The organism is Cycloclasticus pugetii PS-1, from assembly GCF_000384415.1.
Taxonomy (GTDB): Bacteria; Pseudomonadota; Gammaproteobacteria; order Methylococcales; family Cycloclasticaceae; genus Cycloclasticus; species Cycloclasticus pugetii.
Genome location: NZ_ARVU01000001.1, coordinates 1,555,046 through 1,612,716 on the forward strand (window position 1 = coordinate 1,555,046; position 57,671 = coordinate 1,612,716).

Genomic DNA, 57,671 nt, shown 5'->3' on the forward strand with positions numbered 1-57,671 from the left:
GCAACCACAAGCATCGTCACAATCATAAACAAACTATGCCATGCTAGTAGCTTTTCTGGGTCTGCCACAAAGGTGGCAAAGATATGACTAACTCCGTCAGCCGTAGCACCTTCAAAAACGCCCGATGCAACACGTACAACGTAGGCCATAGCCCAACCAGCAATAACACTGTAGTAAGACAAAATTAAGAACCCTGCGATAACACCCAGCCAGCCTAACCACGACCAATATCGGCTCGCTTTCGCTTCTGTTGCCAACGTTCTCATTGAATTAATGGGGCTTTGTCTTCCACGACGGCCCAACATTATTTCAGCCATCATAATGGGGATGCCTATGATCAAAATGCACAATAAATAAATAAGCACAAACGCACCACCACCATTTTCACCTGCAATATAGGGAAACTTCCATATATTGCCTAAGCCAACGGCCGAACCTGTAGCTGCCAAAATAAAGGCCAATCGGGATGACCATTCTCCATGTTGCGATATCTGTCTCATAAACCTTGAACGTTTGTTATTGATAATAAATTAACCCAACTTTACTATTTAACCAAGTTATTAGCTGACTTTTATAGCGATAAATCAACGCCTCGCTTAGAATATCGACATGGCAAGCAAAAAGAAAAAAACACATCCTAATTCCATCGCATCTAACAAAAAAGCGACACACGATTATTTTATCGAACAACGTTTCGAAGCAGGCATGGTCCTTGAAGGCTGGGAAGTTAAAAGCATCCGTGACGGACGTGTTCAATTAAAAGAAAGTTATGTCGTTATAAAAAATGGTGAAGCCTGGCTGGCCGGTGCACATATATCACCACTTTTGTCTGCCTCAACTCATATCGACCCAATGCAAACACGTTTACGAAAGCTCTTATTAAATCGTCGTGAACTTATCAACCTTGTTGCACTAGTCGAACGTAAAGGCTATACGATTGTTCCCTTATCAATGTATTGGGTTAAAGGCCGCGTAAAACTAGAAATCGGTTCGGCTAAAGGTAAACAGCTACATGACAAACGCGCCTCGGCTAAAAATAAAGACTGGCAGCGTGAAAAACAGCGCATCATGAAGCATTCAGGCTAGGCATACCAGCTACCTCACTTAAAATATCTAAGGCATGCTCCCCTTTTTTCACCTTTAAAAATTAAAACTTGGCTAAAACACATCCTCCCTGTGTTAATAACGGGTTGACATCCCTGCTATTAAGCCTACATAAACGCATAACCACCTGTTTTTTTCTTCTCAATGAAAGAATTATTCACTATATTTGTGAACCTTTCATAATGTATAGTATCGAACCATAACCAAAGGGGGTGACCTGGCTTCGACGTGGGTAGCAAAACCTTAGGTGCATGCCGAGCTTTCAGGAATCTCGTAAAACATCTGAAAAATTATAGTTGCAAACGACGACAACTACGCAATCGCTGCCTAAACACCAGTAGATTGCTGTCTGACTGGAGCCGTGCTTATGCGTCCAGCGATCTTCGGATCATCTCAGGCATCATAACTCATAAGATCGTATTGAAGCTTGTTCGGGGCGGATGTACTAAAACTTAACCGAAATCGTCTTTGGTCTTCCTAGCCTATCGGGTAGCCACTGATTAAACTAAAAGTTATAGGATAAGCATGTAGAGCCGAGGGCGGAGTGCTTGCGGACGCGGGTTCAATTCCCGCCACCTCCACCAAAAGATAGTCCCATAAGGACTTAGAAAAACCCATAAAGCCAATAGAAACAAGGTTTTGTGGGTTTTTTTATGCCTATAGCTTCCTAGAAGCATCCATCAAATCCTAGTTTTTTAGTAACACTCGTAGTAACATCAAGACAAATACAAAAACCCAGTGTTACTACGATGCCAAAAATAACTAAACCACTTACCAATACAGAAGTTAAACAAGCAAAGCCTAAAGACAAAGAATTCAACCTTTCAGATGGCGATGGGCTCTCTTTAAAAGTTAAGCCAAGCGGGTCAAAACTATGGTTTTTCAATTATTACCGCCCGCACTCTAAAAAGAGGGCTAACATGAGTTTTGGTTCATTCCCAGAAGTATCACTGGCGCAAGCACGTGCAAAAAGATTAGATGCAAGAGCATTACTGGCTAACGATATAGACCCTCAGGAACACCGCAACGAACAAAAACGTATCAACGGTATTGCTCACGCTAATACACTAGAGCACATCACCTTAAAATGGCTCGAAGTTAAAAAAGGAGCTATTTCTAGTGCTCATGCAGAAGACACTTGGCGATCCCTAGAGCTCCATATATTTCCAAATCTAGGAAAGACTCCAATTCACAAAATCAGCGCCATTAAAACGATTGAAGCCATCCAACCTATTGCCGCCAAAGGTAGCCTAGAAACAGTTAAACGCCTATGTCAAAGACTCAATGAAGTTATGATCTATGCCGTCAACTCTGGCATTATTAAAAGCAACCCTCTAGCAGGCATTAGCAAAGCATTTCAGAACCCTGTCAAAAAACACCTACCAACACTAAAACCTGATGACTTACCTTTGTTTATGGCAACTCTGTCTAAAGCCAGTATTAAATTAACAACACGCTGCTTAATTGAGTGGCAACTTCACACAATGGTACGACCGAGTGAAGCGGCCGGCTCACGTTGGGAAGAAATTGATTTAAACAACCAGCTTTGGTCTATCCCAGCCAAACGTATGAAGAGCAAAAAACCACATACCGTACCACTAACCCCTCAAGCACTTTCTCTGCTAGACATAATGAAAACCATTAGTAGCAACAGCGAATATATCTTCCCATCTGACAGGGATCCAAGAAAACCCACGAATTCACAAACCGCTAATACAGCCATTAAACGCATGGGGTTTGATAAACAACTTGTTGCTCATGGTTTGCGTTCAATAGCCAGCACCACTCTAAATGAAGAAGGATTTGATCCTGACGTAATCGAAGCTGCGCTAGCCCATACTGGTAAGAACGAAGTTCGCAATGCCTACAATCGCACCGACTACCTAAATCGAAGAAAACCAATTATGGCATGGTGGAGCCAATATATTGACAAGGCCGCTTTTGGCAACATGGCGTTAACTGGGAAAAATGGCCTGAAAGTCGTTTCCAGATAAACGAATAGATCACTAAAGACCACTCAGTTTCTTGAGTTAACATAAAACCTCAAGCCTTATATTCACACGCATCATAAAGCCAACACCTAAAAACAATATTTAGCTGAAATGATTAACGATTTCATTGTTTAAATATATTAATGGCAACGACTATTTTTAACTTTATCCTCTAGCCACTGATTCACATCCTCTTCTAGCCAACCAACGGCTCGCCCACCCAACGAAATAGACTCAGGGAACTCGCCCCTTGAAATTCGCAAATAAATTGTGCTTCGAGATAATCCTGTTCGACTTTTAATTTCCGGAAGCCTAAGTACTTTATGTGTCATGCTAAACCCTTTATAGTTAATTTAATTATCTCTACATCGTCAGTTTTAATTAACTCAAACAAAAGAAATTAAAACGATTGACATGTATATATCTAAATGTTAGAAACATTATATCAGGGAAAAGCTATATCACTAAGTAAGCCAAAACACGGTAAAATATTACGATTTCCCTCGCTACCCACATTCGCATAATGGCATGCCATCATTTGATGCCCCTCGTCAGAGGATACCCATAAAAAGCTAGGAGAGAACACTCAATTAACTTGAGCTAGAATGGTAACACGCGATAAACCCACAAGCTAAAGAGGCTGGTTCGCGGACTTGAATCGAATACCGAGTGCAAATCAATGCTAAGCACTGCTGATAAGGCTAGGCAAGGTGATTTAGATAAACGAGGAAACTTATCTCATAAATCACTTACTCCCTTTACAGATTGACTTCTCGATGTCTTATGCGATCAACCAGTGTTATCAACAATGCAGATTAGGATCGCACTCATCACCCCCCAGAGAAACCCAGCGGCTTACGGGGTCACCACGTGATTACAGAAGTAATAGATAGCAGGGAGCACTCTAACCTATGCGGTCGGCATAGCACTTGGCATTCATAACTCCCGAGAGGTCCACACAGTTACCCCATAAGCTAAAACAGGAATTGCTGACTATATGATCCGGGTATTACAGCCAAGTCAGGCCGCATCAACATAATGATAGTCATTCGCCAAATGTTGCTGAGAAAAACTACTGGGCTGAATACAAAATTGTAGCCAAAAAAACTAGACCACTACAAACACTCTATTTCAAACAAAAAAGGCCTTACTTAACGACCTTATCTTTTTCTGAAATAATATGTTTAGCAATATAGAGATGATGAAAAAAAGCTAACCGCTTTATTTGTTTAGATAGTTATGGGGCACGCCTTGAAGAATATAGGCTTGGCAAAGAATTTATACACCTCTAACTCTACGGATAAATAATATCTAACATACAGCTATCCTATTAAACACAGATAGTACAGCAGTTATATATGAATAACAAGCAGCAATACGTAAAGAGAGGAAAATATGCAAAGAAAGCCAGACATGATTACAAGGTCACCTTACAGAGGGTTTGCCGTACAAGCTGAACCTGAGGATGGTTACTACTTATACCAGCCTATCATCGACAATACGTTTGACCAACTTGATGCGATGATGAGCAGGCATAAGAGGGTCTTCACGTTCAGGTTTGACCTCAGGTACCCAAAAAACGTTGATAACTCAGAAATACAAGTATCGGCAGTGGTAGCCAATCTATTTCACCAAGTCAGCATTTATATGAAGAAAAAAGTAAAAAAACCAAGAGTTAGCCCTGCCTTACGCAACCACCTAGATGTCTGCTATCAGTGGGCAATCGAAACCGGACACGACAAAAAGCGGCACATACATTGTTGGATAGCGGCTGACGGCAACAAAAACTACAAGCCTGGATGGACTCGAACAACGGATGCACCTGGGGCAGGCATTCTGGGTATCTTAGATGCAAAGTGGCGCAATTTAACTGGCGGCAATATACATACAATCTCAGGGTGCAGGATGTTGACGCGAACGGATACTGCCCTATACGCTGAGTGCATCAAACATTACTCATACCTAGCAAAAGTCAAAGACAAATATGCACCCTCACTAAGAAAATATAGCCGGAATCATGGGAAATCACACATTAAGCATGCTAACGACCAGGCGCGCCCTAATGCAATCACAACCTCTGCGCAAGCAATAACAAACAGTTTACTCGACCAAGAGGCTTAGAAGCGCCATGCAGCCACCTGGTGGCACCGTTGTCCTACTCAACTCATTTGTAGCAACAATGAATGACGAAGCGTTAGGCAGAACACCCCAACTGAGAAAGCTAAAGGCACGAGTTAGTTCACTGCTAATACTCCTCTCACTCCTTCAAGAGAATTCAAAATGTGACCAACATCACATGTTGGCACTAAGCATCAAAATAACCCCAAAAGCTATATGACAGGTGAACACTTCAGCGCAATACTTTTAATATCGTTGATTACAAACTAAGCCATGACTAAAACAAATTTTCTTTTTGATTCAGCCATATATCAAGTAAGGACTGTCTTATTTTCACCTAATTCGCCCAACAGATTTGACCAGATTAGTCCAAACACCTACCCCACATATACGAAATTTTAATTTCGTATATGTGGGGAGGCTTAAACAATTCTAGAATTCAGAGTATTCCTAATACACACAGTTAATATGACTAACTAATATGAGTAACAAGAGGCGAACAGATAACCCAATTTACAAAATTAAACTAACTATGAATGACGATACACATGCAAAATTAATTCGAGATGGACGTAATTTTATCCAACAGAAATTCAAGGAAAATTCGCCCGCTGATGATGAACTAATAGGGTTCGTTCTCCAAAAGGCCTATCACTGTCAACCAACATCATGGGCTAACCTTAAACGTAGCGTCGCTATTTATTTAGATCATGTTACCTGCCAAAAATTGGCCGAAACAATACGCGCACTAAAGAACCCAGCTATAACCAACAAGGAATACCCAACTATCCCCCAAAAGGTCAAGAAGCTAAGCATTAAAGATGCAGATATAATATTTGGTGCACTAAATAAACATAAGAGTGAAGCATTAAAATCAGCTGTCTTTGTTGCCTTTCATCTAGGTGCACGTCCATCCGAATTTAAATTTATAAAGCCCACATCAGCATCAACTTTCAAAATAACCACTTCTAAAAAAAGCGAAGATGGAAAACGAGGCGTTGATAGGGAAGTCATTGTTAATGACCCTCATATTGCAGAAGGAATTAGAATATCCATCTCAAAATTGAAAGATATCAAAGTTAAAAAATTACAGGATAACTTTTCATATTTGATGAAAGGACTTTTCCCAAGAAGAAAAAAAAGGCCTACGCTATACACATTTAGACACCAACTCGCCTCTACTTTTAAAGCAAATGGATTCTCAAACGAAGTGATAGCTTATCTGCTGGGACATAAGTCAACTAGAACCCAAGAACATTACGGACACAGCAAATCCGGTGGTGGTCGAGATATTTGCATTGAACCAAGCATTAGTGAAAGCGAGATAAAGTCATTCATCCTCGATAGACATTCTAAAAGAGACGCGAAGCTGTTTGAAAAAATCATAAAAGAAAAACTTGGGCCTTCTCGGCACCCCAAGACAGCTCAAATACAGCAGTGAAAGTTACACATTCAATATCAAGACTATTGTTAACTTCTATTTAATTTTAAAACAATTAAAAATAATATAAATTATTTAGCAAATAACGCTAGATAACCTCTTTGATTTTTTTCATAACACCCTTACGACCGCCCTCATCCAACTGGAAAAATAACAAAATTATCTCTGCCAACTGATCATCTTCAGTATAAAAATAGCAAACTGGAACTTCCATAAATTCAGCTATTCGTTGCACCGTAGAATAATCTGGGGCGTGCTTCCCTTTTTCGTATTGATTCATTCGCGAGCTGGCAGAGAACGAGTCAATACCAACTAAAATACCCAATTCTTTTTGCGAAACTTTCTTTCGAATTCGAGCCTCTTTTAATCGCCTGGCTAACGGCGAAACAGCCCTTTTTACACTCTTCATGTGGTATCCAATATTTGAAACCAATCAAACTCAGATAATCTTAGTTTTCTCCTTGTAAAGATACTAAGGAATACTTAGTATTAACCTTAAATTATCAATAGTAACTAAATATGTTTTCAACTTTTGTAGCCAATGAAATTCATTTAATCCCAAGTTTTCACGAAGAAGGCGAGCAGTTTTGGTCAGCTATAACACTAGAAATTAACAAGATGTTTCTTCAAGTCACATACCAAAGATCACAAGATGCTGAGCTTAAAAAAACTGTATTTCTTCTTAGCGCTGAACAACTAGAAAGATTAAGTCATATGGATGATATAGAAATATCTGAAGTAAACCTCGCCTCACCCGGCTCTCTCAACAAAACAGGGAAATGGCGACTGGAGCCCCTCAGCGAAATTTATGTAGGCTCCGAGCCAGGAGAGCATTGGCAGGATGCTTTTATATACCTAATGGATGACGGTCAAAAATATATTGATTCAGCAATGGGTAATGAAGAGAAAGATTTCACGCAAGTTCATTGTATTTTTAGCAAAAAAACTACTGAGAAAAATTCACCTAATAAAAATGATAGAACTAGAAACAATGCACACTCTAAAAGAACATAGATCATTCACACACGAAGCTCAATTAAATGCACTTGGAGTAACTTTATGAAAATCCAATTTTGCAGTGATTTACATATTGAGATGCGGCCGTTCGGCTACCGCTTAGAAAAAACGGATGCAGATGTCATTGTATTAGCGGGCGATATCGCGACTGGAATTAATACAATTGAATTCGCTGTTGAAGAAGCGGAATTACACAATAAACCCGTGATTGTGGTTGCAGGTAATCACGAGTTTTATCGGGGCGACTATTATTATGTGTTAAACGAAATGAGGAGTGCTGCAAGCCAGCACCCATTGGTTCACTTGCTAGAAAACAGTGAAATTGTCATTGATGGCGTTCGGTTTTTAGGCTGCACACTATGGACAGATTATGAAGTTAATGGTGAGCAAAATAAAGCTATTAACATGGCTTATTGCGGACGCATGTTGCGAGATCATGTGGTCATCCGCAATGGAGACTTCAACTTCACACCAAGCGATGCGGAAGAGCTTTGCCGTATTTCAAAGTTATTCTTAGCCCAAAAATTGGGTGTTAAATTTAATGGTCCCAGTGTAGTTGTGACTCATCACGGGCCAAGCTTGGAGTGTCAGCACAAGAGTTACAAAATGAGTGAAATATCAGCTGCCTTTACTTCTAATTTTGATGACTTAGTAACAAAACCTGATCTTTGGATTTATGGCCATACGCACTCAAATTTGGACATTAAAGTTGGTGATTGCAGACTTGTCAGTAATCAACAGGGCTATCCAAATGAGGCCATGCCAGTAGCGTTTAAGCCTAGTTTGGTGGTGGAGATTTGAAGTGCCTACAACGAGCAGCATTATCTACGCAGGCGATCCACACGGTGACTTTAGAGCCATCATTGAATCAGCCTTAACCCTTAGGCCTGAAGCCGTCATTATTTTAGGTGATTTTGGGCTATCAGTTCCTCTTCAAATTGAATTAGAGGAAATATCAAGGTTATCGTCAGTATTTTGGATTCCAGGCAATCACGACTATGACTCCCCCAGCTTATATTCAAACTTATTTGAATCCGACTATGCCGGCAATAATATCGATGGGCGCGTTGTTGATATTGGTGATCTAAAGGTTGCTGGCCTAGGTGGGATTTTTAGAGGCAAGGTATGGAATCCGAATGAAGGTATTAGGTGGAAAAAGCGCGAAGATTTACTGCGCTTTTTACCTAACAACGTCACGAATAATGGGCTTCCACTTCGCCACGAAGCAGCTATTTGGCCAGAAGATTATGAGCGTTTAAGTGAGCTGTCTGCTGATATCTTAGTTACCCATGAAGCGCCAAGTTGTCACCAACATGGTTTCCAGGCAATTGATTTAATGGCTGAAATGATGGGCGTCAAACAAATCTTTCATGGCCATCATCACCACTATTATCAAGCAACATTAAAAGGTGGCATTACAGTAACTGGTGCACCGATCGCTGGGGTAGTTGATCAGAAAGGGAAGCTCATATTTTGACATTAAATAAAAATCTGACTGAGGGAAATAAATTATGAAAATACACCTAATCAGCGACATTCATATTGAGATGGATCCAAAATTGATTTTGTCTGCTCCTCACGGAACCGACCTGATTGTTCTTGCGGGCGATATTGCGAACGGTACGGATGCAATTGAATGGATTCAAAGATGTTATGGGGCAGAGATAGACATAATCTACATTGCCGGCAACCATGAGTTCTATTTTAATGACATGTCCGTCACAAATGACATTGCTGAACTTACTTCTGGTACGAATATTCATTTCTTAGATAATCAAATTAAAATCATCAATGACGTTAGGTTTATTGGTACGACGCTTTGGACTAGTTTTGACAACTGGGGTGACGAAAAAGGCATTAACAAGCTACATGGCATAATGAATGACTACAACTATACTAAGGCGACTGATTTTTATGCAGACCCAGTTCTCGTTGAACGGGCCATTCGCATTAGAAAAGAATCGTTAGGGTCTCTAGGTGCCCAGAAAGGTTTACTAGTGCCTGTTATCACTTATATTAAACATTTAGATGCGGTTAAGTTCCTTAATAATGAGCTTGCTAAACCATATGATGGCAAAACAGTTGTCGTGACTCATCATGCCCCATCTTACAGCTCTGTAAACCCTTCAAAAGAAGAATACAAACACGCATACGCTAGTTCTCTTGAGCACTTAATTGCAAAGCACTCTGGCAGCATCGACGCATGGTTCCACGGTCATTTGCATGTGCCGGTAAATTATAAGATTTCAGGCGTTCCAATTATCAGCAATCCTCGCGATTATCCTTTGTATGCGCGGAACCCCGACGTAAAGGACTTTATTTTTGAAGTTTAGCGCAAAGACTAATGAGAGCACTACATTATTCCTGAAACGATCAACCAAGTATGGTCAATTGTAATCCCCCCATAAGTAACCGAAGTTTTAAGCAGAGGGTTAAGCTGCATTCAGTAATTGTCTGGGCGGTATGCCTCCAATTGCTGTATGCGGCCGTTCATTATTGTAAGACCAAAGCCACTGAGTAGCCAATAATTGAGCTTGCTCGATTGATTCAAACAGGTGTAAATCTAACCATTCATGGCGAGCTGTTCGGTTAAAGCTGAACCAAACAGTTTTATCGTTTGAGTGAAACTTATGCCCTTTGGGTATAAATCGTTCGATATAAGCATTTTGAGTCGGTTTGCCGGGTTGGATATAGAGCAAAGTTATTTGCTGTTTTATTGTCCAGTTTTTCAGGGTTTGGCTGATATATTCGGGACCATTGTCACAGCGTAAAGCTTGCGGCTTACCCCGCCATTCAATGATCTGTTCCAGCGACCGAATAACTCGAGAGCTTGGTAATGATAGGTCAACATCAACACCTAAACCTTCACGATTGTAATCATCAATGACATTGAAGGTGCGGATAGTACGACCATCATTCAGGGTGTCGCTCATAAAATCCATCGACCAAACTTGGTTGATCGCTTCAGGAACGTTCAGAGCCTCCGGCTTCTCTCTTTTGATACGACGCTTAGGTTTTATCCGTAAGTTCAACTCTAGCTCCCTGTAGATGCGGTAGACGCGTTTATGGTTCCAACCATAGCCTTTGATATTACGAAGGTATAAAAAACACAAGCCAAAGCCCCAACGCTTATGCGTAGTACTTAACCTCAATAACCAATCAGCTATTTTTTCATTCTCCGTAGAGAGTTTGGCTTGATAGCGATAGCAGGTTTCACTGATAGAAAATACCGTGCAAGAAATCCTTATATTAGCTTTATTCTCACTAACTGATCTTTGTGCCATCTCTCGTCGTCGAGATGGCGTTACCACTTTTTTTCAATGGCCTCTCTGGCAATCTCAGCCTTGAGTTTTTCTTCAGCATACATCTTTTTGAGGCGCCGATTCTCGTCTTCAAGCTCTTTCATGCGCTTCATGAGCGACGCATCCATACCACCAAACTTAGACCGCCATTTATAGAATGTCGCATTGCTCATGCCATGTTCACGACATAAATCTGAAACTGGTGTGCCGGCTTCATTTTGCTTCAAGATTGACAGAATTTGACTGTCTGTGTAACGTGACTTCTTCATAGAAAACTCCTTTAATTCATTATAAGAATTTTCTACTTAAAACTCCCTTGGTTTTTTGGGGGGATTACAACACAATTAGGGCTAACCGAAAACTTAAGCTTTCCCACTATGATTACTAGCTGCATTAAGATTCTACAAAGAAAATAAGGTTGTCTAATCTCACTCAGATTCAGTTAAACACTCTTTGTTAATCCAATCATTATTTCTAACCAAAGAGCATAATAATTCAACCCGTTGATAATCCTTTGAGGCACGATATAAGTGTTTAGGGTTTCGTTTCAATACTTTGTTAACAGCCATTAAAACCACCTGACTTGTCCAGTCATCCAGTAAATGCCACGTTAATAACCCTAATTGAACCACCCCCACCTGTAGGCCTCTTTCATTAGGCCCAAGCCGCATCGTTTCTATAAGCGCTTCTTGAAATTAAGCATCAATCTCAGAGGCCCGTATTTTTGCTTTAGCCGGTCTAAACGCACATACTGCGACATTCGGTTTTCATCTATTGAAAGAAAGACTTGGGATCAAGAAAAAATCGCCCATCTGAAAGAAATCAGGGTCTTGCCGTTCAATCGCTAACCTCAGGATAACAACCAACGACACTAGGGTGGCGCTTATTATTTTATTAACAAATAAATTTAAATTAATCATCTAACTATTTTAAATATATATTTTTTTTATTTTATTTTAATATAATATAAAAAAACCGGTATTGCCGAAACGATCTATTTTAATACGCATTTTTAGAAACAAAGCCCTTGAAAATCGTTAAAAATATAATCTTTATATCTAACAAAATAGACCAGTTACTGATATACCAGTGATCATACTCAATGCGTTTTTCCATTTTTTCCAAGGTGTCTGTTTCACCACGCCAACCATTAATTTGTGCCCAGCCAGTAATACCGGGTTTTACGGCATGCCTCAACATATAACCGCGAATTCTTGACCTGTACAACTCATTATGTGCAGCCGCATGAGGACGTGGCCCGACCACGGACATATCACCGAATAAAACATTAAAAAACTGTGGTAACTCATCTAACGATGTCCGCCTAAGAAATCCTCCAAGCGGCGTAATACGACAATCATTTCTTGTCGCTTGTCTCACCAAATCACCATCATCCTCACAACTCATGGATCTAAACTTCCAAACGTAAATATCCTCGCCAGAAATACCATAACGTCGCTGTTTAAAAAACACAGGGCCGGGTGAAGTTGCTTTTACAGCCGCCGCTATAACGAGTAACAAAGGAGAAATCAACATCAAAATAAGCAACGATAGAATCACATCCTGTGATCGTTTTAGAAAAGCATCTATCCCATTAAAAGGTGTTTCGAACACACTAACAACCGGATGACCGCCCAAATTGCTCCATTGCCCATTAAATAATTGATAAGTATACAAGTCAGGGATGAGATAAACCGACGCAGTTGTGTCCGACAGGTCTAAAATCAGTTGTTTAATCCGTTGGTCCGCCTTCATTGGGAGCGTTATATAAACAATATCAACGTCACCTGATTTAACTTTATCGACTAAAGATCTCGTGTCACCAATAATAAGATCGACCGCATGATCATCACGATTAATGGTTCGATCGTCATAAAGCCCTTCAATACGCATTCCCAAAAATGGCTTCGCTTGAATGTGTTTAATTATTTGCGACGACAGCTCATTAGCCCCAACGATAGAAACTTGCCGAGAGTTATAACCTTGGCTTCTAAAATATTTGAGCACTAGGAAAAGCAAAGCACGCAAACTCAACAATACGATGGGGGTTACTAAAAACCAAGCTAACAAGATAAGTCTAGAAAAATCCGATGTTACCCTAAGGGTATAGCCCAATATCAACAAGCACAGTGTAACAACAAACCACACAAAACATAGGCGACGTACGAGCAAAATAAAATCAACGCCGCGCCAAGATTGATACAACCTAGCTATCTCAGCCGCAAAACCAAAAACCAGAACGGCTATCAATGCCAGCAAGTTATACTGTGGAACCCAGTTAACATTCCCAAAAAAACTCACTAGAAAGTAGAGCGAGAAGTAAATAACACTAACATCGAAAACTTTAAACAAAAGGGATAAATGGTGCAAATCCCTAATCATGCCTCTTTTACTACCATCCATAGCCTACCCTACCCTCACACTACTCAACTAAACTGCGACCAAAGACCATACGTTTGACGCTCTTCCTTATACACTTATATTTTAGTCTTAATTTAAGACCGCTGCTATTGTACCTAATGACTAAAATCAAACAATTTTGTTGACCTTGCTAGGAAAACGGTGAGCTGACTCACTTTACGACTACTTTATTAAGACAGACTGATAAACTTCAAAAGTTTGCTTTGCAATTTTATACCAATTATATTTCTCACCAACCCAGGCACGAATCTTATCGCGCTCCAGCTGTTCATAAGCTTTCAGGCTAAACTCTACAAGTTTATTTGTTAACTGTTCTATATTGCCTAGCTCAAAATAGCATTCTTCAGGTAGACCGACTTCTAAATTTGCAGGAATATTACTTGCGACACAAGGTAGTCCATAACCTAAAGCTTCTAACAGTGCTATTGGCAGGCCCTCATGAGATGACGGTAAAACAAACATACCTGCATTGGTGAGCAACTTTTTAAGAGGCTCTCCTGTTAAAAAGCCAGTTGATATAATATTAGGTGTATTCATGCATTGAGATACTACTTGATTACTGTAATCATCAGGGTGGTCTGAAGATCCAACTAAAACCAACTTCCATCCTTCGAGGTCAGCTTTCTTAAATGCACGGATCAAATCGAGATGTCGTTTCTCCGGCACCAACCGACTGACCATTAATATGTATTTATACTTAGTCAATCCATAATTTTGCAGGGCAACTTTTGATTTGGACAACTCCTGTAAAACCACACCATTAGGAATTAAAAATGACTCTACTGCATGATTTTTTTTGACAAGGTTAGCAATTGTTTCAGAGATAACAATGGTTGCATGTGAATATTTCACACCCCACTTTTCACCTAACCGTAACATAAGCTTTGCGAAGCCGCCCCATTTCAAACGGTCATAATCAGGTCCATGGTGTGTTACTACTACGCGCAAACATAACAATCTTGCTAATGGAGTCATTAGTGATGGGCCTATCGCTTGTATATGCAAAATATCCGGCCTTTTAATCGCCGCATAAAGTACTCCAAGAAATGTATGTATGATCGCCTCTAACCCTTTTGACTTTGGAGACCACAAAGAAACAAACCTAACACCTTTCCACCTGCTACCACTCTCCTGTTGCTGATATGGCTTTCTGACAATTGCTTCGACTTCACAACCAAGCTCAACCAGTAAAGGGCCTAGGTTTTCAACATGCGTTTCAACACCACCTTGTACTTGGGGAAATCCTCGTAACCCTAACATCATCACTCGTATAGGGCGGTTTACTATAGAATTACTGAGATTCATTTCTTAAATACCCCAAGCACATCCGATGCCAAGGTGGACCAACTGTACTCTTTTTTAAGTAATAGTCGCCCTCTCTTTCCCATTTCAGATGCAAGCTGTGGTTTAGTTAACAACCCCAATATTTTATCTTTCATTGATTCAAAATCATTGGGTTTTACCAGCAAACCTGTTTCGTTTTCAATCACTAGATCTCTGTAGAATAAGAAGTCCCAGACTACGACTGGCAACTCCATTGCCATTGCTTCTAAGCAGGTACCTGGCAGGCCTTCATAATAAGAAGTAGACGCATAGATACTGCTACGATTGTAATACCCTAGCATCTCAGAGAAAGGAACTTTTCCTGTCAGCAATATATTATTAGGGTGAAGAGACAAGGCTTCTCTTACATAAGCATCGTCATCACCATAACCAACAATGCAAATCTTAATATTTGATTTTTTTTCAATCAGTTGCAGACAAAGTTCAACCATCGCTCGGCTACCTTTACGAAACTCAATGCGTCCACAAAAAAGCACATCGATATCTTTTTTAACGGCCATATCTGGTGTAAACAAGTTCACATCGGCACCATTAGGTATTACCGTAACAGGCCCTTTAAAGCCATAAGCCAATACCTCCTGCCTTCCCTGCTCTGTTAGTGTAATGACCTTACTAGTTAACCCAAAAATATGGCGTTCCATCCACGACTTGACCACTAGAGAACTTTTACTCCACTGACTATTGAAGTGCCTAGTAGGATAAAACTGGCCTGACATACCTAGGTATGTAGTGTGAGCAGTAAGAACAACCGGGATCTTCCTTGGCAGAAAAAGCCCCGGAATAAGTGGTGGGAAGTGAAAATTTACCCACTGTATTTTCTCTTGTTTATATAACTTAATTATTACATATCGAGCTTTCACACCCCATAAAAGAAGATTAAACCGACTTGAACTAAATGGAATATGAATAATTTCAACGCCCTTATAACTACGAAACTCATAGTGTTCATCACCAGTTATTAAATATACTGGAGGGTGTTTATCTGGCAAATTGGATAAAAATGAATCTAAGTAACGCGCTATACCGCCGACGCCATAAAACTGAGGATATACGATTGCAATCACTTTAGATTCCCCAATATAAGGTTAAGCTCACCAATTAAACGTTCCCACCTATAACCAGAAATAATTTTTTCCCTAGCTTCATATTGCATCTGTGACATAACCTTAGAATCTTTAAATGTATTGCACACTGCTCGAGCAAGCGCTTTAGGGTTTTGCGGTTCGACCAATACACCATCCTTACCATTGCTCACAACTTCAGGAATCCCGCCGACAGCAGATGCAACCAAACAACTACCTGAAGCCATAGCTTCAAGTATCACCAAGCCAAATGGTTCCTGCCAAACTGAAGGAAAAACAACCATATCTGCTACTGAGTATAAGTATTTTAATTTTATATGTGGCAAATATCCCGTGAATAAAATTGCATCACTAACTGGCTCAGCCAAGCTCACTAACTCCTTCTCATAATCAGTTTTAGCTGCCCCACCAAAAAAAGACGAACCAGTAATAATCAAGAACGTATCTGGCATTTGACGATGAATCTCTTGAAATGCCTCTATAAGCACATGCACTCCCTTCACCGGAGACAGCCTCCCCACATAAAGCAAATAGCGACTATTTTCTTTTAAATCAACTATATCCACTAACTCTTGTTTTGCTTTATCACCGTATGGCTTAAAAACCTCTGGATCAGTTGCGTTTAAAATTACGCGAAAACGATCTGCGTATTCAGGAAAACAAGTCACTGCTTGCTTACGAATATAGTCGCTTACACACAATATTATATCTACTTTAGCTAGTGTTCGACGATAAAAAGGACGAAATATCCGACTAGACAGATGATCATTATGCATATGCAACACAATTTTCTGCCGCTTCTGTTTACTCAACATAAACAATACATTAGGCTCATTATGAAGGTATACAATATCGAACTCCTTCACAACTTTCGACACCCGACGGCCATACGAAACTACATTTTGTATTTTAGCAATATAACGTAGCGGATTCTTCCAAGTCAGCTTTTCTTTTATCTTGTAAAAAAAACTCTCTGCCGCAGTCCAAGGAATTCCAATATATTCAATCCCTTCATGCCCTTTTACACCTGCAGGACGAGAAACAATAGTAACTTTATTATCCTCAGATAATAAACGATGCGATACTTCATCAACCCAATGTTCGACCGCCCCACCTTGAACAGGTGGAACAGGCAACAACTCTGGCACTACAATAGCTAAAGATTTCATTACTTTCCTACCTATACTTTATACTAAAGACATGGTGCAACCAGGCTCGGGCAGCCCGACTCTAAACCACCAACCGGATCAGAATGCCAGTCAAATTTATTAAAATAATCAATAACATCCTGCCAATAATCCGTCCCATTCCATGGCTCAGCAGTACGCCGCAACCAAAACATGTAATTCGGCTTCAACTTACTCATTGCAAACTTATGAATTGACGCAACCGATGGCCTATTTTTTATGCCTTCACCACCAGTTGAAGATTGATAATTGTGATAATCAACAGCCATGCCAATTGGTATCGCACCAGCAATTTTAGGGTAGTAAGAATAAACACCTTGCTCTAGGTGTCTATTCTGGGAATACACATCTGGCCCACCCATACCAATACCGTAAGCTATTAACGTGTCAGTTACTTCATTAAGGGAAGATTCAGGGTAATTAACATATTGAATAACTGTTGTATTTGGAAAGCTGATCTTTGCCGCCCTGGCAACTCTAAGCATACCTGTAATATATTCTTTTATATGCGCTTTATGCCATTTCGGCTCATTACGACTGGGAGATGTTTCTTCAAAATTTATTGCTTCTAGCTGAGAATTCCTGTCAAATTCTTCTCCCAATGCAGCAACCAATGCAATCAATCGTTCCTGTACCTTATGGTTGTAGTAAGCAACGTTATAACCTTTACCTGTGTTAATAGGATAAACTCCACCGTCATACTCGTTAGTGAGCAAATAATCAGGAACAAATTTTTCATTCGTTACAAATGATTCAGCCTGCACTGACAAAATGAGATACTTATCTATTATCTTTAGGTTCGCAAGGTCATTTCTAATCTCGGAGAAATCATAAACACCAAATTGTGGCTCCAATTTGTTCCAAAAATATTTCTTCTGTACACCTCTAAATATCGGGTTGGCGCGTAACTCCCTCATTACGGAGTAAAAATATCTTGGCTCATCCTGATTCGGGTACACATAAATATAATGACCAGGGTGCCACTTCGTTTCAGCACTCGTCTGAAGTGACAAAAAAAGCATACAAAATAGCACAGTAAACATAATTGTATTTTTAAACTGCATTGTGATCCTTTTTTTTTACAAAAAATCCTATTAATTCTCTCACTCAAACCTCTCTATGATTTCTTAGGTTTAATAATAGCTGGAACTCCAACCGCGATATGTAATGTCGGAACATTTGAAATCACAACGGCATTTGCACCAATATCTACATTATCCCCAATAGTGACTTGACCTAGGATTTTTGCACCGGCACCAATGTTTACGTTAGAACCAATAATAGGTGCCTCTAAAGGACTGCTCATTTGTCGATTACCAATCGTTACTTCTTGTCGAATGACACAATCATCACCAATTGAAGAAGCGCCGTGAATGACAATACTTCCAAAGTGTTCTATGACTAATCTACGACCAATTTCAGCTTTAACACCGATATGAATACCGAAAAAAATTTCAGATAGTTTAGATAGAAACAAATGAATTGCCCCCCAGGGTAATCGAATAAACTTAGATGTATATTTAAATCTAGCATGACCAAAACGATATATTTGTAATGCCCAAAACCCTTGGGCTAAAAGTCCTTCACGGTAGACAGTCAAATCATCGAAAAAATATTTCATAATTGACTCTCTGTGCTATAGATCATTCGGAATCAGTGACTTATATGTGCCAGCTAAATTTGAAGCTAATTTGTTGTAATTCCGAACATCATTGACGTAAGTCTTGCCCTTTGCACTCATTACTTCGCGTTGATTAGGGTTATTCATTAAATCAAGCACTGCTTCAGCGAAAGTTGACGGTGCTAATGTTACACACACTCCTGCCCCACTTTCTAAAATCACTTGAGCCTGATCAGGATTATCATTTACAACAACAGGCACCCCTAAGGCCATATACTCGACTGCTTTAGTCGGTGATGCACTATCGAGTAAAAAACTTCTCGGAAAAGGTGACAAACCTAAGTCAGCATTGCGAACATAGCTCCATGCCTGTGTTGTCGGCAACCACCCAGTCCAAATCACATTTGAACTAACCCCTAGTTTCTCTGTTTGTTTTTTTAACCATTCTCTATGATCCTTATCTTCGGTATCACCCACCAATACTAATATAATGCTTGGTATTTCTCGCTTGATAAGGGTTAACATTTGAAAAAGAATTTCTATTTTCCTCACGCGATCTAATGTTCCCAAATAGACCAAAACTTGCTTGCCTTCAAGGCGTAAATCATCAAGTAATGGAGCATCACCTAGCTCAGCTAACTCTGTGTCGACACCCATTGGTACAGGTGTCATATTAGACATAGCGACACCATATTTAGCTATGTCGAGTTGCATCTGACGACTTTGTACAAAAACATGACCTGCTCTTGGTAAAATAATTCGGTATAACAGCCATTTCCCCAGATTACCTTGTAGCAAGGGAAACCAGAAACGCATACCCCCTTTTAAACCACGGGCTTTTGCTCGATCAATTTGTCCTTCGGATTGTGGATATGACAACCAATAATAAAAAGGTATTCTTTTTATTCTTGCGACAACCAATGCTACGAGTGCGATTACTGACATATCACGTACTTGAATAGCATTATATTTATCCCGGTCAACAGCTAGCAATACTTTAAATTGATGCCAAAACTTGAACAAATACTGTCCCGCACGATTTCGTGGTACATTACATAGAATAGCTTTACCTCCCTTCCAATCTGATATCTTTTGCTCTTTTGATTCGAAATCTCGCTCAGTTACCAAATCAGAAGTTATGCCATATCTAGGTAAATATTTCCCAAACAGCACAAGTAGATCTGACCTAAATGTTGGCCATTGTTCAGCGGTTAAGTAAAGTATATGAAGTTGTTTTCTATTCATGATTTTTTTCTGGCTCTGCGGGTATTAATACTGTTGCCAATGAGATCGTTACGATTGAGTAAATAGCCCAGGTACCCTAATACAATGGCATAAATTAACTCCATAGAAATAAGATTAACTATCGAATCAGAGTAAAACATGCTCAAGAAAAATAATGATATTGAAGCTTGAATTGCTAATGCATCAGCTTTCACTGACTCTTCACTAACTGAGTTATAGAGATTTCCTGCCGCACACCAAGCAGCAATAAAAACACTTATAAAAAGAAGACATCCGAGTAACCCAACATCCCAAAGTAATGTAGAAATGGCTGTTAGATTGATCCCATAATTAATATATTGATTACCAATATGCCCACCTAACGATCCCTCTGAAGTATACGAGCTACCCAAGCCATTGCCGAATAGAAAACTCATCGGTTCATGCCAATTATTTTGAGAAAACCAAAATGTAACTGATGTCATACGGTTAAGGTATTGTCCTGAAGAATACCCTTGATCTCCAACGTTATAGCGTAACGTTGAATTAATAACATCACCAAATGAACTACCCATAATCACAGTTATATATAAGTGCGCTAAAGCTGACGTCAGTAATGCTATTACCAATATTGAAAGTAAAAACTTCAGTGGTGATTTAACAAAATCTTTACGTAATAAAATAAATCCAACTATCGGTAACATTATTACTGCAATTTTTGTTTCTCCCATCCCTATCGGCAACAAACAAATAAATGTAAGCATATAAAAAACATTATTTTTAATTAACTTTAACCGCCAACGTGCCACAAGAAATGATAAAACCATAAAAAGATAGATGACCATCACTGAGTTTGGACTACCGCCCTGCAAATTAGCACCAAATGTTCCAGCAATAACATCAGTAGTTTCACTCGAGAGTTCAAGTCCACCTCTTTGAGGAACTAATACCAGCAATTGATACAACGCAAATGGGAATTGTAATAAGCCTACAACAAGCAAGAAAATAAACCATTGCTTGTAGTCTTTTATTTGAAACGCAATTAATGTTAGCGCCATCATCAAGCCAAAAGATTGAAAATAACGTTTAAACCCCGCCACAAATTCAGTTGCCGAATACCACTGAACAATGCTTACCAAAACTGTATACAACATTAACAATAGTGCCAACTTTAGAAAAAGCGGTGCTTTATTCTTTGATGTCCACATCATATTCTGTAACGATGGAACCATCAGCAACATGCTAAAACCAGAGACAACCCATGCTAGTTTACTTAAAAGAGGGTTAGCAGAGAGTATGCCGAATACAAAACCTATCACTAAGACTAACCAAACTACTTGTTTCGGCAAAAAAAGCAATACTAGCCCGATCAGCAAGCCCGCTCCTAAAACAGTTTTAATTGGATCTCCTAAACTTGCTAATAGCCCATATAACACTGCAATAAAACTTATACTGAGCAGTATTGCTGCAAATTTCAGATACTTCAGGCCCTGACTATTTTTAGTTGCAAATGCTAGCACTTTTCATGCTCTTGAATAGCATCAATAAAACAAGGCTCTATTGACTGCCATAAATAAGGTGTGCTGCTTTCAAATGCATACTGCTTCATATTCTGCAATTCATTTCTCTCATCCCAAAGACGTTGAACTGCTTGTGCGAGAGCAGTACTTTCATATTCAAATATGAGTCCATTTTTACCATCTTCTATATATTGCGTATGTGTTCTAATATTACTTGCGAGTACAGGTAAGCCTGCAACCAAATATTCAAAAAGCTTGGTGGGTGGGTTAAAACTATACCAAGGTAAGTCTTCCCAAAGACATAGCCCCGCGTCTACTTTTTCCATATAACTAGGAATCAAATTACCTGGCACCCTACCTATCAACGTCACAGATGCTTCAAGACCTAGCTCTTTCACTTTATCTACGCAATATTTCAATTGCTCTTCATTAGCACCTACAATAGTCAAATGAGCAATGTATTTCTCTTGATTTACTATAGCCATAGCATCAAGCATAAGGTCTCTACCTCTGTCTTTCTGAACTGAGCCCACATAGAGCATCCTTAAAGGCGCATCTTTAGTTCTATCAGTGCCTTTCAGAGCAACCTCCGAGAATGACTGTTGCACTCCCATATAGATCATTTTCATATTTTCAATTTTGCACCCATGAACAAGAAGGTCATCTCTGTGCGCTTCCCCAATTGGCATGACTAAACTGGAGCGACGGGCCCCCTGAAATATTAACCACTTCACGAATGCGCGGCTCCTTGTTTTGAGGAATGAAACACCTTTCTCCTGGGGAATAACGCGAGAAGGATGCTCGTTCCAGTAAGTAATTGCAGGTATACGGCCAATAAACATCGCAACGGGTGCAGCCATTGAATGAAGTAGGACCGAGAGAGCAGGCTTATTCTTTCTGATCAATGACGCACAACGTAGAAGATAACTAAGCCACCCCAAACGCCCATTTCGAGCATTAATGACTACATAATTCACATTTGAAAATTGTAATTCAGCTTGCGTAAGTGGGAATGTAGATACAAGTGTAAGGTTATAGTGTTCCGCTAATGTTTTTATACGATATGAAAAATCCAGAAACCCTGGTTGATTTTGGTCGAAACATGTAACTATTACACAGTTTTTTTTATTAATATGACTCATCTAATCCATTCCTTAAGGCCAAATTCTTTTACCATCGATCGAATCCGCTCACGTTGTCCAGAAGTAAGTCGTGAGGAAGCGATTTCGGTGCTTGTTGCATTCGTCCTTGATTTCTTATGTATTATGTAATGTTGTGGTTCACCTAGCCATCCTCTATCCTTTAGAAATATCCCCAATTTATTCCATTCATGTCCCTTTACTAAATCTTCGTACTGCACTACCATGCAGTTTTCAACACCTCGTAGTTGCTGCATGGCTATAAACATTTCGATACACCAGCGCAATGTCAATCGGTCGACTAAACTATCTTTATCCCAGTCATATATCATTAATAGCTTCTTCCACTCAGGATAAGAAGCTGCGTAGCTAAAGATATCTTCGGTTTTCCAAACAAACTTCCAGCCCTTAGCTTCTTGGTTGAGCATGGATTCAACAACTTTATCTGGCGATCGAACAATAAATAGTATTTTCACTTTCGGCCAGCTTTCTGCAATGTGTCCAATGCAATAGTTTGCTCTAATCAATTTGATTACACGTTTACTAAAAATTCCTGTTTTTGCATCCTGATCGATCCAATGCCCCTTGATAGAGCCAAACAACATATTCTCTACAGTCTTTTTTTTACTTTCAAACACATCCTTATCCCACAAGGCAACAGGTCTTTCAACCCTGTTCTCTAAATTTATCTCTCCAGATTTTTCAATCAAGAATTCACCATTTTTATCTACTATAAATGGTTCGAAAATAGTTCTTGCATTTAACATGTCAGAAACTACATTACCTAACCAAGTTGTTCCGCTGCGCCCAACACCGGCGACAATAACAGCATCCTTTCCTCTCACTGGCCATTCAATAAATTTTGGATCCGACAGTGCTCCCATTGATAAATTAATAGTTGGGTGGAAATATTTAAGATTATAGTTTCTCTGAATAACTTCCAATATATTTAAGGACATATCTCGCCTTTAATTTTTTTTCGCAAAAATGAACGATTTAATAATATTTACTTCTGATAATTCTATGGTTTTCATCCACCAAATAATCAAAGAATAAACACTAAGCACACTGGACAAAGAAAGTATAACGCCAAAAATAGAATCAACTCCCCACGGAATAAAATCTAACATCCATGAGGTAAAAATGAGAGCGATAATACCTGGCAATATAATTCCTATAAATATATTCCATGTAGGCTCGTATGAGTAATCACTTCTCGACAAACTAAAAACAATATAAAAGTTCATTGCAAGTGAAAACAAAAGTGGAGTGAACAGTAAATATATAGCATTAGTATTAACCGAAACTGCCATAGCAATTATCATGATAACTAAAGCGCGTATTCCAGCCTTGACTAATAATCTGCTCTTCTCCACTGAATTGAGTATCAATTGTAAAATCAACATATGGCTCCCAATTGTAAGTTGCACCATAATTAATACGAGTATCCACGACAACCCCTGAAACTTCCCATTGGTCATAAATTCTACTATTGTATATCCAGAGACTGCGGTCCATACAATTGCGGGTACCATTAGTAATAAATTTGATTTATAGAGCAGTTTGCAGCGATAGCGTAATATCGAAAAATCACGATTTTTTAAATAGTTAGCAATCATGATTGGCTCAATCAAGGCATAAAAGAAATGTAGCGGGATATACTGCCTAAACTTTTCTACAAGACTAATAAAGAAACCATAAGCTGCGACAATATCTACAGGAAGATAACTAGCAGTAACCATCTTCATAAAATAACCTTGTGGTGGAGCTGCAAGTAACATAAAACCATAATTATTTAGTGCGACTTTAGTGACTTGAGACCATACAGGCCATTGCTCTTTACTGACAACGGATAACTCTTCTTCTGAACTAGCCAATTGTTTTAAATAACGAAAAATCACCAGCAGAAATACGACGACACCTAACATTTCTGGGACAGCAAAAACCCACAAAACATCCTCCCAACTCAAGGTATCTTTCTCAAACAATATGATTGTGATAAGAACTAGTCTGCCGGCCCATTGAATCGTCAATAGACGAGTTAATGTCTTTTGCATCACAAGAGCTTGCAGTACTGCTGAAAAGTATTGAAACAGCGCCTCACTAATGATGAGACAAGCAAGGCCTATTGAGAAGAAGTTAAATTGAATACTGGCAAATATTTTATCAACTGAAGGCCACAAAATAGCTAGCAAAATAACTATTATTATCGTGACAAGAAATTTAACAATACTTACTGTCCAAATAAAATGGCTGAGTTCATGTGCCGTTCTATGTATTCTTCCTTCAGGAACATAACGTGCCACAAGTCGCCCCATGCCCAAGTCGGCCAGAATACCGCACATGGTTGCTAATCCACTCAAAGCAATATATGCAGCATAATCTTCGATATCCATCACGCGTACTAAAAGGATAACTGTCAGAAATCCAGCTAGCCCCGCGGCTCCCCTTCCAAACAAGTAATGGAGCGCATTATGTCTAACATTTTTTTTTGTATAAGGATCCGAATTAATATTTGTTGAATTAGTCATCTATTTCCCGTCTGATACGCTATTTCAATTCAACAGTAGTGTGCTTCCTTAAACCAGAAACCTTTGCTCGATATTCTGGTGACATCTCGCGAAGGATCTCTTCTACAAACATGGAATGATACTGGTAGGCACTTTTTGAGTCAGCATCTATAGATGAGATTCTAAATAATATGCCGTCGGGAATTTGACCTTTCAACGCATATCGAAATTGAGCTTTTTTCCTTTCCCAATCATTATTTACAGCATATTCTCCTACCATGAACCAGTACGTTACAGGTTCGTCACGAGATGGCATAGACGCTTCCATTCTTCTGACAGGGATATCTCCGAATAGAGTATTCAAAACTTCTTGTCTATTCGATAAAATTTGAAATCCTTGTCCTGAGTAACAACCTTTTGGGTCATGAGCAGCTAAGTCATCAGATTGATCTTTACCATAAGGAATGGATAGCATTATGCGATAACCATCTTTGTTCACATAGATTCGTGTCAATACTTGAGTGTAAATCTCATCAAGGCTTTGTTGCAGTTCAGGGTTAACAACCATGGGGGCAATTGACTGATCCTGTTGCCATTCACTAAACTGTTTTGGAATCATTGTTTCTAAATCAAGCTTTGAATCCTGTTCAGCTATTTTAAATGTTGGTTTTAGCAAGAACCCTAATGAAGTCGCGATCAACATACAAGCCAGCAAGAGGAGGCTTTTTTTGGGCAATGAAACCATTTATTCCACCCCTCGTGCCTGCCAACGTTTCTGGCCAAATTGCAGAGCGCTATCTACAGTGATAATTAGCAGTAACGCCACCATAAACAGTACAAGGCCAGCAAAGTCGTGTACAAAGCCCTGCCCTGCTTCATCGCCAAAATGATAGGTAACGAGTGTTAGCACCATGACACGAATCACATTGGCGGTAAACGAAATGGGGACAATTAAAATGGCCAGAGTGATATTACGAAACAGCGAGTTGTGTTTAATTAAATTAAGGTAGAGCAAGCCTAGGGCTTCAAGTGAAATCAGGGTGTGCATACCGGCACAGGCATCAGCCACTAATAGTTGGTATTGGCCAATTTGTAGAATAACGCCTGTTCGCGCTATAGGATAGCCAAATGAATAAAGGATATGCTCTGCAACGTAAGACACGCCCATTTTCATCGGTAGAGTGATACTGTCTACAATGAAGCCTGGCAAGGGAATCATAAATAATATGAAGAACAGTGGGAACCAAACTTGTTTTAGCGCCTTCGTACCTTTTGTAACTAATATCAGCCCCATTAATATGGGAATAAGCGAGCCAATATCAAAGATTAAAATATCTTGTGAACGCCCTAAAATATAGAGCAATAAACCCACTATAAAAAGGCTATAACCCAGTATGGGGTTGGTCGTTTGGGCTAATTCAGTTATTAAGACATTTCGCTGTTGCCAGAACAGGAACACGACTACCATCAATACTAGCGGACCGTGGCCCTGATCATCTGATTGCCATAAGCTATTGGCTAGATGGTGAAAGGTAGGCGCATACATTGCTATCAATCCAATCAGGATAGGTAGCCAATGTAAAAATAACTTCTTACTGTCGTGGCTAATCAGCTTATTCGGCATAGCACATCATTATGTATTTATTAATACTGAATCCATTCATTTTTACCCACCAACTCCGTCAACATAGTTGACAACCAAAGCGACTGTTAAGTCGTTACTTCCAGATAATAAAGCAATTAAAAGGAATAAAACATCTTTCCATTTATCTAGCTATAAGCATGTAAACGCCACCTTAACGGAAACGTAAATAACCTTTTTAATTCTAGTTTAATAGCAACGATCTTAAGCCCTAAACCCGCTGTGATTATTATACACAAAACAGCCCCATTAGGTTTCCACTGCATTAGCATTGCTTGCGTATTAATCGATACACAAGTCCGTAGAAGCATTCATTCTAACCGTTACGAGGGTTATATTGAATAAGGGCTAATGCGATACTCAGTTAGTTACTCACTTCATGCCTCTGGCCATCGGATTGACATCCATTGCTAGCTATAGGGTGAAAGTGCGAGACAGCGTGTTAGAAAATAAGCAATCGACTTACAGTCGCTTCTGCTCGCTAAAAATATCTGTTAATTAATGTTACTTTGGTGAATAATGCAAAAAAGGCGGTAAACCGCCTTTTTTTTTGAGAAACCTTATGAGTTTAAAGTACGCGTCGACGATAGCTCATAAAACCAATTAAACTAAAACCAGACAACATCAAAACCATTGTACTTAATTCAGGAACCGGTGATGTGAGTGTATAGAACCCAGCATTTTGTTTATTTGTTTTACCGCTTACACTAATAGTATATGTACCTGGGCCTTCTAGCTCACCTAAACTAACCTCAGTTGTTCCACTGCCGGCAATTGATTGGCCAAAAACATCCTCACCATCAAAATAGACATGCACAGCGTTAACACCTGCTCCATCGTTCGGTGTAATTGAAAAACTGATATCTTGTGTGCTACCAATTGTAAACTGAAAAAAGTCTGTCGCTGTTGTACTCACTGGAAAGTTAACTTGAACTGAGTCTGCAGTGAAAATATATGGGTTGCCTGTTGTGCTACCAGCGTTAATCTCTTCAAGTTCTATCGCTGAATGTGCAACTGTTACCACTGAGATAGACAGTAAAAGTGCTAATATAAGTTTTTTCATTTTGAAGCTTCCTTCCTAAAATATCAAGGTAATTATACCAACTGAGGCCTTGTATAGATACACTCCAATCCCCTAGAAATCATTAACCACCGCTCCTACAACATCCGCCCCTGCGATCGAAAACTGACTTTTCATGTTTTCTATATCCACCAGCCTTGATTCATTATTACGAACCACGACTAGTGCTCCGCCTACCTTCCCCACAATTGACTGTGCATCAGCACTTTCAAGCGCGGGCGGCGTATCAATAATAATCACATCAAAGTTTTTTTCAATTTCACTCCAAAATTGATGTTGGGATAACAATTCCAAAGGGTTCGGTGTTGATGTACCCGCTGTTAATACGCTTAAACCATCAAATGCTTCTATTGTATGTATGGCCTCTACCCCTGCTCTACTGGCTAACATATCCGACAAGCCCTGCTTATTCGCTAATTTAAATAGCGAATGTATCCGTGGTGTTCGCATATCAGCGTCAATTAAGAGGGTTTTTTCACCCAGTTGTGAAAACAACACGGCTAAGTTAGCCGAGACATATGTGGCTCCTTGTCCCGCAGTTGGTGATGACACAACCAGCGCTTTATTTCCCGAAAACCACCTTAAAGCTAGCTGGCTTCGTAAGGTTCTAAGCTCTTCAATTTCATTGCCATGAGAGCGAAACGCTGCAACAACCTCAGCATCAATCAGATCACTATCAACAGGTAGTGAGGCATAGTGAAACTGTTGAGAGACAGCTCTTAAAATATCATCTTCTGTTACTAATTTTAGCTTTAATGCGGCATCACCAAACCGAAGATCAAATTCTTTTTGCGTTTGTAAAATACGATCGGCATCTTCTGCTTTAATTTTACCTGCTTCTAGTAGTATTCGACCAATACTGCCTGATTTTGATTTAGCATCCGCTTGAGTTTGTGTCATGTTCATATTTATCCCTAAATTAGCCATTTATTAATGAGCGCGCCTTCTTTGCGGAAGAGGCTCGACGTTTTAAGACACCCAGCACGGGAATATTAAGCCCAACACTTATGTCTTCTGGCGTACGTACACGTCGATCAATCAATTCGGCTAACAAGGCCAAGCCAACGGCTAGAATACTGCCCAAAAACACCGATAGAATCATATTGACAAGCAACTTTGGACTACTGTGTTTAATCGGTGCCACTGCTGGGTTTAATATAGCGACATCACTTTGATTGGCTTGGCCCTCCATTGACGTTTGGCTAAAACGCTGCATGGCTATATCTAATATATTCTGTGCATTTTCTACATTTCGCTGAAGAATCGCCATTTCGGCCCGCTCTTGGTTCGTATCTAAGAGCCGTTGTTTTTGGGCATCCATTGCCTGTTGAAGATCCTGTACGCGTTGATCAGAAATGGATTCCGTATTAGATAAACTAACCGTAACCGCCTTAAGTTCATTATTCAGTTTACTGCGCAAGTTACTGACTTCGGCTAAAGCCGCTCGATAACTGGGGTGATTGGTATTGAGTCGCTGCCTAACCTCAGCTAGATTAGCTTCTGCACTTGATAAATTAGCTTTCATATTTTGAATAAGCGGGTTCTTCAAAATATCTGGATTTTCAAAGATACTGCCTGCATTGTTTGCTTCTTGACGGCGTGAAGCCGAATCAAATGCTTCAGCTTGAGCGATCACTAATTGTTGTGAGATTTGAGACAACCTTGAGTTTTCTACATCTAAGCGTTGATCGAGCGATACGATCCCTTTGTCGCGTTGATAGCTGGTCAACTTTCTCTGCGCATCGACAAGGTTTTCCCGTAATGAGGCTACTTGATCATTGAACCATTCCGCAGCGCGTACAGATGGCTCTACTTTCAATTGTAAACTTGTCTGGATATACGCATCTGCAAAGGCATTAGCAACCGCAGCTGCAAACTGAGGATCGGAGCCATCAAACACAAGGTTGATTGCGCTGCTTTCTCTTGAAGGGCGAACATCAAGGTTTTTTAGCAACGCCCCTGCTAGCCATTCTGTGATGTTACCTTCGCCTTGTGTATTATCTGCGAAAGCTTCAATTGCGGCCGGGCTTTTATCTAACCCTAACGTATTAACAACCTTCAACGCCACATTTTGACTGCCGATAATATCCACTTGTGTTGCCATATATCCTGGCATTAATTGTGCAGGTAACACCATACCGGTTACTGGATCCGTACCTTTATAATTCACGATGAGAGTTGTCGTTGCTTCAAATGACTTTGGCAGCATTAAACTGAGAGCCAACGTTGTTGCTACGGTTATGAAAAAGGCCAATAACGCAATTTTTTTACGTGCGAGTAAAATGACCATAAATTGATAGAAGCTCATTATATTTATCCTTAAAATAGGCTTTCTTTAACGTAGATGACATCATCTACCTGAACGCTTGTAGAAACTTCAACAGCTATACTTTCAAGTTGACCATCTTCTGTTTTGCGTTTTATCTGCAAGCCATTTTCTGTTCCACGTAGCGAAACACCACCACCGACTGCTAAGGCCTGAGCAACTGTCATTCCGCGTTCAAGTCGATAAGCACCTGAACGATTTACCTCACCATAGATATAAAACTTCGGCGCACGTGGCACATATATAATATCGCCCGCACCAAGCTCTAGGTTCTTAATGGTGTGCCCTGATCGAAATAAATTATCGACATCAATTTCTACGCGATGCGGCGTATCGCCTTTCGTCGTTATGACCGTTATTGAGTCCGACCCATCTGGTGCAATACCCCCTGCCAAGGCTATGAAATCAACAACTGTTTTTGCGCTGGCACTTACCGGAAACTTACCAGGAATCGCAACTCGGCCTAACACAGATACTTGCACGCTGGTAAATTGCGTGACCAGTATATTAACTTGTGGCTGCCTTAAAAACCCCATATTTTCGAGCTGTTTGGCAATTAACTTCTCCGCTTCTGGTACTGCCTTATTAGATACATTCACTTCACCTATTAAGGGGAAATTAATCGTACCTGAATCGGTCACACGGGTTTCGGTCGTCAAGTCGGGGTTGCCATAGACTGTAATTCGCAAAGCATCGCCTGATCCCAACGGATTGTCGGCTGCAAATAATAGGTTTGAAAAAGACAATACGACGATAAACAGTATTTTTTTCATGGGTGATTTCTTGCTTGGTTGATCGTTCATTAATTTTAATACTTCGTTGTTTGCTTACATTTTAATCATGGCGCTGATGCTGATCATTTGCGCATCAAAATCGCTTTGTGCTTGCGATGAATCGCGACTCTCATCGCTATAACTGGCCATCAAATCGACGCGTTGGTGAGGCTTATAGCTTAAGCTTAGCCGATATGAGTCGTTCTGTTCACGCGACTGTGGGCGAGTGATGAGTAAGAAGCCTGGGTCATCTAAATCCTTTTGTTTTTCTGTTCGGTACATACCACTTAACGTTAACTTGGCGGTAGGCGCCCAATTGGCAGAGAGACTCATTCCTTCATTTTCACTTACACTGGCTAACAAATCGTCACGAGGTTCAGTTTGCTTAAACAGTGAAACGTCTAATTGCGTTTTGACCGAGGGCACCCATGTATAGTTAATTCGACTATTAATCGCGTCATAATCACGCTGTGGCAAATGATCATGTGTTCTTTCTACATACCCACTTTGCATTCTAATACGGCTTTTTGAACTGTATCGCCAATCAAAGATACCTAATACCGACCCCTGGTCATAACCATTGTCTACCGTGCTGGTATTATTAAAAATTCGATTGGGGTAACGCCCATTTTTTTTTGACAGCTCCATGCCCACCCGACTTCCTTTTGGCGTAAGGTAATACAAATTCACTTTTATTGTATCACTTTCAGTATCACCATTTTGTTGAATCAACTCACTGTATTCAAGGCTATATTCAGAGTATGCCAAACCTATTTGCCAGCGAGGATGAAACAACCAATCAACCTCGATGAATGTACGTTGTTGATCGCGCAAGTTCCCTGTAACACCTCTAACATCAGCAAAGCTAGCCAATGAACGGCTGTATGTTTGACCTAGAACGCCACTTAAGTGGTTACCAAGCTGCCAATTCCACCGCGCATTTACATCACGCCCTTGGTAGTTCAACGTATCAAATCGGCTAAAAGTATTCTCATTCATTTCTACCGATATGAGAAACCGTTGGCGGCTATATTCCCAATCAACATCTATACCCGTGGCTACCGTTTTAACTGTGTCCGAACGCTCATCTTTACCCATTAAACTGGCAAGATCAACCTCATCATCAATTCTTAATAAATTAGAATCATGTAAGTACGTGGTGGATACATAAGGACTAAACGTGTCTCCCTGTAGTGCAACAGCACTCCCTGGATATGCCGTTACCAACAAACAAAAAACAATTACTCTACTCACAAGGAAAATCTATCGGTACGTCAACTATGGCTACTTTAGCCCTTCTAGTCCCTTCTCAAGATGTGACTTAACTTTCATGTCAGACGCCACATCTGCCTGCGGCACGCTCTCCGTTACAGCAGTCTCCAGGTTTTGCTTAAAATCACCCATGTATTTAATAATGGCTTGACTTCTCAAGGCTGCTATTTTTTGTTTTAGCTGCTCTTTCTGCAACTGAGTCGTTAAGTGATTCTCTATAGCTTGGGAAGCAAACTCAAGGCTCACGGGTTGCTCAACAATATCAATTAATTCAATTACCAACAATCCATCAGCCATTTTCAAAAAACCTACATCACCTTTTTTTAATACGCTGAGTGGTTTTAATAAAGTAGCTGGAATACTTTCTGACGTTTTGGCATTTAGAATAACTTTATAGTCAACACCTTGCTCGCTTAACCAGTCTGTATATTCTGACATCGTTTCAATTTGTTTTACCTTCTCAACAAGCAAGGCCTGGTCATTACCTTCAGAAGACAACGTGAGCTGCTGATAGCGAAATAGCTTTCGATCGGCAAATAATTCTGGGTTTGATGAATAATAGGCGCTGATTTGATTATCAGAAACTACTGGGGGCTGCGTTGCTGAACGTTGCAGATAAGCATCCGTTAAGACCTTACGTTTGGCGGCTTCTATCGCTTGCATTACAACAGGGTCACGATCAAGCTTAGCTTTTTTAGCCTCTTGAACTAAGATAGATTGATTGATTAAGTTATCTAGGACACTGGTCATCACTTTGTCTTGATCAAGATGATTCGCGCGATTACCCATTGACATTAATACTTGATTTAGCTGATGCACAGTAATTTCTTCATTATTAACCTTAGCGGCCACCTGAGTTTTGCTGGTGCTATTCGTTTCAGTGCCGCAACCGACCATTAACAAAAAGGCTACCATTACAAGGGATAAATAAATATTACGAGGCTTCATAAAGCTTGCATCCTGCATTAAAAACATGCGATAAGCATATCATAAATAAAAAAAAAGGCACGACCATGTCGTGCCTTCCTAGGTGAGTGTTTTTAACCTTAAATAAGGTTACGACGTCTGTATGACATAAAACCAACCAAACCAAACCCGGCCAGCATTAAAGACAAAGTACTTGCTTCAGGCACAGGCGCGGCAATTGCTGAGAAAGTGTACATACCACCATCACTTCCCGTGGCAGTACCAGATACTTCGGCGGTATAAGCACCGGCAGACAGCATTAAACTTTGATAGTCTCCAGTCAATAACTCAGCTCCGCTATTATAAATCTTTAATGTTAAACCACTGATTGCAAGTATGTCATTTTCCCAAAGCGCTAAATTATGACTAGTGATATTTGAAGCACCTGAAGCCTGAATAGCGATAGTAAATTCATACACATCAGAAAACGAACCAATGGCAACCGGCACGGTGTTAACATAAGGAGTTTCTGTTAATATCCCAATATCATAAGTTGTTGAATAAGCACTTGTAGCGAAAAGCATCATCAACATCGAAATAATAAGATTGCGCATACTTTTCATTTATTAATTCCTTTTATTTAGGTAAGTATGCAAATCATACATTTGGAAAGAACAACTTTACATAGGGGTTCCCCCTATTTTCACACCTATTCTTGCATTTACTGCCATAAGGTGTAATAAAAAGGCACGAACAACACCAACGATAGTGTGATTGCTTCAGGAACAGACTTTCTATAAACAATATCATCAAGGCTGACCTCATAAATAAAACCTATAAGCTTGTTGAAAATGGACTGATATGAGAATCCCCTTATTTTAATTTCTTTTTGAAAGCCTCGAGAAAAATAAGCATCAATAAAATAGCGAGTACATCAACACCAAGGTCCGTTAGATCAGATGAACGCCCTGGCAAATAACGTTGGTGCCATTCATCTAAAACGGCGATACTGGACGCAATGATAAGAACAAGCACTTCTCGCCGCATACCCAATGAACACCAAAGCAAAAGCGTTAATACACTAAAGAACCCTGCATGCACAAACTTATCGATGGGTGTAGGGAATAGACCCACTGCAATGGATTGTGCCCCCACAATAAACAAGCTTGAAACCAGAATGAGCGCGATTAACAATAACGCTGCTCTCACCCATCGTTTTGCCAAGCGAGTCTTTAGTCTTGATGTCAAAATATTATTACATCCACTCATGTAGCATTTTCTAGATTAATAGGCCTTATTGCCTTTAAATACCACGACAACTGTTCTAAAAACTGTCTATACATCTAGATAAACGAACCAATACTGCAACAATCTAAGTCATATTTAATGCGTTCATCAGGAATATTTTCCCTTATTACGGCAGAAGTTACTAGAATAGCAACTGGATGCTTTAGCAATGAAGATATGGGCAGATTACCCTGGGCCAAATGAGGTAGTGACGTAGACATAAAGGTGACCCTTCCTTATTATTTTGGTTAATAAATCTAAAGGGCTTCTGCTTGCATTTGTATTGCGAACATTAGTAAAGCATTACCATCTGATAATTCAAGTTTTCGACGAATATTAGCTCGATGCGCTTCAATTGTTTTAACACTACGGTTATTGAGCTTAGCAATATCACCGGTCGTTTTTCCTTGACCCAATAACTGCAAGACCTCAAACTCACTTGCTGTGAGCTTATCTATCAGCGTAGCCTTAGTTTTAGTATTTTCAAGCCGCTGCCTGATAACATCACTAACCACCACCTCACCCTGCATAATCGATCGGATACTACTAATGACAGTTTCTGATGCTTCTTGTTTCATAATATAGCCTTTCGCACCAGAATGTATCGCACGTTCAGCGTAGAGTATTTCATCATGCATGGAAATAACTAATGTGGCTAGATCTGGCTGATGTATTCGGATAGATTTTAACAACTCAAAACCAGACGGGCCGTTGAGCGATATATCAATCAAAGCAATATCAATTTCATTGCCATATTGTTTTAAGATAGAGACCGCAGCGGCAACGCTATTAGCATCATGCGATACACTCATATCCGGCTGACTATCAATTAACATGCCCATACCTTGCCTGACAATATTATGATCATCCACAAGCATAACCCTTATCCCAACTTCCTTCATGTCCATATCCTCAGGTTAATTTTTTGCTAAGTTAACGTTACCTTCACCTCAAAACCTCCTTTTATCGAGTTAAGAAACGTCAAGTCTGCTTTTATGAGACTTGATCGGTAATGCATCGACTGCAATCCTATCCCGTCGATTGTACCATTACGATATTGCTCGAGGTCAAAGCCGTTACCGTTGTCTATTATCGACAAGATGATTCCATCAGGCTGCTGCAATAGCGAAATGATAATTTCTGTTGCTTCCCCGTGACGAACCGCATTGTTTGCTGCCTCCTGAGCAATACGATATAAATTAAGTGCCGTTATCTGATCCTCAACTAGAACAGTTTTGTTTGATTTATACCGGCATTCTATTGAGGAGGTTGCTGTTATATTTTTTGCTAGCCTTTCTAAGGCAGCACTTAAGCCATTGGATTCAAGCTCTATGGGGAATAAACCTCGCGCCAGGCCTCGAATATCCCCAATAATCTCATTAATATTTTCCGTTAATCTTGTAGCCTGTGGAGCTAAATCAGACTTTGTGTGATTTAATTGCTGCTCTATAAGTTTGGTGAGAAAAGACACGCCTACTAATTTCTGCCCTACACCGTCATGTAATTCTTGCCCAATAACCCGCTGCTGATTGTCAGTCATCGCAACGACTTCAGCTTCTAATTCCCTATGTTGAGTAACATCTCGTCCTAACCCAATCACACCATAAGTATTACCGTCATTATCCTTTAATGGTGCTTTAATCAGATCGAGTAATATTTTACGCTTATCGGAATGACTGACCCAAATTTCTTCCCTAACAAGTGTTGATCGCTCCGTTAGTATTTTGTTATCCATCTCTGCTAGAATAGTACGGTTGTTAGGCCCAAAAACATATTGATTACTATTACCAATAATTTCATCTTTTTGTACACTGGCAAAACGCTCAAAAGCTCCATTACATAAGGTGAATGCGCCTTGATTATCATTAACAAAGATTAGGTCTGGGTTAGCATCGATTATCGAACGTAATAAAGCCCGCTCATTTTCCGTCTCCCGCCTTTTTTCTGCCAACGCTTCTTCAATACGTTTACGCACTGTCAGCAGTGAACACTGGTAAGCAGCTCGCTGATGACGTTGAAGGTCTGCCAACTGAAACCGTGTGGAGGATCTATAAAAAATACACAGCACCCCTAACGGTTGTCGAAATAAATTACGAATGGGCACAACATTTGCCCCACCCCATGATGATAAGTCTTCTTCAAATACAGACCAAAGCTCCTTGTTTTCAAGTGAGCTCATCATCTCTCCGCTTTCCAAACAACGAACGATAGGCGAGTGCTCGTCATCTAAGTTGACTTTTTCTAAATCAAAGATCAATTCATCAGGCAACCCTGAATGCGCGATAAAATTCAGCTCCGTTGAACCTTCATTTAGAAGCAATACTGCGCTATAACACCCCGGCTCATCATCGACCACGTCATCACACTGCAATTGTAATAATTCCTGTAGCGATAACGATGAAACGGATAATACTTCATGCATGCGACTGCTCGCTGCTTTCCATTCCGCTTGTTCTCGTTGAACATTACTCGCTGCAACAGCTAAACCTGTGATCGATAAGCTGATGATAAATGCCCACAAATCAGTCGGCACCTGATATTCGTTTTCAGCAAAAAATCCAACACCTATCAAGTGACTACTAAAAGCAGACATAAAGATTAAAAAAACACCCGCATGCACAGCACTAAAACCGACATACAAAGCGCCCCATACAACCAATGGGAAAAACAATACGGGGGAAATATGACCTAACGGTTCAATAAACAATATGTTTGTAAAAATCAAAACACAAGCCATTACAATTGCGGACATCCATGCTAAATAACGCTGATTATGTTTCGTGTTTGTATATTTTTTATCTGCCCACAATAACAGTGGAGGTACAAGTAACATTACGCCTAGGGCATTACCCATTAACCAATAAATAGCACTATAGATGAATTGTTCAGAAACTATATCACCTAAATACAACCAAACGACGCCATTCACGGCTGAAAAAAGTGGACCAATAACTGCCCCCCAAAGCATTAAAATCATTAGGCTTTGTGGCGTTTCAATATTCTTCTTAAATCGATGTAAAATCGCCATTCCCCACCAAGAAATCAAAGCTGCGCCAGTTGCGCTAATGATCATGCCGGGAATAACCCCTAGCGGCGTAGATATTAATAACTCATCAGCGAGCGCACCTAATACAATTGCAGGGAGTATTTTGGGGCCATAAATTAATATTGCTGCGAGTGCCACACCCGATGCAAGGGAGGCTAGCGTGACAGCATAATGAGCAAGTTCAAATATGTGCCCTAACTGCGCTGTAAATAAATACGCTAGGGCCACAAAAAAAACAACTCCTATAGGAATCTTAGGGTAAGACAAATTCAACCGTGAGCTCTCAAGTTTTACTCTCCATAAATAACAGGATTAACTTTTTCCACCTGGATATCAAAAAATTATGAGCGTAACAGCTTTCAAAGTAACGCCAAAATTTCTTTTGTTTTCTCATCCATTAAAGAAACATCACCTCTTGATTCTACATTTAACCGCACAACAGGTTCTGTATTTGAACGCCTTAAGTTAAAGCGCCAATTGTCAAATTCTAAGCCAATGCCATCGGTTTCATCTATTTTATTTGCGTCTTCTTTAAATGCCTCTAATACGCGTTTCATTGATGCATCAGGGTCGGCTAGTTTGCTGTTAATTTCACCCGATGATGGAAAGGCGGATATTCTTTCTGAGACAAGCTCTGATAGCTTTTTGTTTTTTGCACTTAATAAGCCAATAACAAGCAACCAAGGGATCATGCCGCTATCGCAGTAGGCGAAGTCTTTAAAGTAATGGTGTGCACTCATCTCACCGCCGTACACAGCATCTTCTTTTCGCATGCGCTCTTTTATGAAGGCATGACCTGTTTTACTCATAATAGCCTCACCACCTGCTGATTCGACAATATCAATGGTATTCCATGTTAAGCGCGGGTCATAAATAATTTTTGCACCCGGGTTGTTGACTAAAAAGGCATCCGCTAGTAAACCAACGATGTAATAGCCTTCTATAAATTCTCCATTTTCATCAAATAGAAAACAGCGGTCAAAATCACCATCCCAAGCTATTCCCAAATCCGCACCATGTTCTTTTACTGCATTAGCGGTTGCTGGACGGTTTTCAATTAATAAGGGGTTGGGGATGCCGTTTGGAAATGTGCCGTCTGGCTCATGATGTACTTTGATGAATTCAATTGGAATAGAGGCGGCGTTAAAACGTTGTTCAATCGCATCAACCACATGCCCTGCTGCGCCGTTACCGGCATTAACGACTAATTTAAGTGGCCTTAATTTTTCTGCTTGCACATAACCAAGCAAGTGCTTTACATAAGCATCCAGCGTAGACATTTCTTGTGTGCTGCCTCTTAAGGAATATTCTACGGGTGGGAAATTATTTTCTTCTGCCATGCGTTGAATATCTTTTAAACCCGTATCACCACTGATTGGTTTTGAGTCTTCACGCACTAGCTTCATTCCGTTGTAGTCAATGGGGTTATGGCTCGCGGTTACTTCAACACCACCATCAACGCCCAAATACTTGGTGGCAAAATATATCTCTTCTATACCGACCATCCCTATGTCAATAATATCGACTCCCGCATCTTTCAACCCATTTGCAACCGCCTGCTTAAGTGCCGGGCTTGTTTCGCGAATATCACCACCGACAACCACTTTCTTTGCATTCAAGAATGTACCGAATGCTCTGCCAATTCGATACGCAATGTCTTCATTCAGCTCTTCACCGAGTTGGCCACGAATATCGTAGGCTTTAAAACACGTTAATTTATTCGTCATTACAAGTCCTTTTGATTACCAATGAAAATTACAGCGTTTCTTACTTATCTAACTGCAGCGCGCAGACTAACCCATAAAAACAAGTTATTCACCTTTTCCTCATACAAATCGTTAGAGAATATGGGAAGATAATACAACCATACAAATATTGTCGTCAGGTTGGAGCATAGTTAGAATCCAAAAAATCATTAAATAAGGTATATTAAGTATCTAAGCCTTCTCACAGGAAGCAAAGGGGAAAACTAGGTGATATTTGGCTTTAGTAACACCAGAAGTAACACTGATATTATTTTAAACCGCCTATCTTGTTATATTTCAAATGGTTAAAACATTAATTCAATTCCCGCCACCCCAATTACCAGTCTAATACAGACCGAGAAAGTCCAAGAAACCCTGCTATGTAGCAGGGTTTCTTGCATCTAGCACCCCAACCCACCCACTCGATCTATTCGCATCACATCTCAAATGGGGCAACATTAGGGGCAACAAGTCTTATCGAAATTGAGTTGCCCCCATATACCATTGACCAGCATAAAAATTAAAAATCCTAAGCCGCGTATAAAACCTGGCGGAAGCACAACAACAAAAATTTGCCGTTTTTCAGGTAAAAAAGGCTTACACCTTGAGGTTGGTCTGAATAGCTGTCGAAAACTTTACTAAACTGCCGCTTGTGCAAAATCCGGCTGCATTCCAACACCTCAATGCTCTAGTATAAACGCCTCTCCACATCTCTTTTTCGCCCTTCCCTCACCCCTACAACCTGCTAAATAAGCCTGAGTTTTCTCTTTAAGTTCACTCTTAACCCTGCCTTAACCCTACTTTTGGCATACTAAACTCAAGAAAACTTTAAAACATGGGAGTGTTTTATATGAATAGAGTGATTCAATCGCTCGGCCTATTCGCAGTGTCTTTGGTATTAAACGCATGTGCGAACTTAGGTAATAAACAGCTTAGCGAATCGGCTCTGAATACAACGGGGCAAATGGTGACATGGCAAGCACAGGATGCTACTGCCGAAGATGTCAGCCAATTAACAGACCTAGTCGATATTCAGGCAATACCAAACCTTACGAATTTTATTCAAGAGGCATTAAACAATAATGCCAATTTACAACAAACATTAATGACGTTACGAACGGCTCAGGTTGCTATCGATGTCGCAGAAGCGGACCAAAATGTTAATTTAAGTGCCGGAAGCAGTGCTAATAAAACAAAGAATGAGAATTCTGGCTATAGCAACAACCTTAATATCAGCTGGGAGCTGGACTTATGGCAAAAGATCAGCAATGGTGTCAGCGCTGCTAACTTTCAGGCAGCAAGTGCTGAAGCTGCTTACCAATCAGCTCGCGACAGCTTGGTGGCCAATGTTTTACGTGAATATATTAATATTTTAAGCCAGCAACAGTTATTGAATATAGAACGCGCTCGGCTAACAGTATTTGAAAATAATGAAACGGTTATTTTAAACCGTTACCGCACCGGCTTGGGCTCATTAGATGATTTGGATACGGCCAGAACAAGCAGTGCCACCATACAGGCAACACTTGCTCAATATGAATATAACTTAGCAACGGCTAGGCGTACACTTGCGGTGTTGTTAGGTCGACAAGATCAAAGCCTAACCGAGCTAGATCAATCCTTTAGTTTTCCTGATGTACTGCTCCCTTTAGCGAACCTACCTAAGCAAAATCTATCGCGTAGACCAGATTTACAAGCGGCTTATTACACACTCAAAGCGTCTGAATTTGAGGTTGATGTTGCTTATAAAGCTTTATTGCCCAGTATTAACCTTTCAGCGGCATTAACCGATAGTGCTAGTTCTGCTACTGACGCCTTATTTACTAATCCATTATGGAGTTTACTTGGGCAGATGACGGCGCCGTTGTTTCAAGGTGGAGCACTACGCGCGCAGGTGGAAATAGAAAAACTAGCCTCTGTGAACGCTTGGTGGCTATATCAAGAGTTGCTATTAAACGCGGTACAAGAAACACAAAACGCACTAGACAATGAACGGGCATTAACTGAAAGAAAAAAATATACCAGCATGGCCATTGATAATGCCGAACGAAGCGTTAAAACCATTGAGGGTCAATATCGTCAAGGACTGGCTAACATTCTTGATTTAGTGTCGGTGTACAACAGCCGATTCGACTTACAAAGCCAGCTCATTCAGCTGCAAGCATCACAACTTCAAAATCGTATTAACTTAGGCCTAGCACTAGGCCTTGGAGTGCCCTATGAAAAATAAAAAACTTTTTGTCAGTTTAATTGCACTAGCAACTATTGTTATCGCCATCACTTATACCCTGATGAATATGGACGCTGGAAAAGCAAACAAGCCTCGGGGCAATCAGCCGGTAAATAAGGACAATAGCCGTGTTGAAGTTGATAGAAGCACAACTTCTGCCAAGCCGCCGCGAAACTTGCCAGCGCAAACCGAAAAGGATCGCAATAACAACGCTAGCGAAACCGAAGCTGATGCAACTAAAAGAAACAGTGATAACTCTCAAGCGCAAGTTGGTGTTTATAAAGTGTCTGCCGCTAGTTATCATGCCGTTGTAAAAGGCTATGGCGAAGTTCAACCCGTTGACAGCTTAAGCTTAATCGCTCAAGTAAATGGACAAATCGATAAAATAGCCGCTAACTTTAAAACCGGTGCTTTAATAAAAGCAGGTGAAACACTGGCGTTTATTAACAAGACGCCCTACTTAAAAGCCTTAGCAAGTGCTCAGTCAGACTATCAAGCAGCCGTTGTATCGTTGGAAGAAGAACGTTTACTAGGCATACAAGCACGTGATGAATGGAATCGTTCAGGTCTAGATGGTGACCCTGCGTCAGATCTGGTTTTAAGAACACCACAATTAAAAGCTGCTCAGGCGGCATTAGAAAAAGCTCGGCAAAGCGTGGCATCGGCAACACGTGATGTAGCGTTAACTGAGGTTACAGCACCCTTTGATGCACTGGTTATTAGCCGAGAGGTATCACCCGGTAGTTATATTCAAACTGGAGGGGCTGTCGCAAAACTATATTCTGTCGATAGTGCCGAAATAGCCATTGGTTTATCGCCTAGTCAATGGACATTGCTACCCAGCTATACCTCGCAAGCTGAACTAGACTGGCCGGTTACCTTATTGGATGCTTCAACAAATATTCAGTGGCAGGCCAATGTATCTCGTGTAGAACTTCATCAAGATATGACCACCCGACAACGAAATGCGATTGTTAGTTTAAACAAGCCACTTACCCAACAACCCCCACTACTATTGGGTAGTTTTGTTAGTGCTCAAATACAAGGCATTAAGCTAGATAATATTTGGAAAATACCCGCTTCAGCTGTCTCTCAAAAACAAGAAGTCTGGTTTATTTCACCGAGCAACAACACCTTGCAAAAGTTTACCCCAAACGTGTTATTTGAAAATAAAGGTTTTGCATTTATCAGCCCATACCAACAACTTAATAGTGCGCTCATCGTTTCACGGCCCTTAAACAGCTATTTGGCCAACACTCGGGTGCAGGCTGTTATTGAAGCAACGACGGGAGAATCAAATAATGACTGAGCATAAGGGCATTATTGCTTGGTTTACTCAAAACCCTGTTGCAGCCAATTTACTGATGGTTAGTTTAATCGTTCTTGGTTTGGTCTCCATGAATGACATTCGAAAAGAAGCCTTTCCGAGTATGGAGCCTCGCTTTATTACCATCTCTATGGTCTACGATAGTGGTGACGCAGAACAAGCCGAAGAAGGCATTGCAATAAAAATTGAAAATGCCCTAGAAGCCCTACCAGGTATCAAACGGATTACCTCAACTTCTCATGCCAACGGCTCAACGGTGCTAGTTGAAAAAGAAACCGAATATGACCTCGATGTGCTTTTTACTGACATTAAGGCCGAAGTAGACAGTATTTATAATTTCCCATCCGATGCAGAAAAACCTGTTATAGAAAAAGCCCGCCGTCAACAACACGCCATTTGGGTGCAACTTTATGGCGATGTAGACCACAGCACCTTGCAATATTTAGGTGAACAACTTGAACGTGACTTGCTTGCAAAGTCTGAGATCAGAGACGTCAATGCCAGTAGCTTTATTGACCCTATGATCTCCGTTGAAATCGACGAAGCCAAATTACAGGCTTACGGTTTATCCCTTTCTTCGGTGTCGGAGGTTATTAACCAAGAGTCTAATACCGCACTAACCACCAGCTTGCGCAACAAAGAAAAAGTCATTCGCTTAAAAGCATCAGAACAAGCCTACTACGCCAAAGACTTTGCTGATATTCCGCTGATTACCCATTCAACTGGCGTGGTACTGACGGTTGGCGATATAGCCAAAGTGACTGATATATTCGCCGATGACAGCTACAAACTATCGCGCTACAACGGCAAAAATGGTTATGGCATTCAAGTGATGATGGATGAATACGGTGACATCACTAGCATGGTAAAGCAAGCCCATGAAGTGGTTGAAACATGGCATCAAAAAGGCTTGTTACCTGAAGACGTTGAACTGGAAACTTGGTACGACAAAAGCATCATGATCACCGAGCGTTTAAGCCTGCTAACCAATAATGCTTTAATGGGAGTGGCGCTGGTTTTTATAACCCTCGCGTTATTCCTAAATTTACGTGTCGCTTTTTGGGTTGCAGCCGGTTTGCCGTTCATCTTCTTCGGCACCTTGTACTTCATGACCGGCAACTATACCGACATGACATTAAATGAAATGACCACCTTTGGCTTTATTATGGCATTAGGTATTGTCGTGGATGATGCAGTTGTTATAGGCGAAAGTGTTTACTCTACGAGAAAAAAGCATGGCGACACCGTGGATAACACCATACTGGGCACCCATAAAGTTGCTATACCGACGTTATTTGGTGTGCTAACAACGGTCGCCACGTTTTTTGCCTTATCTAATGTGTCGGGTGGTTTAGGTACCTTGTATTCACAATTCGGCACGGTTGTTACCCTGTGTTTATTGTTATCGGTGGTTGAGTCAAAACTAATTTTACCGGCGCATTTAGCCCATTTGCCCACCAAACAGCAAACAAAAACCGGCTTAGCAGGCATCTGGAATAAAATACAAACAGCCGCTGACAATGGCTTACAGTGGTTTAACTATCGAGTATACAAACGGCTGCTTAAGCTTACTGTTGCGTATCGTTATGCGGCCACTCTATTTTTTATTGCTGTTTTTATTATCGTCATCAGCTTGCCGCTTACCGGTGCGGTACGTGTTAGCTTCTTCCCCAGCATGCAAGGTGATACCGTCACAGCCAATATGGCTTTGCACAGTGACGCGAGTTTTGGTCAAAATGAAAAAAACCTATTAACGCTTGAGCAAGCAGTATTGGAAGCTGATAAACAATTATTACAAGAAAAGAATAAATCAGGAACTGGCATTGGTAGTTTGCAAATATTGGCAAATGGCGACCAAAGTGGCAGCCTCACTATTTCGCTAGATGAAGCCAAGCCCTATTCTTTAGATGAGCTATCCGCACGCTGGAACCAACTAGCGGGAAATTTAGAAGGCGTAAAAAGTTTAAAAATTCGCTCTCGTCGTGAAATGGTGGAAGGCTTTAAAGTTGAGCTTAAAAGCATTAATGAAGATACTCTGACGGCGGTGAACAACGCCTTCATAGAAAAGCTATCTGAAATCGATGGTGTGTATGCCATCGAAAGCTCTTTAACGCCAGGCGAAGCGATGATGCGTTTTGAACTAACGCCACAAGGACGCGCCATGGGGATGGATACCAGAAGCCTGTCCCAACAGTTGCTAAAAGCATTTGGCGGTGAAGTTGTTCAACGTTACCTGCGTGATAAAAATGAAGTTAAAGTGAGGGTGCGTTACCCAGAAAAAGACCGAATGAATCCCTCTGATGTATTAACAACGCAAGTACGGTTGACCGATGGCACGGTTGTTCCTTTGAGTGTTGTTGCCAGCATTATTCCCGATGTACAACAAAAACAGGTGGTGCGCATTAACGGGCTACGAGCACTCACTGTAAGCGCATCGGTTGACGGCGATCTGATTACTTCTACTGAACTGGTCAACCACCTAAACGAAAGTTTTGCTTCTCAGCTGGAACGACAATATCAGGATTTATCCTTGTATTTTGCCGGAGAAGCCGAAGAGCAAGCCGAAACACAAAGCTCAATGCAAAGCGTATTTATTCTCGCTTTATTGTCTATTTTTGCGCTGTTAGCTATTCCATTAAAATCATATGTACAGCCATTAATAATAATGACAGCCATCCCCTTTGGAATAGTTGGCGCCATTATTGGTCATTGGTCTAACGGGCTCATGTTGAGCTTATTATCACTCAATGGCGTCTTGGCGTTAAGCGGTGTCGTGGTGAATGATAGTTTATTGCTGGTTTCGCGTTTTAATACCTTACGTCAAGAAGGTTTAGCGATAGAAGCCGCTGTTATCGAAGCATGTACAAGTCGTTTGCGCGCTGTACTGCTCACCTCTATCACCACATTTGCAGGCTTATACCCAATATTGGGCGAAACATCGATGCAGGCACAATTTTTAATCCCAGCGGCGGCATCACTGGGCTATGGTATTTTATTTGCCACGTTTATCACGCTTTTATTAACCCCCGCTTTATTGTTAATTTACGATGATATCTCTGGCGTCTTTAACCGTGCGTTATCTAACCAGCCGTTAAGCAAAATGAAGCTGCCAACTACAGAAAATAACCAGAGCTAGATCGATCAATGCATATTGGAGAGCAGATGATACGAGTATTATTGGTAGAAGATAATTTAGGCCTTGCAGGCAATATTATTGACTATTTAGAGTTGGAAGACATGGCCTGCGATCATGTCGCTAACGGTATTGCCGCTTTGAACTTAATGAATGCACAAAGATTCGACGTTATCATCCTTGATATCAACCTTCCAAAAATGGATGGGTTTCGTGTCTGCGAACATGTAAGAAATCAAGGTGATGACACCCCTATCATCATGCTAACTGCCAGAGACAAGCTAGAAAGTAAACTAGAAGGCTTTCAAATGGGTGCCGATGATTACTTAGTGAAACCTTTTGAGATGGCTGAGTTAGTCGCCCGCGTGATCACACTGTCGACACGACGTTCTGGACAAATAAGAAAACTCCAATTTGGTAATGTTTCTTTAGATCTAAAAGCACAAATCGCCTCTGTTAACGAGAGCCTTTTAAAGCTCAGCCCAACCACCTTTAAAATCCTTCAAGTACTACTTCGTGAACAAGGTAATGCCGTCAGTCGCCAGCGCCTTATCGATGCCGTTTGGAAAGATGAAGCGCCCGAAAGTAATACCTTAAAGGTGCATATTCATAACCTACGAAAATTACTGGCTCAAGGCGGCTCTAATATAGAGGTAAAAGCACTTCCAAACGCTAGTTTCTGTATTGCTTTAACAAGCACCCCATCCTCAAAGGTTGCAGACGATAATGACATTGAGCAAACCGATAACAAGCAGGAGCGCAGATAGTATGGTGAATGATTTACGACTTAGTTTACGCCGTTATATTTTGTGGTCATTATTTAGCCTTGCGGCCATTTTGATCATTCTTTTTTCAATTCAAAACAGTGATAGTTTTTTTGATGGCATGGACGGCATGCTAAAAAGAACCATGATTCGTGTTGCTGAAAGGGCTGAATTAGATACAAGCGGTAGTGCAAAAATTCTTGATTTTTACATTTCAGATCAATACAACAAGTTACCTGAAAAAATTCGCTCAAGCTTTAAACCCACCGACTTTCAGCCATACGTATTGTTAAAAAACATTAACAAACCGAATTGGTTTAAAAGACCAGAATCTGCACAGTTTGCCTTGCTGGCACGCTTACCAAATGGCGATATTCGCTATGTATCACAAGCTTTTGAGGCCCCACCCACTCGTCAAACCAGACCTTTTCATATCAATCGCATTATCTATAACATACTGCTTGGCCTAATTGCTCTGGCTTCTTTTGCGCTTGCTTTGCAGTTTCTTATGCGCAGCGTCACAAGGCCAGTAGAAAAGCTTCAACAATGGGCCGCTAAGCTTGACGAGAAACAACTCGACTCACCCATTCCTTCATTTAAATATAAAGAACTAGATGCCCTTGCACATATTATTCATAACAGTTTGCAAGATGTTCGCACGACGTTATACCGCGAAAGAGAGTTTGTTAACCATGCCAGCCATGAATTACGCACCCCTATTGCCGTTATTCGCAGCAGCAGTGAACTTTTGCAAAGAGTTGTCGATCCTGAAAATATTAAAGGCAATAATGCCATTGCTCGCATTGATCACGCCTCAAAAACGATGGCCGATTTAACCGAAACACTGTTATGGCTAGGAAGGGATACAAATGAAACCCTGCCGCTAAACGCCATCAATATTAAGTCAATGATAGAACAGATCAGTGAAAATTTAATGTACCTACTGTCAGGTAAAGAAGTCACCGTTAACTGTCATTTAGAAAACTGTGAGCTAACTTTGCCTAAAACAGCCACTGAAATAATCATAGGGAATATCATCCGTAATGCATACCAACATACTTATTGTGGCTCGGTAGAGATAAACCTTAATAGTCAAATACTTACTGTTATAAATAAAGAAAAAAGTAGCCCACGTGCACCCAACTATATTGAAAAAGAAAATCTAGATGATGGCTATGGTATAGGTATTAAACTGATCGATAAATTAGCGACTAAATTGGGCTGGTCTTATCAACATCGAGCGTTGAATAACGGTTATCAAGTGGTTCTTTCGCTCAGCGATTAAGCAACTTAAAGTAAGCTTCGTGTCTGCCAAAAATAAGCCACTAAAACTGCCCAAACCCTCACAGCTACAAAAACCTAGTTTTTTAAAGACACGAATAGTAGAATCTTACTTTTAATTTTGGTTATTTAGTTAACATTAAATCTTCATAACCAAGCTTCATAGCGAATACCTCTCCACAAAAAAAGGACAATCATGGAAAAAATCAAGTGCGCATTGATTGGATCTGGCAATATTGGCACAGATCTTATCTATAAAATTCAAAGAAGCCCTTATCTTGAACCTGTTTGGATGGTAGGTATTGATCCAAAGTCTGAAGGTTTGCTCCGCGCTAAAAATATGGGCCTCAAGGTAACCTCTGATGGTGTCGATGGTTTATTACCTCATGTGCTTGAGGACAATATTCAAATAGCCTTTGATGCAACCAGTGCCTATGTTCACGCTGAAAACAGCCGTAAACTTAATGAGCTTGGCGTGTTAATGATTGATTTAACACCAGCCGCTATTGGCCCCTTATGTGTCCCACCCGTTAACTTAAGCCAGCATACTGAAAAGCTTGAAATGAACGTAAATATGATTTCATGTGCAGGGCAAGCCACTATTCCTATTATCAGCGCGGTATCAGGCATTCAATCTGTTGAGTATGCAGAGATTGTGGCCAGCCTTGCTTCAAAGTCTGTTGGCATTGGTACTCGTGAAAACCTTGACGAGTTCACCTATACAACCTCCGGCGCTATTGAAACGGTTGGCGGTGCTCGTAAAGGCAAAGCCTTAGCTATTATTAACCCTGCTGAGCCGCCACTTATTATGCGTAATACTATTTACTGTATTACCGATGATAAACCACAGGAAGACAAGATCGTTGAGTCCATCCTAAATATGATTGAAGAAGTTAAAAAGTACGTCCCAGGCTACAAACTTATTAATGGGCCTATTTTTGATGGCAATAAAATTTCTGTGTTTATGGAAGTTGAAGGGCTTGGTGACTATTTACCCAAATACGCTGGCAACCTTGATGTAATGACTGCTGCTGCCACTAGAACGGCAGAGATGTTCGCGGAAGAAATTCAAAATGGAACAATAACTCTTAAACCTGTGGAGGCTGCGTAATGTCAGAGTCAACAACCGAAAAACTAAGCTCATTAGATGGCCGCAAAGTTATTTTACATGACATGTGCCTGCGTGATGGCATGCATGCCAAGGGTGAACAAATTTCTGTTGAAGAAATGGTTCGCGTTGCAACCGCATTAGATGATGCAAACGTTCCATACATTCAAGTCACACATGGTGCAGGGCTGGGTGGTAATTCATTGCAGCATGGCTTTTCAATGGCCACTAATGAAGAATACATTTCTGCCGTCGCCCCTTTAATGAAGCAAGCTATTGTGTCGGTTTTGCTGATTCCTGGAATGGGCACGATGAAGGAACTTCAATCCGCTTATGATGCTGGCGCACGTAGTGTTCATGTCGCCACGCATTGCACGGAAGCAAACACATCACCTCAACACATCGCTTTTGCTCGCAAATTGGGCATGGATACTACCGGCTTTTTAATGATGGCCCATTTAAATACTGCTAAAGGCCTTGCCGAACAAGCAGCATTGATGGAGTCTTATGGTGCACAAACTGTTTACCTAACCGACTCGGCTGGTTATATGTTGCCTGAAGATGTTACGCGCTGTATTTCAGCCTTACGTGATACGTTAAAACCTGAAACAGAAATTGGCTTTCATGGTCATCACAACCTTGGAATGGGCATTGCAAACTCTATTGCAGCTATTGAAGCAGGCGCTAGCCGAATTGATGGATCAGCAGCCGGTTTGGGTGCTGGCGCAGGCAATACACCATTAGAAGTTTTTGCCGCTGTGTGTGAGCGCATGGGCATCGAAACAGGTGTTGATTTATTTAAGCTCATGGATCTGTCAGAAAATATTATTCTGCCATTAATGGATCATGTTATTCGTGTTGATAGAGAGTCATTAACCTTAGGTTATGCTGGTGTTTACTCAACTTTCTTATTGCATGCAAAACGTGCAGCTGAACGCTTTGGTATTCCTGCTCGAGATATTCTCGTTGAACTGGGCAGAAAGAAAATGATTGCAGGCCAAGAAGATATGATTGTTGATACGGCGATGACAATGGCTAAACAACGAGGCATAGAAATTACTACCAGCGTGTAAGAAACAACGCTAGGAACAGTATAAAAAAAGCCTTGCCATTAACATGGCAAGGCTTTTTTATTAGTTAATATAAAACTAAATTTAAAATACTTAAACGCCTAAAGCATCTCTGGCCAACGAACTGCCCGACCCTTGCAATGGCCCTAATGGGTTTTTGCGTGACTTTTCAGAATCTAGAAACGGCACGCCACTCCAAATTTTATAAACAGCTACGCCATTATCTAACACAATCAGCGCATCAAAACGCCAACCCGTTTCTATTGTTTTACGCTTAAAGCCCAACAAATCATTAAACACGCTACCCACGCGTTTTCTTTTAATAATACCCGGATGCGCCTCATAGGCAATACAGGCCTCTTGCTTCATCAAACAATTTCTAACACTTACTGGTAGGTGCTCCAATTTAACAGAATTAGTTGGCATAAATTTTTGCAGAATATCTAAGTACGACAGTATTTTTACATTTGGTGTTGAGTAAGGATTAAAACCCAATTGCTGTAACTCTTCGATTGTTGTTTGGTTAAGAATAATTTTATCGTATGCAGACATGGCCTGTTTGAAGCTATTCCAAGGCGATTTAGTCACATCTTCTGTTCTAGGAAGCGGGCTGCCGCAGGCTGTTAGGAAGAAAAAAACCAATAAACAAAGCAATAAACGATGCTCTCTCCCATTTTCCATTTTGCTAACCCTTTTTTTATTTGAATTTTATTAACTGCTTACCTTAAAGAATAGCTGATTCTTATTAATTTGCGCATCCTTTAAGCGCTTAATTCATCAACAAAATGGGTGATTACTGCTCTTGTTCGGTTAATCTCCAATTTTTAAGCATAAAAGTTTATAATAACCACTTTATCTCTGATAGAAGGTTTAGATGAATGCAATCTAACACCCCGACTATCCCAATTGAAGGCTCTAAAAATGACATCCCAACCTACCTTAGGCTTCGCTGACTTAGCGTTGTCTACTCCTGTAATGGACGCTCTAAAACGCATCGGTTACGAACAACCCTCTCCTATTCAAGCTGAAGCAATACCACATTTGCTAGATGGCCATGATTTAATTGGTACAGCACAAACAGGTACTGGTAAAACAGCCGCATTTGCTTTACCCCTTTTATCAAAAATTGACTTAACAGTCAGCGGCCCGCAAGTATTAGTGCTAGCACCCACACGTGAACTAGCCATTCAAGTTGCTGAGGCATTTAAAACCTATGCTAGCTCAATGAAGGGCTTCAATGTGTTGCCAATTTATGGCGGCCAAGCGATGGATACCCAATTAAGGCAACTGCGCCGCGGCGTACACGTTGTTGTTGGTACACCAGGCCGTGTAATGGATCATTTACGCCGTAAGACGTTAAAACTAGATAACCTAAAAACCATCGTCTTAGATGAGGGCGATGAAATGCTAAGAATGGGTTTTATTGAAGATGTAGAGTGGATTTTAGAACAAACACCAGAGCAACGACAGGTTGCCCTATTCTCTGCAACCATGCCTGCCCCCATTCGACGTGTTGCCGACAAATATCTAAACTCACCAAAAGTCGTTAAAATTATTTCTAAAACATCAACCGTTGAACGCATTGAGCAACGTTTTTGGATGGTTAGCGGCTTACATAAACTAGATGCTTTAACGCGAATCCTTGAGGTTGAAGACTTTGACGGCATTATTATGTTTGTCCGCACAAAAGCATTGACCGTAGAGTTAGCTGAAAAACTCGAAGCCCGTGGCTATTCCGCCTCGGCTATTAATGGTGATATGACCCAAGCGCTTCGTGAACGAACCATTGGTCAATTGAAAAAAGGTCAAATTGACATTCTGGTTGCCACCGATGTCGCGGCCCGCGGCATCGATGTTGCCCGTATCAGCCATGTTGTGAACTATGACATCCCTTATGATACAGAAGCCTATGTCCACCGTATTGGGCGTACTGGTCGCGCAGGTAGAACAGGCAAGGCGATTTTATTTGTTGCACCACGCGAACGTCGCCTACTACGTGCTATTGAAAACGCTACCCGTCAGCCAATCAAACCCATGGAGTTACCAACTCGCCAACAAGTTAATGAAAAACGAGCTAACGACTTTAAAGCAACACTGACACAAGTGATGTCGAATAAGAAATTAGATTTTTTCCACCAGCTTATTCAGTCCTATATAGAAGAACACGATGCTGACCCGATTCAACTAGCAGGGGCATTGGCCTATTTGGCTCAAAAAGACAAACCATTGATGCTTGAGGAATCCTCTAAAAAATCATCAGCCAAAGAAGGGAAAAGCCCTCGTCAAGACGCCTCAATTAAAGGTGAAAGAAGAAGCAAATCATTGCGCCCAGATAAAGATGATTTACCCAAAAGTAAACGTGGCAACCCCAAAGTGCCGATGGACAACTACCGCATTGAAGTTGGAAAAAACCACAATGTTATGCCGGGTGATATTGTTGGCGCCATTGCCAACGAAGCAGATGTTGAACCAAGACACATCGGCCATATAGAGCTCAATGAAGACCACAGTTATATTGAATTGCCCGTTGGCATGCCAAAAATTGTTTTTCAAAGCCTGAAAAAAATTCGCGTTCGAAATCAGCCGCTTAATATCGAGCGAACCGATCATGTAGCAAAGCCTGCCGCAACCTCGGCGAAACCCGCTAAAGGTAAGAAAAAAACGTACACTAAAAAACCTAAAAAGAAAAAAACCAAGTCGTTTTAAACTTAAGTATGGACGAAAGAATTACAGAGCTTGAAATAAAAGTGGCATATCAAGAAGACACGATCCAACAATTGGATCGTGTTCTTTGTCAGCAGCAAGATCAAATAGACTCGCTCAAAAAACAAATCAAAGAGCTAACAAACCGCTCTCAAGACACATCCACGGACACGAAAAGCCTATTTTCCGCCTTGGATGAAGTTCCGCCACATTATTAGAAACAACCGATACTCAACTAACAGATAAACCTAATCATGAGCATAAACTGGTATCCAGGGCATATGCATAAAGCCCAAAAGGAGATTAAACAGCGCCTCCCCGAGGTGGATATGTTTATTGAAGTATTAGACGCAAGGATTCCATACAGTAGCGAAAACCCCATGCTGGCTAGTATTCGTGCTGATAAGCCTTGTATTAAAATTCTAAACAAAACGGATTTAGCTCAAGCTGATAAAACAAAAGCTTGGCAGGAATACTTAGAACGCAACAAAAACACAAAGACACTGGCATTAAACTTAAATCAACCGAATAAAAGTGAACAAATATTCTCACTTTGCCAAAAACTAGTACCAAACAAAGGTACAAAAATATCCCCTATTACCTGTCTTATTACAGGTATTCCTAATGTTGGAAAATCTACATTAATCAACACATTAGCAGGAAGAACCATTGCCAAAACGGGCAATGAACCCGCCGTCACTCAAACACAACAACGGATTGACCTAGGCAATAATATAATCTTATTTGACACCCCCGGCCTACTTTGGCCAAAAGTAGAAAACGAAGACAGCGGCTATCGTTTAGCCATCACAGGGGCCATCAAAGATACGGCTATTGAATATGATGATATCGCTTATTATGCCGCTGAGTATTTTCTAAAAGAACACTCCGATGCCTTAATGGAACGCTACTCGCTAGATGAGCCACCAAAAAATGAAACTGCCCTACTTGAATCCATCGGTAAAAAAAGGGGAGCTTTAGTCTCTGGAGGTCGTGTCAACCTCAATAAGGCTTCTGCTATTTTTATTCATGATTATCGAAGTGGAACCTTAGGCAACATCACACTTGAAACACCTAAAATGATTGAGCTTGAGATCGCTAAAACTGAAAAAATACTAGCCGAAAAAGCTGCACTAAAAGCCGCTCGAAAAAAGAATTGGAAAAATAAAAAATAATAGCTGATCTTAGTTCCATCTAATAACGCTTGTTAGATTAGTGCGCATGTTTTTCATTTCTTGCAGTTAACCCATATCCACCTATTTATAATGCCCTTTCAATGGCCGTTTGCGCCTATTACACAGGCTCAAAAACAAACCTGCCTACGTCGCCTGATCAGGTCGGGCACAATTAAATTCAGAGTCACATTTGCTAATTAAGGTTTGCGATCCAGTAGTCTGTCAATGATATAATATGCCTTTCATATCTATCCCACCCACCTGTATTACACCTAAGGAATCAATGAACTTATCTACACGCTTTGCTTACCTACTATTTATATTTTTTCTACCCACCATAGCGTTTGCTAGTAATACCAGCGAAACAAGTCATCTTGATCTAACCGACAATATAATTGGCTATTTAGCCCTTGGCGTATTTGCTATTGCCTACCTATTAGTTATTTTTGAAGAACAGCTTCATTTACCCAAATCGAAGCCTGTTCTTTTAGCAGCAGGCATCATCTGGATCATGATTGCCATTGCTTACCAACAACATGGTTTTGATGACTCAGCTGAAATTGCAATACGACATAACTTTCTTGAGTACGCAGAGCTATTTTTCTTTCTCCTAGTCGCCATGACCTACATAAACGCCATGATAGAACGAGGTGTGTTCGATGCGTTAAGAGGTTGGTTAGTTGAGAAAAACTTTAGTTATAAATCGTTGTTTTGGCTTTTAGGGATACTCGCTTTCTTTATATCCCCAATAGCTGACAACTTAACCACCGCGCTTATTATGTGCACAGTTGCCTTGACGGTTGGTACCAAAGAACCAAAATTTGTGGCCATTTCATGTATTGCTATCGTTGTTGCAGCAAACGCTGGAGGTGCCTTTAGCCCGTTTGGCGATATTACAACTCTGATGGTTTGGCAAAAAGGACTTGTTCGTTTTACCGAGTTTTTCACCTTATTTTTGCCGTCTTTTGTTAACTACCTCGTGCCTGCGGCCATCATGCATTTTTTCATTCCAAGCGGCTCCCCCGACAAAGTTGACGGCGAACAACTTGTAATGCATCGCGGAGGAATAGTTATTGTCGTCCTATTCTTATTAACCATTCTAACGGCTGTGAGCTTCCACAACTTTCTTCATTTACCCCCTGCTATTGGCATGATGACCGGTTTGGCGTATTTAAAGTTTTTTGGCTACTACCTCAAAAGAACCTATCGTTTTAGCGGCAACCCCACAGAAGACCGATTTAACGAGGGCATGGAAGCGAGAAATACTGACTATACTCGTGATAAAGACTTTGATGTCTTTAAAAAAGTGGCTGGCGCAGAATGGGACACCTTATTCTTCTTCTACGGCGTTATTATGGCTGTCGGTGGATTAGGCTTTATTGGTTATCTAGGCATGATTTCTGAAACGATGTATGGTGAGCTAGGACCAACGGTTGCCAATGTCATCGTAGGCGTACTCTCGGCTATTGTCGATAATATCCCTGTTATGTTTGCGGTACTCACGATGAACCCAGATATGTCACATGGCCAATGGCTGTTAGTCACTCTTACAGCTGGTGTTGGTGGTAGCTTGCTGTCCATTGGCTCGGCTGCAGGTGTAGCTTTAATGGGGCAGGCTCGTGGCATTTACACGTTTGCTTCTCACCTTAAATGGACACCGATTATCGCGTTAGGCTATATAGCCAGTATCTATGTTCACCTATGGGTTAATGCGTCACACTTTTAACCACATGAAGAACTCGCACACAGCGGATAACTCGTCACCACCCGCGCCTATTTTAGGTTTTGTAGCCAATAGCGGCACTGGGAAAACAACGCTTATCAGCCAACTCATTCCTATATTGAATGAACGCGGGCTGAAAACTGGCTTAATTAAACACAGCCACCATGATTTTGAATTCGATCAACCAGGCAAGGACAGCTATCGCCTAAGAAAAGCTGGGGCCTCACCTGTTGTGTTGGTTTCTAGTCATCGTCGCGCGGTGATTACCGAGTTAGACGGAAACGAGCCCACTCTGGCAGAACAACTAGATTGCTTTCCTCCAGGCTCTGTTGACTTGGTGATAGTTGAGGGCTTTAAACACACGTTTTATCCAAAAATTGAACTGCATCGAGCTGAATTAAACGCCCCTTTTCTATACACTAATGACCCTTCAATTATCGCTATAGCCAGCAACACAAACTTATCGACAGAGCTTCCACACTTTGACATAAACAAGCCTGAACAAATCGCTAACTTTATCATCGACCAATTTTTAAAGGCCACAGAATGACTGACTGTTGTAGCACCCCTGGGGTATTAACACTGGAGCAAGCATTAACTCAAATTTTACAAACGCTTCAGCAAACTGATCGTTATGAGCGTGTATCGCTAAAGGACTCGCTTAATAGAATCACCTATGAAGATATAAAGTCTGCTGTAGATGTTCCTAGTTTTAGGAACTCATCCATGGATGGTTATGCCATTCGAACCGCTGACCAACAAGGTCAACCACTAAAAGTGATTGGTGTTTCTTGGGCCGGCAAACCTTTCACCAAAAAAGTGGCTAAAGGGGAATGTATCCGAATTTTTACCGGCGCCTATGTTCCAGATGATTGTGATTGCGTTGTCATGCAGGAAAATGTTCATCGAACCGACGAACAGATTCAAATAACACAGCAACCAAAACACGGTGAAAACATCAGAAACATTGGAGATGACACAAAAAAGAATCAAGCAATACTCAATAAAGGCAAGCTCTTAAAGCCTGCCGACATAGGGCTACTTGCAGCTTGTGGCATTGCAGACATTAGCGTTTTCAAACAACTCACCGTGGGGTTCTTCTCAACCGGTGATGAACTCATTTCTATTGGACAACAAGCTCAACTTGGGCAAATTTTTGATAGCAACCGCTACACCTTGCAAGCCTTACTTGAACAAGCGGGTGTTACACCCATAGACTTAGGTGTCATTCCAGACAACCGCCTTGCTGTTGAAGAAGCGTTGGTATCCGCTTCTAAAAACTGTGACCTGATCATTACCACTGGTGGCGTTTCGGTTGGTGAGGCCGACTTTATTGCTGAAGTTCTGGCTAAAATTGGTACCGTTAATTTATGGAAAATTGCCATTAAACCAGGCAAACCGCTAGTTTTTGGTACTATCGGCGAGGCTGCTTTTTTTGGCTTGCCGGGCAACCCTGTCTCAGTCATGGTGACCTTTCAGCAAATTGTGCTGCCTGCATTACATAAAATCATGGGGCGAGCGCCACAAACAAGTGTTAATTTACAGGTCAAAACAACTGAAATCATCAAAAAACAGCCTGGGCGTACCGAATTTCAACGTGGGTTTGTTGAAAACAAAGACGGCGAGCTATTGGTTCATTCAACCGGCGGACAAGGCTCACACATGCTAAGCTCTATGTCTAAAGCTAACTGCTTAATTGTCTTAGAGCAATCAGCTAGCGACATTGAGAAAGGCCAATATGTAACCATTCAATTATTGGAAAACACCCTATGACAGCAAAATCCATTTTAGTGACCGGCGGCGCAGGCTATATAGGTAGCCATGTTGTTAAGTTGCTTGGCGAACGAGGCGAAAACATCATCATATTAGATGATTTATCAACTGGTTTTGAACACTCAATTTTGTACGGTAAATTCATTCAAGGTAACACCGGCGACAAAAAACTTGTAGACCGCATCCTACAACAACACAATATTGATTCTGTCCTACATTTTGCAGCTCACACCATCGTCCCTGAGTCTGTTGAAAACCCACTGAAGTATTATGAAAATAATACCT

General features: G+C 40.7%; 52 protein-coding genes and 1 other RNA gene (2 of these 53 running past the window's edge). 23 read left to right on the forward strand and 30 right to left on the reverse strand.

The window, feature by feature from the left end:
* Positions 1-500 carry the 5' portion of a sodium-dependent transporter gene (locus CYCPU_RS0107540; protein ID WP_050999774.1) on the reverse strand. Its footprint begins 853 nt before the window's first position, so 500 of the gene's 1,353 nt are visible here — the first part of the coding sequence; it begins with the start codon at positions 498-500; its stop codon lies beyond the left edge, outside the window.
* A gap of 109 nt (positions 501-609) precedes the next feature.
* On the opposite strand from CYCPU_RS0107540, the gene smpB reads away from it, so the two are divergent.
* From smpB to CYCPU_RS0107550, 3 genes are all read left to right on the forward strand, one after another.
* Positions 610-1,086, forward strand: coding sequence for an SsrA-binding protein SmpB (smpB, locus tag CYCPU_RS0107545; protein ID WP_015006282.1), 477 nt, complete (start codon positions 610-612; stop codon positions 1,084-1,086).
* 226 nt (positions 1,087-1,312) lie between these two features.
* Positions 1,313-1,688, forward strand: a transfer-messenger RNA (tmRNA) gene (gene ssrA / locus CYCPU_RS11930).
* Positions 1,689-1,853: 165 nt separating this feature from the next.
* Positions 1,854-3,098, forward strand: coding sequence for an integrase domain-containing protein (locus CYCPU_RS0107550; protein ID WP_020162384.1), 1,245 nt, complete (start codon positions 1,854-1,856; stop codon positions 3,096-3,098).
* 137 nt (positions 3,099-3,235) lie between these two features.
* Here CYCPU_RS0107550 and CYCPU_RS0107555 read toward each other — a convergent pair whose 3' ends face one another.
* Positions 3,236-3,427, reverse strand: coding sequence for a helix-turn-helix transcriptional regulator (locus CYCPU_RS0107555; RefSeq protein WP_020162385.1), 192 nt, complete (start codon positions 3,425-3,427; stop codon positions 3,236-3,238).
* A gap of 1,063 nt (positions 3,428-4,490) precedes the next feature.
* Here CYCPU_RS0107555 and CYCPU_RS0107560 point away from each other — a divergent pair.
* Entirely contained in the window at positions 4,491-5,216 is a 726-nt protein-coding gene (locus CYCPU_RS0107560) for a YagK/YfjJ domain-containing protein (RefSeq protein ID WP_020162386.1), read from the forward strand.
* Positions 5,217-5,745: 529 nt separating this feature from the next.
* Positions 5,746-6,654: a site-specific integrase gene (locus tag CYCPU_RS0107570; protein ID WP_020162388.1), complete on the forward strand. Its 909-nt coding sequence runs from the start codon at positions 5,746-5,748 to the stop codon at positions 6,652-6,654.
* A gap of 88 nt (positions 6,655-6,742) precedes the next feature.
* Here CYCPU_RS0107570 and CYCPU_RS0107575 read toward each other — a convergent pair whose 3' ends face one another.
* Positions 6,743-7,063, reverse strand: coding sequence for a helix-turn-helix domain-containing protein (locus CYCPU_RS0107575; RefSeq protein WP_020162389.1), 321 nt, complete (start codon positions 7,061-7,063; stop codon positions 6,743-6,745).
* Positions 7,064-7,173: 110 nt separating this feature from the next.
* On the opposite strand from CYCPU_RS0107575, the gene CYCPU_RS0107580 reads away from it, so the two are divergent.
* From CYCPU_RS0107580 to CYCPU_RS11745, 4 genes are read left to right on the forward strand one after another with little or no spacing between them, the layout of a single operon-like run.
* On the forward strand, positions 7,174-7,668 hold the full coding sequence (locus CYCPU_RS0107580; RefSeq protein ID WP_020162390.1) for a hypothetical protein: 495 nt from the start codon (positions 7,174-7,176) through the stop codon (positions 7,666-7,668).
* A 45-nt stretch (positions 7,669-7,713) separates the two neighbouring features.
* A complete protein-coding gene (locus tag CYCPU_RS0107585; RefSeq protein WP_020162391.1) occupies positions 7,714-8,472 on the forward strand; it encodes a metallophosphoesterase in 759 nt (252 codons plus the stop codon).
* 1 nt (position 8,473) lies between these two features.
* The gene (locus CYCPU_RS0107590) at positions 8,474-9,148 is read left to right on the forward strand and encodes a metallophosphoesterase family protein (protein ID WP_020162392.1); all 675 of its coding nucleotides are present in this window, start codon (positions 8,474-8,476) and stop codon (positions 9,146-9,148) included.
* A 34-nt stretch (positions 9,149-9,182) separates the two neighbouring features.
* Positions 9,183-10,004 carry a metallophosphoesterase gene (locus CYCPU_RS11745; protein ID WP_020162393.1) on the forward strand — a complete coding sequence of 274 codons (822 nt, stop codon included), beginning with the start codon at positions 9,183-9,185 and terminating at the stop codon, positions 10,002-10,004.
* A gap of 99 nt (positions 10,005-10,103) precedes the next feature.
* Here the strand turns inward: CYCPU_RS11745 and CYCPU_RS0107600 are convergent.
* From CYCPU_RS0107600 to CYCPU_RS0107730, 26 genes are all read right to left on the reverse strand, one after another.
* Positions 10,104-11,242 (reverse strand): IS3 family transposase gene (locus CYCPU_RS0107600; protein ID WP_156815277.1). Its coding sequence is split into 2 segments (ribosomal slippage): positions 10,104-10,987 and positions 10,987-11,242, totalling 1,140 coding nucleotides; the frame shifts between segments, so codons are not numbered across the junction.
* Positions 11,243-11,401: 159 nt separating this feature from the next.
* The gene (locus CYCPU_RS0107610; RefSeq protein WP_020162396.1) at positions 11,402-11,644 is read right to left on the reverse strand and encodes a hypothetical protein; all 243 of its coding nucleotides are present in this window, start codon (positions 11,642-11,644) and stop codon (positions 11,402-11,404) included.
* A 328-nt stretch (positions 11,645-11,972) separates the two neighbouring features.
* Positions 11,973-13,376, reverse strand: a complete 1,404-nt coding sequence (locus CYCPU_RS0107615) for an undecaprenyl-phosphate glucose phosphotransferase (RefSeq protein ID WP_020162397.1) — start codon at positions 13,374-13,376, stop codon at positions 11,973-11,975.
* A gap of 180 nt (positions 13,377-13,556) precedes the next feature.
* Positions 13,557-14,657 (reverse strand): glycosyltransferase family 4 protein, encoded by a 1,101-nt coding sequence (locus tag CYCPU_RS0107620; protein ID WP_198003970.1) that lies wholly within the window; start codon positions 14,655-14,657, stop codon positions 13,557-13,559.
* A gap of 38 nt (positions 14,658-14,695) precedes the next feature.
* A complete protein-coding gene (locus tag CYCPU_RS0107625) occupies positions 14,696-15,802 on the reverse strand; it encodes a glycosyltransferase family 4 protein (protein ID WP_020162399.1) in 1,107 nt (368 codons plus the stop codon).
* Positions 15,799-16,989, reverse strand: a complete 1,191-nt coding sequence (locus CYCPU_RS0107630; RefSeq protein ID WP_020162400.1) for a glycosyltransferase family 4 protein — start codon at positions 16,987-16,989, stop codon at positions 15,799-15,801. Before CYCPU_RS0107630 ends, CYCPU_RS0107625 begins: the two co-directional genes overlap by 4 nt.
* A gap of 23 nt (positions 16,990-17,012) precedes the next feature.
* Positions 17,013-18,071, reverse strand: coding sequence for a hypothetical protein (locus CYCPU_RS0107635; protein ID WP_020162401.1), 1,059 nt, complete (start codon positions 18,069-18,071; stop codon positions 17,013-17,015).
* Positions 18,072-18,124: 53 nt separating this feature from the next.
* The gene (locus tag CYCPU_RS0107640; protein ID WP_020162402.1) at positions 18,125-18,628 is read right to left on the reverse strand and encodes a serine O-acetyltransferase; all 504 of its coding nucleotides are present in this window, start codon (positions 18,626-18,628) and stop codon (positions 18,125-18,127) included.
* A 15-nt stretch (positions 18,629-18,643) separates the two neighbouring features.
* Complete coding sequence (locus tag CYCPU_RS0107645) at positions 18,644-19,873, reverse strand: glycosyltransferase (RefSeq protein WP_020162403.1); 1,230 nt, start codon at positions 19,871-19,873, stop codon at positions 18,644-18,646.
* Positions 19,870-21,372 (reverse strand): hypothetical protein, encoded by a 1,503-nt coding sequence (locus CYCPU_RS0107650; RefSeq protein ID WP_020162404.1) that lies wholly within the window; start codon positions 21,370-21,372, stop codon positions 19,870-19,872. Before CYCPU_RS0107650 ends, CYCPU_RS0107645 begins: the two co-directional genes overlap by 4 nt.
* A complete protein-coding gene (locus CYCPU_RS0107655; RefSeq protein WP_020162405.1) occupies positions 21,366-22,514 on the reverse strand; it encodes a glycosyltransferase family 4 protein in 1,149 nt (382 codons plus the stop codon). The genes CYCPU_RS0107650 and CYCPU_RS0107655 overlap by 7 nt, the downstream gene beginning before the upstream one ends.
* Positions 22,511-23,470: a sulfotransferase gene (locus CYCPU_RS0107660; protein WP_020162406.1), complete on the reverse strand. Its 960-nt coding sequence runs from the start codon at positions 23,468-23,470 to the stop codon at positions 22,511-22,513. The genes CYCPU_RS0107655 and CYCPU_RS0107660 overlap by 4 nt, the downstream gene beginning before the upstream one ends.
* Before the next feature lie 9 nt (positions 23,471-23,479).
* On the reverse strand, positions 23,480-25,042 hold the full coding sequence (locus CYCPU_RS0107665) for a lipopolysaccharide biosynthesis protein (protein WP_020162407.1): 1,563 nt from the start codon (positions 25,040-25,042) through the stop codon (positions 23,480-23,482).
* A gap of 19 nt (positions 25,043-25,061) precedes the next feature.
* On the reverse strand, positions 25,062-25,766 hold the full coding sequence (epsI, locus tag CYCPU_RS0107670; RefSeq protein ID WP_020162408.1) for an exosortase-associated protein EpsI, B-type: 705 nt from the start codon (positions 25,764-25,766) through the stop codon (positions 25,062-25,064).
* Positions 25,767-26,645 (reverse strand): exosortase B, encoded by an 879-nt coding sequence (xrtB, locus tag CYCPU_RS11805; protein ID WP_026362636.1) that lies wholly within the window; start codon positions 26,643-26,645, stop codon positions 25,767-25,769. It abuts the gene before it with no gap.
* Between the two features lie 586 nt (positions 26,646-27,231).
* Positions 27,232-27,726, reverse strand: a complete 495-nt coding sequence (locus CYCPU_RS0107680; protein ID WP_020162410.1) for an FxDxF family PEP-CTERM protein — start codon at positions 27,724-27,726, stop codon at positions 27,232-27,234.
* Positions 27,727-27,798: 72 nt separating this feature from the next.
* Positions 27,799-28,650 (reverse strand): chain length determinant protein tyrosine kinase EpsG, encoded by an 852-nt coding sequence (gene epsG / locus CYCPU_RS0107685; protein ID WP_026362637.1) that lies wholly within the window; start codon positions 28,648-28,650, stop codon positions 27,799-27,801.
* Between the two features lie 13 nt (positions 28,651-28,663).
* Entirely contained in the window at positions 28,664-30,052 is a 1,389-nt protein-coding gene (gene epsF / locus CYCPU_RS0107690) for a chain length determinant protein EpsF (RefSeq protein ID WP_020162412.1), read from the reverse strand.
* An 11-nt stretch (positions 30,053-30,063) separates the two neighbouring features.
* Positions 30,064-30,873 (reverse strand): polysaccharide export protein EpsE, encoded by an 810-nt coding sequence (gene epsE, locus CYCPU_RS0107695; RefSeq protein WP_198003971.1) that lies wholly within the window; start codon positions 30,871-30,873, stop codon positions 30,064-30,066.
* 24 nt (positions 30,874-30,897) lie between these two features.
* Complete coding sequence (epsL, locus tag CYCPU_RS0107700) at positions 30,898-32,097, reverse strand: XrtB/PEP-CTERM-associated polysaccharide biosynthesis outer membrane protein EpsL (protein WP_020162414.1); 1,200 nt, start codon at positions 32,095-32,097, stop codon at positions 30,898-30,900.
* A 30-nt stretch (positions 32,098-32,127) separates the two neighbouring features.
* Positions 32,128-33,063 (reverse strand): EpsD family peptidyl-prolyl cis-trans isomerase, encoded by a 936-nt coding sequence (locus tag CYCPU_RS0107705; protein ID WP_020162415.1) that lies wholly within the window; start codon positions 33,061-33,063, stop codon positions 32,128-32,130.
* A 98-nt stretch (positions 33,064-33,161) separates the two neighbouring features.
* On the reverse strand, positions 33,162-33,644 hold the full coding sequence (locus tag CYCPU_RS11850) for an FxDxF family PEP-CTERM protein (protein ID WP_020162416.1): 483 nt from the start codon (positions 33,642-33,644) through the stop codon (positions 33,162-33,164).
* Between the two features lie 250 nt (positions 33,645-33,894).
* Positions 33,895-34,290, reverse strand: a complete 396-nt coding sequence (locus CYCPU_RS0107715) for a VanZ family protein (RefSeq protein WP_083923786.1) — start codon at positions 34,288-34,290, stop codon at positions 33,895-33,897.
* 275 nt (positions 34,291-34,565) lie between these two features.
* Complete coding sequence (locus CYCPU_RS0107720) at positions 34,566-35,180, reverse strand: response regulator transcription factor (protein WP_198003972.1); 615 nt, start codon at positions 35,178-35,180, stop codon at positions 34,566-34,568.
* Between the two features lie 56 nt (positions 35,181-35,236).
* Positions 35,237-37,582, reverse strand: coding sequence for a sensor histidine kinase (locus CYCPU_RS11855; RefSeq protein WP_020162419.1), 2,346 nt, complete (start codon positions 37,580-37,582; stop codon positions 35,237-35,239).
* 131 nt (positions 37,583-37,713) lie between these two features.
* Positions 37,714-39,081 (reverse strand): phosphohexomutase domain-containing protein, encoded by a 1,368-nt coding sequence (locus tag CYCPU_RS0107730; protein ID WP_020162420.1) that lies wholly within the window; start codon positions 39,079-39,081, stop codon positions 37,714-37,716.
* Between the two features lie 868 nt (positions 39,082-39,949).
* Here CYCPU_RS0107730 and CYCPU_RS0107735 point away from each other — a divergent pair.
* The 7 genes from CYCPU_RS0107735 to dmpG all read left to right on the forward strand — a co-directional run bounded on the left by CYCPU_RS0107735 (position 39,950) and on the right by dmpG (position 50,015).
* On the forward strand, positions 39,950-41,329 hold the full coding sequence (locus tag CYCPU_RS0107735) for a TolC family protein (protein ID WP_026362639.1): 1,380 nt from the start codon (positions 39,950-39,952) through the stop codon (positions 41,327-41,329).
* On the forward strand, positions 41,319-42,638 hold the full coding sequence (locus tag CYCPU_RS0107740) for an efflux RND transporter periplasmic adaptor subunit (protein ID WP_020162422.1): 1,320 nt from the start codon (positions 41,319-41,321) through the stop codon (positions 42,636-42,638). The genes CYCPU_RS0107735 and CYCPU_RS0107740 overlap by 11 nt, the downstream gene beginning before the upstream one ends.
* A complete protein-coding gene (locus CYCPU_RS0107745; protein ID WP_020162423.1) occupies positions 42,631-45,792 on the forward strand; it encodes an efflux RND transporter permease subunit in 3,162 nt (1,053 codons plus the stop codon). The genes CYCPU_RS0107740 and CYCPU_RS0107745 overlap by 8 nt, the downstream gene beginning before the upstream one ends.
* Positions 45,793-45,818: 26 nt before the next feature.
* Positions 45,819-46,556, forward strand: coding sequence for a response regulator transcription factor (locus CYCPU_RS0107750; protein WP_020162424.1), 738 nt, complete (start codon positions 45,819-45,821; stop codon positions 46,554-46,556).
* 1 nt (position 46,557) lies between these two features.
* Entirely contained in the window at positions 46,558-47,838 is a 1,281-nt protein-coding gene (locus tag CYCPU_RS0107755) for a sensor histidine kinase (protein ID WP_020162425.1), read from the forward strand.
* A gap of 192 nt (positions 47,839-48,030) precedes the next feature.
* A complete protein-coding gene (locus CYCPU_RS0107760; protein WP_015006297.1) occupies positions 48,031-48,945 on the forward strand; it encodes an acetaldehyde dehydrogenase (acetylating) in 915 nt (304 codons plus the stop codon).
* Entirely contained in the window at positions 48,945-50,015 is a 1,071-nt protein-coding gene (gene dmpG / locus CYCPU_RS0107765) for a 4-hydroxy-2-oxovalerate aldolase (protein ID WP_015006298.1), read from the forward strand. Before CYCPU_RS0107760 ends, dmpG begins: the two co-directional genes overlap by 1 nt.
* Before the next feature lie 90 nt (positions 50,016-50,105).
* Here the strand turns inward: dmpG and CYCPU_RS0107770 are convergent, their stop codons facing one another.
* Complete coding sequence (locus CYCPU_RS0107770; protein WP_015006299.1) at positions 50,106-50,693, reverse strand: hypothetical protein; 588 nt, start codon at positions 50,691-50,693, stop codon at positions 50,106-50,108.
* Positions 50,694-50,933: 240 nt separating this feature from the next.
* Here CYCPU_RS0107770 and CYCPU_RS0107775 point away from each other — a divergent pair, with 240 nt between their 5' ends.
* From CYCPU_RS0107775 to galE, 7 genes are all read left to right on the forward strand, one after another.
* A complete protein-coding gene (locus CYCPU_RS0107775; protein ID WP_020162426.1) occupies positions 50,934-52,718 on the forward strand; it encodes a DEAD/DEAH box helicase in 1,785 nt (594 codons plus the stop codon).
* 8 nt (positions 52,719-52,726) lie between these two features.
* Complete coding sequence (locus tag CYCPU_RS0107780) at positions 52,727-52,933, forward strand: SlyX family protein (protein WP_015006301.1); 207 nt, start codon at positions 52,727-52,729, stop codon at positions 52,931-52,933.
* Between the two features lie 36 nt (positions 52,934-52,969).
* Positions 52,970-53,890, forward strand: coding sequence for a ribosome biogenesis GTPase YlqF (ylqF, locus tag CYCPU_RS0107785; protein WP_015006302.1), 921 nt, complete (start codon positions 52,970-52,972; stop codon positions 53,888-53,890).
* A gap of 283 nt (positions 53,891-54,173) precedes the next feature.
* The gene (gene nhaD, locus CYCPU_RS0107790) at positions 54,174-55,616 is read left to right on the forward strand and encodes a sodium:proton antiporter NhaD (RefSeq protein WP_020162428.1); all 1,443 of its coding nucleotides are present in this window, start codon (positions 54,174-54,176) and stop codon (positions 55,614-55,616) included.
* A 4-nt stretch (positions 55,617-55,620) separates the two neighbouring features.
* Positions 55,621-56,163, forward strand: a complete 543-nt coding sequence (mobB, locus tag CYCPU_RS0107795) for a molybdopterin-guanine dinucleotide biosynthesis protein B (RefSeq protein ID WP_051088454.1) — start codon at positions 55,621-55,623, stop codon at positions 56,161-56,163.
* Positions 56,160-57,386, forward strand: a complete 1,227-nt coding sequence (gene moeA / locus CYCPU_RS0107800) for a molybdopterin molybdotransferase MoeA (RefSeq protein WP_020162430.1) — start codon at positions 56,160-56,162, stop codon at positions 57,384-57,386. The genes mobB and moeA overlap by 4 nt, the downstream gene beginning before the upstream one ends.
* A protein-coding gene (galE, locus tag CYCPU_RS0107805) for a UDP-glucose 4-epimerase GalE (RefSeq protein WP_015006306.1) crosses the window boundary here: on the forward strand, positions 57,383-57,671 show its 5' end (the start). Its footprint extends 704 nt past the window's final position; 289 of the gene's 993 nt are visible here — the first part of the coding sequence; its start codon is at positions 57,383-57,385; its stop codon lies off the right edge, out of view. Before moeA ends, galE begins: the two co-directional genes overlap by 4 nt.

What these genes read in the sequence shown, in the direction of transcription:
- smpB (WP_015006282.1), top strand. Translation starts at nt 610, where the DNA reads ATGGCAAGCAAAAAGAAAAAAACACATCCTAATTCCATCGCATCTAAC.
- CYCPU_RS0107550 (WP_020162384.1), top strand. Translation starts at nt 1,854, where the DNA reads ATGCCAAAAATAACTAAACCACTTACCAATACAGAAGTTAAACAAGCA.
- CYCPU_RS0107555 (WP_020162385.1), bottom strand. Translation starts at nt 3,427, where the DNA reads ATGACACATAAAGTACTTAGGCTTCCGGAAATTAAAAGTCGAACAGGA.
- CYCPU_RS0107560 (WP_020162386.1), top strand. Translation starts at nt 4,491, where the DNA reads ATGCAAAGAAAGCCAGACATGATTACAAGGTCACCTTACAGAGGGTTT.
- CYCPU_RS0107570 (WP_020162388.1), top strand. Translation starts at nt 5,746, where the DNA reads ATGAATGACGATACACATGCAAAATTAATTCGAGATGGACGTAATTTT.
- CYCPU_RS0107575 (WP_020162389.1), bottom strand. Translation starts at nt 7,063, where the DNA reads ATGAAGAGTGTAAAAAGGGCTGTTTCGCCGTTAGCCAGGCGATTAAAA.
- CYCPU_RS0107580 (WP_020162390.1), top strand. Translation starts at nt 7,174, where the DNA reads ATGTTTTCAACTTTTGTAGCCAATGAAATTCATTTAATCCCAAGTTTT.
- CYCPU_RS0107585 (WP_020162391.1), top strand. Translation starts at nt 7,714, where the DNA reads ATGAAAATCCAATTTTGCAGTGATTTACATATTGAGATGCGGCCGTTC.
- CYCPU_RS11745 (WP_020162393.1), top strand. Translation starts at nt 9,183, where the DNA reads ATGAAAATACACCTAATCAGCGACATTCATATTGAGATGGATCCAAAA.
- CYCPU_RS0107610 (WP_020162396.1), bottom strand. Translation starts at nt 11,644, where the DNA reads ATGCGGCTTGGGCCTAATGAAAGAGGCCTACAGGTGGGGGTGGTTCAA.
- CYCPU_RS0107615 (WP_020162397.1), bottom strand. Translation starts at nt 13,376, where the DNA reads ATGGATGGTAGTAAAAGAGGCATGATTAGGGATTTGCACCATTTATCC.
- CYCPU_RS0107620 (WP_198003970.1), bottom strand. Translation starts at nt 14,657, where the DNA reads ATGATGTTAGGGTTACGAGGATTTCCCCAAGTACAAGGTGGTGTTGAA.
- CYCPU_RS0107630 (WP_020162400.1), bottom strand. Translation starts at nt 16,989, where the DNA reads ATGAAATCTTTAGCTATTGTAGTGCCAGAGTTGTTGCCTGTTCCACCT.
- CYCPU_RS0107635 (WP_020162401.1), bottom strand. Translation starts at nt 18,071, where the DNA reads ATGCAGTTTAAAAATACAATTATGTTTACTGTGCTATTTTGTATGCTT.
- CYCPU_RS0107640 (WP_020162402.1), bottom strand. Translation starts at nt 18,628, where the DNA reads ATGAAATATTTTTTCGATGATTTGACTGTCTACCGTGAAGGACTTTTA.
- CYCPU_RS0107645 (WP_020162403.1), bottom strand. Translation starts at nt 19,873, where the DNA reads ATGAATAGAAAACAACTTCATATACTTTACTTAACCGCTGAACAATGG.
- CYCPU_RS0107655 (WP_020162405.1), bottom strand. Translation starts at nt 22,514, where the DNA reads ATGAGTCATATTAATAAAAAAAACTGTGTAATAGTTACATGTTTCGAC.
- CYCPU_RS0107660 (WP_020162406.1), bottom strand. Translation starts at nt 23,470, where the DNA reads ATGTCCTTAAATATATTGGAAGTTATTCAGAGAAACTATAATCTTAAA.
- CYCPU_RS0107665 (WP_020162407.1), bottom strand. Translation starts at nt 25,042, where the DNA reads ATGACTAATTCAACAAATATTAATTCGGATCCTTATACAAAAAAAAAT.
- epsI (WP_020162408.1), bottom strand. Translation starts at nt 25,766, where the DNA reads ATGGTTTCATTGCCCAAAAAAAGCCTCCTCTTGCTGGCTTGTATGTTG.
- xrtB (WP_026362636.1), bottom strand. Translation starts at nt 26,645, where the DNA reads ATGCCGAATAAGCTGATTAGCCACGACAGTAAGAAGTTATTTTTACAT.
- CYCPU_RS0107680 (WP_020162410.1), bottom strand. Translation starts at nt 27,726, where the DNA reads ATGAAAAAACTTATATTAGCACTTTTACTGTCTATCTCAGTGGTAACA.
- epsG (WP_026362637.1), bottom strand. Translation starts at nt 28,650, where the DNA reads ATGAACATGACACAAACTCAAGCGGATGCTAAATCAAAATCAGGCAGT.
- epsF (WP_020162412.1), bottom strand. Translation starts at nt 30,052, where the DNA reads ATGAGCTTCTATCAATTTATGGTCATTTTACTCGCACGTAAAAAAATT.
- epsE (WP_198003971.1), bottom strand. Translation starts at nt 30,873, where the DNA reads ATGAACGATCAACCAAGCAAGAAATCACCCATGAAAAAAATACTGTTT.
- CYCPU_RS0107705 (WP_020162415.1), bottom strand. Translation starts at nt 33,063, where the DNA reads ATGAAGCCTCGTAATATTTATTTATCCCTTGTAATGGTAGCCTTTTTG.
- CYCPU_RS11850 (WP_020162416.1), bottom strand. Translation starts at nt 33,644, where the DNA reads ATGAAAAGTATGCGCAATCTTATTATTTCGATGTTGATGATGCTTTTC.
- CYCPU_RS0107715 (WP_083923786.1), bottom strand. Translation starts at nt 34,290, where the DNA reads ATGAGTGGATGTAATAATATTTTGACATCAAGACTAAAGACTCGCTTG.
- CYCPU_RS0107730 (WP_020162420.1), bottom strand. Translation starts at nt 39,081, where the DNA reads ATGACGAATAAATTAACGTGTTTTAAAGCCTACGATATTCGTGGCCAA.
- CYCPU_RS0107735 (WP_026362639.1), top strand. Translation starts at nt 39,950, where the DNA reads ATGAATAGAGTGATTCAATCGCTCGGCCTATTCGCAGTGTCTTTGGTA.
- CYCPU_RS0107740 (WP_020162422.1), top strand. Translation starts at nt 41,319, where the DNA reads ATGAAAAATAAAAAACTTTTTGTCAGTTTAATTGCACTAGCAACTATT.
- CYCPU_RS0107745 (WP_020162423.1), top strand. Translation starts at nt 42,631, where the DNA reads ATGACTGAGCATAAGGGCATTATTGCTTGGTTTACTCAAAACCCTGTT.
- CYCPU_RS0107750 (WP_020162424.1), top strand. Translation starts at nt 45,819, where the DNA reads ATGATACGAGTATTATTGGTAGAAGATAATTTAGGCCTTGCAGGCAAT.
- CYCPU_RS0107755 (WP_020162425.1), top strand. Translation starts at nt 46,558, where the DNA reads ATGGTGAATGATTTACGACTTAGTTTACGCCGTTATATTTTGTGGTCA.
- CYCPU_RS0107760 (WP_015006297.1), top strand. Translation starts at nt 48,031, where the DNA reads ATGGAAAAAATCAAGTGCGCATTGATTGGATCTGGCAATATTGGCACA.
- dmpG (WP_015006298.1), top strand. Translation starts at nt 48,945, where the DNA reads ATGTCAGAGTCAACAACCGAAAAACTAAGCTCATTAGATGGCCGCAAA.
- CYCPU_RS0107770 (WP_015006299.1), bottom strand. Translation starts at nt 50,693, where the DNA reads ATGGAAAATGGGAGAGAGCATCGTTTATTGCTTTGTTTATTGGTTTTT.
- CYCPU_RS0107775 (WP_020162426.1), top strand. Translation starts at nt 50,934, where the DNA reads ATGACATCCCAACCTACCTTAGGCTTCGCTGACTTAGCGTTGTCTACT.
- CYCPU_RS0107780 (WP_015006301.1), top strand. Translation starts at nt 52,727, where the DNA reads ATGGACGAAAGAATTACAGAGCTTGAAATAAAAGTGGCATATCAAGAA.
- ylqF (WP_015006302.1), top strand. Translation starts at nt 52,970, where the DNA reads ATGAGCATAAACTGGTATCCAGGGCATATGCATAAAGCCCAAAAGGAG.
- nhaD (WP_020162428.1), top strand. Translation starts at nt 54,174, where the DNA reads ATGAACTTATCTACACGCTTTGCTTACCTACTATTTATATTTTTTCTA.
- mobB (WP_051088454.1), top strand. Translation starts at nt 55,621, where the DNA reads ATGAAGAACTCGCACACAGCGGATAACTCGTCACCACCCGCGCCTATT.
- moeA (WP_020162430.1), top strand. Translation starts at nt 56,160, where the DNA reads ATGACTGACTGTTGTAGCACCCCTGGGGTATTAACACTGGAGCAAGCA.